Raw genomic sequence first — 57,671 nt, 5'->3', positions numbered from 1 at the left:
CAACCTGCTGGACACGCTCTCGCACGATATTTTTCGGGCCCGCACGCAACAGCCCCCCATCCGCAACGTGGCCGTGTGGCAGCGCAACCTGCTCCAGCGGGTTGGAGAGGCGGGCAATCTGTGCTCACGCATGCGGGACACGCTGCTGGGCATGGAACGCATTGCCCTGTTTCTGGGCGAAAGCCGCAAAACCGCATCTGCCATTCCGGCCACAGGGTTTGCCCTCACGCCCCGCACTCCCCCCTCCACGCCACTTGCCACGGCAGCGCCGGGGGAAGACAGCAAGACAACGGCCGCCTATGTGTTATCGGGCATTCTGCGCGCGCGCATTACATCGGTCAGCCATGATCTGTCTTCGCTTGATGCCTATGTTTCCCAGTCACAGGACAAAGTGGAATTTTTGCTGGACGCCACTCTGGGATTCATCAACATCGAACAGAACGGGGTCATGAAGGTGCTGACCGTTGTCAGCTTCATTGGGGTAGCCCCAACCCTGATTGCTGGTATTTACGGTATGAATTTCAAATACATGCCGGAGCTGAACTGGTCTTTTGGCTACTGGTACTCGCTCGGGCTCATGGCGGCCACCATTGTACTGCCCCTGCTGTGGTTCTGGAAAAAAGGCTGGCTGGGGGGCATCAAGTAACTCCCGGCCACAAAAGGCCCGCCCCATTCCTGTGTTGACGATCAATTCCGCCGCGAGTAGTATCCGGCTCCAGACGCTGGCTGACTTCACCTGCCCAGCGGTATTCCTTCCCGTCAGGTTCCTTCCAGCTCGGCCTTGCCTTGGCAGGCATGCCTGCTTCCGGTCTTCCCGACCGGCTCCGTCGCAGCATGGAACGACCCGGACCTTCCCCTTTTGAACTTCTCTTGCCAGTCAGGGCATTTACTAGATGCATCTTGCGGAACTCAAGGCCAAGTCCCCAGCCGACCTTCTGGCCTGCGCTGAAGACCTGAATATCGAAAACGCGTCCTCCCTGCGCAAGCAGGACATGATGTTCGCCATCCTCAAAACGCTGGCGGATAATGATCAGGCCATTTATGGCGAAGGCACGCTAGAGATCATGCATGACGGGTTTGGATACCTGCGTGCGCCCGAATCCAACTACCTTCCCGGCCCGGATGATATTTATATCTCCCCCACACAGGTCCGTCGCTTTGGCCTGCGTACGGGTGACACGGTTGAAGGGCAGATTCGCGCCCCACGTGATGGCGAACGCTACTTCTCCATGCTCAAGATCAACACGATCAATTTTGAGTCGCCCGATGCGGTTCGCCACCGGATCAATTTTGATAACCTGACCCCGCTCTACCCCGAGCGCCGCCTGCAGATGGAAGTGGAAAATCAGGCCACCGCCCCAGAACCCAAGGGCGACAAAAACAAAAAAGGCTCCCAGAAGGACTTCACCCCACGGGTGATCGATCTGGTATCCCCCATTGGCATGGGCCAGCGCGCCCTGATCGTGGCGCCGCCGCGCACGGGCAAAACGGTCATGCTTCAGAGCATTGCCTCCTCCATCAGCGCCAATCACCCCGAAGTGTTCCTGATCGTCCTGCTGATTGACGAACGGCCCGAGGAAGTGACCGACATGGCCCGTTCCGTCCGGGGCGAAGTCATTTCCTCCACCTTCGATGAACCAGCACACCGTCATGTGCAGGTAACGGAAATGGTGCTGGAAAAAGCCAAGCGGCTGGTCGAGCACAAGCGCGATGTAGTTATCCTGCTGGACTCCATCACCCGTCTGGCGCGCGCCTATAACACGGTTGTACCCTCATCGGGCAAGGTGCTGACCGGTGGTGTGGACGCCAATGCCCTGCAGCGGCCCAAGCGCTTCTTCGGTGCGGCCCGTAATATTGAGGAAGGCGGCTCCCTGACCATTATCGCCACCGCCCTGATTGATACCGGCAGCCGTATGGACGAAGTCATCTTTGAAGAGTTCAAGGGCACGGGTAACTCCGAACTCATCCTTGACCGCAAGCTGGCCGACAAACGCACCTTCCCCGCCATTGACATCACCAAGAGCGGCACACGTAAGGAAGAACTGCTGGTTGACCGCGCCACCCTGTCCAAAATGTGGGTGCTGCGCCGGATTCTAGCACCCATGGGCACCATGGATGCCATGGACTTCCTGCTCGACAAGCTGAAATACAGCAAAACCAACAATGACTTCTTTGAAGCCATGAACAACTAGGCCAGCCACAGGGCCGAGCCCTGCGGCTCAGGCAGGCCGCATCTGCTGAGTGTCTGTCTTTTTCAGGCTGAAGCAGATGCGGCTTCTTTTTTGCGGATCGTCAGCACCACACTCCCGTCGGGCTGGGGTGTATCTGCCAGAATGATATGCCCCAGCGCCCTCACGGAACGGCTGACATTACGGTGTGGCTCCTCCCCCACAAGACGCACCACCAGCAGACCACCGGAAGGCAGACCATCCAGCGCCAGACGGGTGCGCACGAAGGTCATGGGGCATTTTTCCTCCGTAATATCCAGAACCACGGCGCTGGCGGCCTCCTCCTGTTCGGGGATCAGGGTCTCATTCACGCGGATTTTCCTTCTTCCGAGGGGAAAAAAAACAGGCAAGCATCATACAGACAGGCATACACACCATAAAAAAACTGTATGATCGTGTAAAATTGGACAAACACCTCTGACTTCGGCTACCTGAATGATGAACGCAGAGATGATAACATGAGACAGGGTTTGTGACCTTGAAGGTACAAGCGGCAGAATCACGGATTGAGCAGCTGTGTATCGAACACGGCCTGAAAATGACCGGACAACGGCGCGTTATCGCCCGTGTTCTTTCCGAAGCAGACGATCACCCGGATGTGGAAGAACTGTACCGCCGTGCGGCTGTGCTGGACTCCCGCATTTCGGTGGCCACCGTATATCGCACGGTGCGACTGCTTGAGGAAAAAGGCATTCTGGAACGCCGGGACTTTGGCGGTGGGCGTGCTCGGTACGAAGCAACAGAACATGGTCGGCACCATTACCACCTGATCGACGTCGATAACGGGAAAGTGATCGAGTTTGAAGACCCCGAACATGAAGCTTTCATGAAGAAGGTGGCAGACCGGCTTGGGTTCGAGTTTGTCTCCATGCGGCTGGAACTGTTTGGTAAAAAACGCCAGCCCCCAGCAGCCAATGCTTCCTCGGGCAAAACAACGCCCCGCTCACGCCGCAAGGGAGAGCAGACATGAATTCCACACAAACCACAGGCGGGCTCTCAACGCTCGATCTTGACCGTTCGCGCTTTCCCGAACTGCATGGCGGCAGCCTGAGTGTCCGTATTGCTGAAACCGATGAGGAACGCGATGCCGCACAAGCTCTGCGCTACCGTGTTTTTTATGAGGAAATGGGTGCTCACCCCAGCCCGGAAACCCTACGCCTGAAGCGCGACATTGACGAGTTTGACAGCGTTGCCGACCATCTTCTGGTCATCGACAACGCCATTGCCTCGGACGCACGCGGCGTTGTGGGGACCTACCGCCTTGTACAGGGAGATGCCGCCCAGAAGATCGGGCGCTTCTATTCTTCCAACGAATACGACATTACTCCGCTCAAGGAATTCCCCGGTCGCCTGCTGGAAGTCGGACGCTCCTGTGTAGACAAGAACTACCGCGGTCGGGCGGCCATGCAGCTTTTATGGCGCGGCATTGCGTCCTACATCTTCCTGCACCGCATAGATCTGCTGTTTGGCTGCGCCAGCCTGCCCTGCACGGACCCGGACCAGATTGCAGATGAACTGACCTATCTGTACCACAATCATCTGGCTCCCCCCGCCCTGCGCGTGCGTGCGCTGGAAAACCGCCGGGTGGAAATGCTGCGCACGGACCCACACACGCTGAATGTGCGCCGCTGCCTTGTTGGGCTGCCGCCCCTTATCAAAGGGTATCTGCGCCTAGGCGGTTATGTGGGAGATGGTGCCGTCATCGACCCGCAGTTTAACACCACCGATGTTGCCATTCTGGTAAAGAGCGAACTGCTGGCAGACAAGTATTACCGTCATTACGAACGCCGCCTGCGCGATGCGCTGGATTAGGTCATATATGGCAAGCTGCCCGTCATCCTGATCTTTAACGGATTTATCAGGCAGGCGGGCAGCCTGCCTGTGCCATGAGCACCCCTATGCCCTCAAAAAACGTGTTTTCCCGCTTTTATCCAAAACGGGAAACCCTTTGTTTTGTTGTCTTTATGCTGGGGCTAGGTGGCATATCCACACTGGCGCTACCGCCACTCCATATTCTGCCAGTCCTCCTCCTGAGCTTCGGTCTGCTTGGGCAAAGCCTTAACACCGCCCGGAACTGGCGGCACGCGGCATGGACGGGTGCCCTGTTCGGGTTCGGCTTTTATGCCGCCGGTCTGTACTGGCTGGTCAATGCCGTACTGATCCGGGCGGATGAATTCTGGTGGTTTGTCCCGTTCCCCTCCCTTGGATGCGCGCTCATTCTGGCCCCCACGGTGGCGGTTCCGGCTGCATTATGCACCCTGCTCCCCCCCGGATTACGCCGCCTGAGCGCCTTTGCAGCCCTATGGACCCTGTTTGATATGGGGCGTACCTTCATCTTCAGCGGTTTTACATGGAACGCATTAGGGAGCTGCCTTGCCATACCCGGCCCTGTGGGCACGCTGCTGATCCAGCCAGCCGCATGGGTAGGGGAGGACGGCCTGACCCTGGCTCTGGTTCTGCTCGCCCTGCTCTGCGGGATGTCCCTGCTGGACCAAACGCCACTCATCCGCTGGACCGACCGGCTGCTTGGCGTCCGTCATGCCCGTGCCCCCCTGCCATCTGCCGTACGCAGGCGTGTTTTTGCAGGCTCAATTGCAGGTATGCTGCTCTGGTGTGCTGCAAGCACTGTGCGGCTTTACACTGTTCACCCAACCGGCGCGCCGGGCCCCATTGCCGTCATTGTGCAGGGGAATGTGCCTGAAGCCGAAAAGATAGGTCGACAAAGCCCGCGTGATATTTTTACGCGCTACCTGCATCTGACCGCTCAGGGTGTGCAGGCTGCACAGGCCTTGCAGGAGGCGCAGCGCAAGCCGGGTGAGCATTTCCACCCCATTGTGTTTCTCTGGCCTGAAACCGCTTTTCCCGGCTACGACCTGTTGCAGGACAGCCCCCGTGCGCGACAGGCCATTATGGAATGGGCACCTGGAGCCGATGCGGGAATTATTGGCGCGCTCCGTATGGATGAGAGCGGGCATTACCGCAACTCCGTTATGGCGCTCGCACCCGATGGCAGCATACAGGCCATCTATGATAAAGCCCGGCTTGTACCGTTTGGTGAATATCAACCCCCCTTCATTCCTCTACAGATTGTTCCGCAAGGCGGCATGATCGCAGGACCTGGCCCGCAGACATGGCATCTGCCTGATATCCCCCCTGTTGGTCCTCTTGTCTGCTACGAGGTTATTTTTTCGGGTGATGTGGTAAACCCCCATGACCGCCCCCAGTGGCTGGCGAACGTGACGAACGATGCATGGTTCGGAAACAGCGCAGGCCCACGCCAGCACCTTTCCTCCGTGCGTTTGCGGGCGGTGGAAGAAGGACTTCCCGTAGCCCGCGCCGCCAATACCGGCATTTCCACTGCTTATGATGGTATGGGCCATATGCTGGACCATCTGGAATGGGGCAAGGCAGGCATGCTGACCGTAGCACTCCCTGCCTCACTTCCGCCAACCTTGTTTGGCAGGATGGGGCAATCCATTCCACTGTCTCTATGTGTTGTGGTGCTAGTATTGGCCTGCCTACCCCGTCGCAATCACCAGCGAGCGACCAGTCCCCCCAACATTACAACACAGTTTTAAAAAGGCAGGCATTGTTATGGCGGCATTATTTCATGTTTTTCTCGAACGTTTCCAATTTTCCTTTATGAAACGTTAAGATTACATGTTATCCGTCATCTTGTTCCAGCCTTTATAGCCGCGGGAAAAAACCCAGTCGTGAGCAAAACCGAGCCTTTGACGGATCCAGCCTCCACGATATCCACCCATGCCGAAACAATAGATGCCCATGTTGGCAAGCGTATTCGGCTACGCAGGACATTACTGGGGTTATCGCAGGAAAAACTGGGCGAAGCACTCGGGGTTACTTTCCAGCAGATTCAAAAATATGAACGGGGCACCAACAGAGTAGGAGCTTCCCGGCTTTACGATATTGCAACAGCGCTGGATGTACCGATCAGCTTCTTTTTTGATGATATGCCCAGCCCGGCAATGCCGAGCATGATCAACACAGGATTTGCCGAAACACGCAAATCCTTTGGCTCCCCCATACCCGCGCCTGCTCTGCCTGCCCCCACAGCACAGGCCATGACGGACGAACAGAACCTGCTGGCCAGAAAAGAAACACTCGATCTGGTCCGCGCCTATTACCAGATTCCAGACAAAGCCTTGCGACAGAAAATGCTGGACCTCATTCAATCCATGGCCCAGCCCAATACTTCCCGCTAACTGCACAGGTTATCGGCGATCTGCACATCCGCATGCACAAAAAAGGGTGACGCCTGCGCGCCACCCTTTTTTTAATTTCTGCAACTAGAAAACCCGGAGATCAGAAGCTCTGATCGTCGCCACCACCCCAGTCTCCGCCTGCATCTCCGCCCCAGTCGCCACCACCGGCATCAAAACCCTGATCGGCCTGCACGCCAGCACCTGCAAAAGGATCAGCTCCTGTATCGCCGTAATTGTTCACAATGGTTTCGTTGGTGGTAGCACCGGCCGCACCACTTTCCCCCACACCGCCATCATGATGGCCGCTAAACAGGCTGGTCAGCGCATTGGCCGCCAGCATGCCACCTGCAACACCCGTAGCTGTTGTAAGCGCACTGCCCAGAAAACCCGACCCGCCCGAGAATGCGGAGGGCTGCATGCCATACGGCATAGGCTGCGGCTGATACTGCTGTGGCATGGCCGGACGCCCACCCCAGCCCGGAGGCGGAGCAGACTGCGGCTGGGCGGACTGCGGCTGGGCCGCCTGCCCACCACCAAACAGGCCACCCAAAAATCCGCCGGACTTCTGCTGCCCGGCATTGCTCTGCTGCTGTGCAGCCTGCAGGGCTTCCTGCGCCTGCTGAAGCTGGAACTGCAACTGCTGAATCCGATTCTGTGCCTGCACCAACGCAGCTTCCTGCACCACGGCCATCTGGGTCACGCGGTAACGGGCTTCTGGATATTTCTGGAATTCCTGCGCAATAAACTGGTCTGCCTGTGGGTCAATCGCGGGCAGGTTGGGCTGGTTTGCCGGTGCGCTGCCAAAGCCGCTCTGGGCAGCCCCGCCAACGCGGGCCATAAATTTTTCAATAAGATCGCGTTCTTCGTTTGTCATTCCATACCTTCCCACCCTGCCGGGCCAATTACAGCACCAGAGCTTTGTGCCAGAACACTCTGGCCAAGATGTGGCGCGCCCACAAGCCTGTTACAAGAGAGAACCCGACAAAGGAAACCCTGTCATAAGGTCCGCCTTCTCTTTCGGTCTGGCGCGTGGGGCTGTATGGTGTGGGCACGCGTGCCATGCGCACATTCAACCTGACCGTCATATTGCGGAGTTTCATCCATACCATGGACCCGGCGTCTCCCCGCCCTACAGAGCGACCCCTTTCCTTTCAGGATCTTATCCTGACCCTGCACCAGTTCTGGTCAAAACAGGGGTGCGCCATTCTCCAGCCCTATGATCAGGAAATAGGCGCCGGTACACTCTCCCCCCACACAACCCTGCGGGCTTTGGGGAACAAACCCTGGAAGGCCGCCTACGTGCAGCCCTGCCGCCGTCCGTCCGATGGACGGTACGGAGAAAACCCCAATCGCCTCCAGCATTACTACCAGTATCAGGTTCTGCTTAAACCCACCCCGGAGGAAAGCCAGAAACTGCTGCTGGACAGCTATCGTGCCATCGGCATTGACCCTGACAGGCACGATATCCGCTTTGTGGAAGATGACTGGGAAAACCCGACCATTGGCGCATGGGGGCTGGGCTGGGAAGTATGGTGCGATGGCATGGAAGTCACGCAGTTCACCTACTTCCAGCAGGTTGGCGGTATTCCCGTAACCCTGCCCTCCACGGAACTCACATACGGGCTGGAACGTCTGGCCATGTATGTGCAGGGTGTGGAAAATGTGTACGACCTCGACTACAACGGCGCGGGCCTGAGCTATGGCGATGTGTTCTTGCGGGCCGAGCAGGATTACTCGCGCCATAATTTTGAACTGGCCAACACGGAACGTCTTTTCCAGCACTTTAGCGATGCGGAAAAAGAAAGTGTGGCACTGGCCGAGGCTGGCGTTGCCCAGCCTGCCTACGACCAGTGCCTTAAGGCCAGCCATCTGTTCAACTTGCTTGATGCGCGCGGCGTCATCAGCGTAAGCGAACGCGCAGCCTATATTGGCCGGGTACGCACACTGGCAAAACTGTGTTGCGAAACCTGGCTGGCAGGCGAGGACAAATAAGATCATGCCCGAATTGCTGATTGAACTTTTTTCCGAAGAAATTCCCGCCCGCATGCAGCAGCAGGCAGGCGAAAACCTGCTCCGCCTGCTGGGCGAGGCTCTGGCCCCGCTCAACCCCGTGGACGCCAGAAGCTACACTGGCCCCCGCCGCATTGCCGCCTCTCTCAACCTGGACGCCATGGTGCCCGGCCACACAGTTGCCGAACGTGGCCCGCGTGAGAATGCGCCGGAAAAGGCACTGGAGGGCTTTACCCGCAAACATGGCGTCAGCAAGGATGCGCTGACCCTGCAAAACGGGTTCTGGGTATTAGAACGCGAAGAAGCCCCCATTGGGGCCGCAGCCCATATTGCCGCCATGATGCCCGACCTGCTGCGCCGCTTCCCCTGGCCCAAATCCATGCGCTGGGGTGCAGGCAGCACCATGACATGGGTACGCCCCCTGCGGCGGATTGTCTGCCTGCTGGATGGCCAGATCGTACCATTTTCCACGGCTACGGCAGAGGATAACGGCCACAACCTGAGCGCTTCCAACCAGACCGAAGGGCACCGCTTCCTCAACCCCGGCATCATGGATGTCACCAGTGCCGCACAATGGCAGCGAGACCTGCATGAACGCCATGTGATGGTCCATGCCGCCGAGCGCCGTGCGGCCATTACAACGGGGCTGAACGCACTGGCGCAGGCCGAAGGGCTGAGCATTGTAGCCGATGCCGGGCTGGTGGATGAAGTGGCAGGGCTGGTCGAATGGCCTGTTCCCTTTCTGGGGCAGATCGACCCCATCTTCATGGACCTCCCCCCTGAGGTCATGCAGGTGTCCATGCGCGTCAACCAGCGCTATTTCGCCCTGCGCAACAGCGATGGTTCGGCAGCACCACGCTTTGCTTTTATCGCCAACATCATTCCCGCCGATGATGGCGCACTGGTTGTCAGCGGGAACGAGCGCGTGCTGCGCGCCCGCTTTGCCGATGCCCGGCACTTCTGGAACCTCGACCGCAAACATAGCCTTGCCTCCCGTGTGGAAGGGCTGAACACCATTACCTTCCATGCCAGACTAGGCTCGCAGGGGGAACGCACATGCCGCATGATGCGCCTTGCGGCCATTCTGGCCGAAATGACTGGTGCCCCTAGCGCACTGTGCGAACGTGCAGCCGAATTAAGCAAAACCGACCTGACAACCGGCATGGTCGGGGAGTTCCCCGAGCTTCAGGGGGTCATGGGTGGGTACTATGCCCGCCATGATGGCGAACAGCCCGAAGTGGCCCAGGCCATTAGCGAGCACTACACGCCGCGCGGCCCGGGAGACGAGGTGCCAGTAGCCCCTGTTTCCGTTGTGCTGGGTCTGGCTGACCGGTTTGACATGCTGACGGCCTTTTTTGCCGCAGGTGAAAAACCCTCAGGATCAGGCGACCCGTTTGGCCTGCGCCGCGCAGCCCTTGGTATTATCCGCCTGATCCGTGAAAACGGGTTGCGGCTGGACCTGATTAAACTGTTCACGCTGGCGGCAGAAGCCCTGCCCGAACCTTTGCGCAATGCACCGGACCTGGCCCTGTTGCCCCAGTTCATGGCTGAACGTCTGCGCGTACAGGTCCGTACCGAAGGGGCACGGCATGATTGCCTTGCCGCGATTTCAGTCGATAATGAAGACACGGATATCGTGCGTCTGCTCGCCCGTGCGCAGGCATTGCAAACCATGCTGGAAACCGAGGACGGCCAGAACCTGCTGGCCGCTACCCGCCGCGCCGCCAATATCTTGCGGATTGAAGACAAAAAAGACGGACCGCATGAAGGAATACCCAATCCCGCCCTGTTTGAGCAGGATGAGGAACGCACCCTTTATACAACGCTACAAATGGTGGAACCCGCTGTGGAGCAGGCTTTTGCTGCCGAGCACTTTGCCGATGCCATGCGGGCCGCAGCCAGCCTGCGCCAACCCCTTGACCGTTTTTTTGAAGATGTCACAGTCAACGCGCCAGATGCCGCGCTTCGCCTGAACAGACTTAAACTTCTGTCCCGCCTTGTGCGTATGATGCGTCTGATTGCCGATTTCAGCCAGATTGAAGGCTAAAAAATACCCCACCGTCCGGTCAGGAAGGTGGGGGAATATACAAGCAGATATTATAAGGTTGACAGGACCGGCACGGCCAGATCGTGCCGGTCCTGTACGTTTTTACGGCCCCGAGCGCGAACGACCACCAAAAAACAGGCTGATGATCAACAGCACCACAAAAACAAACAGCAGGACTTTGGCTATTTCCGAAAATCCTGAAGCCGCGCCATTAAATCCGAACAGGGATGCCAGCAGCGCCAAAATAAGAAAAACAATAATCCACCGTATCAACACCATTCTGGCCTCCACTCATCCATGTTCATGCCATGCATGCGCCATGCTTGCGTAGGTGTTCAACGCATAATGGCGGCCACGGTTCTGTTGCCGCCATTTTTGTGTCCGGAGGCCTAGTGTTCATCCGCTCCGGGAATAAGGTCATAGCCCGGTGTCCCCGGTGCGGGACCGGGTGGGGGGACATTCCCCACCGCAATGCCGATCAGCTTATCCGCCGCAGGTCCAATTTCACGCGCATCAATGGCAATGCCCAGATCGCCACTGCTGCCACCACCAACAGCATAGAGCATCTGCCCTGCTTTAAGCAGGCCAGAAACCCGTAACGCCTCGCGCGGAGACAGATAAATAACTGAATGATCCTTGAGCACGGCACCGCTCAGATGACCGCCTGCATCATATAGCGGCATCCAGACCTCGCCATGCAGCACAAGGTCGGGACCAGCGATCATTTCGGGGGAATGCAGCGGCATTTCAATAAAGCTGTCCTGCACCGTGCGCCCACGCGGGCTGGTCACGCTGAAGGCGCGGATAATCGGCAGAACCTGCCCTTTGATACCGCGAATCTCCACCTTGTCCCCAACCTTGACCAGACCAGCAAAGGTATGGGCCTGTTCGGGGGAGACAAAAACCTGTGTGCCATCATCCAGCACAAAACCGACAATGCCCCCGTGAGGTGCTGGCAGAAACTGTACCACGCTCCCCGTAAACACCGGCAGGACGGATAGGTCATACACGCCTGTCGCCTGCGTTTCCGTTGCGGTCTGCCTGGAGGCAAAGGGGGTGCTGTGGGTTGCCGCCTCCTTATGCGCGGGAGCTGCCACCGCAACAGAAGACGCCAGAATCAAACCAGACAAACTAAGCAAAGAGCGCATGAAACAACCACTAAGGACAGGCGCACCCTGCCCCCACCGGGGCAGGACACGGCAATGCGTGAGACTCGTGTGCATACTCTGCCATGAAGGGCCATTCCCGCAAGAGCGGGAAAAGCGCGTCAGTGGCGGAAATGACGCATACCGGTGAACACCATGGCAATACCGGCTGCATCAGCCGCGGCAATCACCTCATCATCACGGATGGACCCACCGGGCTGTATAACGGCGGTCGCGCCAGCGGCCACAATGGTTTCCAACCCATCCGCAAAGGGGAAGAACGCATCAGAGGCCGCTACGGAGCCCTGTGTCAGAGGCGTGGACTGACCCGCTGCCTTAGCAGCCTCTCCACTTTTGCTGGCGGCAATGCGGGCAGAGTCCACGCGGCTCATCTGCCCTGCGCCAATACCCACTGTGGCACAGTCTCTGGCGTACACAATAGCGTTGGACTTGACATGCTTGGCCACCCGGAAGGCAAAGATCATATCCTGCATTTCCTGTTCCGTGGGCGCGCGTTTGGTGACAACCTTCAGCGCTTCGGGAGCAATCCGCCCGTTATCACGGGTCTGGGCCAAAAAGCCTCCGGCAACCGAACGCACAACCGTACCGGCAGCGGTTGGGTCAGGCAGGCCACCCGTCAGCAGCAGACGCAGGTTTTTTTTGCGCGCCAGCAGGGTCTTTGCGTCTTCCGCTGCATCAGGCGCCACAATCACTTCGGTAAAGATGGTGGAAATTTTTTCCGCCGTTATCGCATCCAGTGGACGGTTCAGGGCAACAATGCCACCAAAGGCGGAAACCGGGTCACACCGTAGAGCCTGATCCCACGCTGTGGTCAGCGTGTCTGCAACGGCAACACCGCAGGGGTTTGCATGTTTGACAATAACCACGGCCGGAGCATCAAACTCGGCAACAGCTTCAAACGCAGCATCCGTATCGTTGATGTTGTTGTACGAGAGCGCCTTGCCCTGCACCTGTACTGCCGTGGCCACACCAGGACGGGTACTGCCATCGCGATAAAATGCAGCCTGCTGGTGAGGGTTCTCACCATAGCGCAGAATTTCAGCCCGCTGGCCAGCCAGAGCAAACCGCTCGGGGAATGTATCCTGCGCCTGTGCTGCAAACCATGCCGCAATGGCCGCGTCATATGCCGCCGTACGGGCATAAGCCGCACCAGCATAAAAGCGGCGCATATCCAGCGTGGTGCCACCATCGCCCAACGCATCAACCAACCCTTCGTACTGGGCCGGATCGGTCAGCACCACCACATGCGCGTGATTTTTGGCGGCTGCACGGATCAGGGCCGGGCCACCAATATCAATATTTTCAATGCAGGTTTCAGCATCTGCACCAGACGCAACCGTTTTTTCAAACGGGTAAAGATTCACGGCAACCAGATCAATCGGGCCAATGCCATGTTCGTTCATCTGCTCAACATGCGCAGGCAGATCCCGGCGGCCAAGGATGCCCCCATGAATTTTGGGCACCAGCGTTTTAACGCGGCCATCCAGAATTTCGGGGAAGCCCGTGTAATCCGACACTTCCGTAACGGGCACGCCAGCAGCACGCAGGGCTTTGGCGGAACCGCCCGTGGACAGGATTTCCGCCCCCTGCGCCACAAGGGCACGCGCCAGATCAAGCAGACCGGCTTTATCGGATACGGAAATAAGGGCGCGACGGATAGGAAGCATCGTCTGGCTCATGGGGGACCTTTCGCACGGCAAAAAACGTAATGCGGCTGATTAGCCAACATGCCGCGCAGAGGCAACCAGCCGGAACAAAGAAGATGGACACCGCCTAGCGGCGGGTAAACGTCCAGTAAAGTGGCTGACGGCCAGCGGCTATGGCCTTGGCTTCATACCGGGTGGGAAACCAGCCATCGGGGCGGGTCGTAGCCGGTGGTGACGCCTCAAAATACGGCTGCGCAGACATGACCTCCTGCACCCAGGCCTGATAGGTCGGGTCATCGCTGGCAACGCGCCAGACGGCACCGGGTTTGAGCACCCGGGCACAAAGTTCCACATTCTGCGGATGCACAAACCGGCGTTTGGCATGCCGTGCTTTGGGCCATGGGTCAGGGAACATCAGGAACAGCCGGTCCAGACTGGCATCAGGCAAGGCCCGCAGCACCAGACGCGCATCATCATCCCACAAGCGGAGCATGTCCGGCAGTGGGGCGGTGGCTTCCTGCTCAACAGGCACAAGCTTGTTCAGCAGCGAACACAGACCGTTATGAAAAACTTCGGAGGCTATATAGCCTGCCGCGGGGTGTGCTCTGGTCTGGGCCAGCACATGCTCGCCCCCACCAAAGCCGACCTCGAACCATATCTGTTCTGGCGCATGACCAAAAACAGAAGCTGGCGCTGCTGCCTTATCCAGCGGAAAGCGCAGGCGTGGCAGCGTTTCATCCAGCAGGCGCTCCTGACGGGGGCGTAGCGGATGCCCGCGCTGGCGGCCATACAGCCTTTCCGGCGGAGGTTTTACTTCCACTGCTTCGGGCTGGCCAGCAACAGCCTGACCTTTTGCCTCCGTCATGAACTCGCTACCTTTATATCAGCGCTTCAGTGCGCTGCGCAGGGCGTCCACCAGATCGGTGCGTTCCCATGTAAAGGTATCCAGCCTGTCATCGGGCGTACGGCCAAAATGACCATAAGCAGATGTGATTGCATAGATCGGACGGTTCAGACGCAGGTGCTTGCGAATACCACGCGGCGTCAGGTCCATGACTTCACGCAGGACTTCACCCAGACGGGCTTCATCCACATCCTTGCCGCTCTCATCCAGGTCCACGTAAACAGACAGAGGGTGAGACACGCCGATAGCGTAGGAAAGCTGGATGGTGCAGCGGTCTGCCAGACCAGCGGCCACAACGTTCTTGGCAAGGTAACGGCACGCATAGGCTGCGGAACGGTCAACCTTGGTCGGGTCCTTGCCAGAGAATGCGCCACCACCATGCGGTGCTGCACCGCCGTAGGTGTCCACAATGATCTTGCGCCCGGTCAGACCACAGTCTCCATCAGGACCACCGATAACGAATACGCCAGTCGGGTTGGCATAAAATTCGCTTTCAGGGGGCATCCAGCCTTCAGGCAGCACGCTGCGGGTTACGTCCAGCAGGCTCTCACGCAGAATTTTCTGGTCCGCACCGTCATCATGCTGTGTGGAAATCACAACAGAGGTGGCACCAACCGGACGACCATTGACGTAACGCAGGGTCACCTGACTTTTGGCATCGGGCTGAAGGCCCGCAACACGGGCATCACCAGCGCGACGCAGGTCACGGATGGTATGCAGGATGCGGTGCGCATAATACAGCGGCGCAGGCATGAGGGTATCTGTCTCGTTAGAGGCATAACCGAACATGATGCCCTGATCGCCAGCACCTTCGTCCTTATCCGATGTGCTGTCCACACCTACGGCAATGTCAGCGGACTGAGCATGCAGGTAGTTGGATGCTTCGGCATGACGCCAGGAGAAACCGGCCTGATCGTAGCCAATATCCTTAACAGCCTCACGAGCCAGATGAATCAGCTGCTCAGACGTTACGGACTCGGGACCGCGCACTTCACCAGCCAGAACGATACGGTTGGTCGTTACCAGCGTTTCACACGCCACGCGCGCTTCGGGGTCTGCCGCCAGATACGCGTCCAGAACGGTATCGCTGATCCGGTCAGCAACTTTATCGGGATGACCTTCGGAAACTGATTCCGAAGTAAACAGAAAATCGCCGTCTTTACGCATGATGGTGCCGTTCGCCCCACGCCAGTGAAAAAAGAAAACAGGTAACCATCCCCAAAAAAGGGGACGGCATCCTATGGCGGCATAGCAAGTAATGGTCAAGAGCCATACGCCACCAGCGCAAAAGACAAGCCCCTGTTTTCAGCCCTGCACCAGACGCGGGGCACGCCCCAAGCTGTCCGGGTCATACCTTACAGCGGGGGCAGCCCCAGTACGTCTTCCATGCTGTAAAGCCCTGCTTCCTGCCCTTTTGTCCACAATGCGGCACGCACGGCACCCGTGGCAAAAATACGCCGGTCAAAAGCCCGGTGCGACAGGGTAATCTGCTCATCGGCTGATATGAAAAGAACGTCATGTTCCCCCACGATCTGCCCCCCCCGCAGGGCGGCAAAGCCAATGGCGCCAGATTTACGGGGGCCGGTCAGACCATCACGCCCGCTTTCACGCACATCTTCCAGCGCCACGCCACGACCAAGGGCCACAGCCTGACCAATGGCCAGCGCCGTGCCTGAAGGGGCATCCACCTTCTGCCTGTGATGCATTTCCACAATTTCCGCATCGTAGGAGTCTGCGGGCAAGGCTCGCCCCATCATCTGGGCGAGGCGACGCACCAGTGTGACACCGGGTGAAAAATTGGCCGCATGGACGATGGTCATGTTCCCTGCAGCGTCCCGCAGCATCTGGTTCTGCGGTGCGGACAGGCCCGTTGTACCCAGTACCCACGCCACTCCCGTACCGACCAGGGACCGAGCACTCGACACAAGCGTATCGGCATGTGTGAAGTCGATGACAACCTCGCATTGTTCCGCGAGTGCAGACATGCTTGTAAACAGCGGAATATCCGCAGGCAGGCCTGCTGCCTGCCCGGGCGAGCGGGTAAGACCCCCTGCCACGGTCGCCCCGGCTGCAAGCACTTCCTCAACCAGCAAACGCCCCACACGGCCTGTAATCCCGGCAATACCAATGCGCATGTGTGTTATTCCGATCCTTCAAAAAAATCGCGGACACGGCGGAAAAAACCTGTGTGTTCGGGGCTGTGCTTGATATCTTCGCCCGCCTCTTTCTCAAATTCCTCCAGCAGTTCACGCTGGCGCTTGGTCAGAACCTGCGGCGTTTCCACCGTGACCTGAATATACATATCCCCGCGGGCGCTGGAACGCAGAACCGAGAAGCCCTTGCCCCGCAGGCGGAAATGCGCGCCGGTCTGTGCGCCCGCCGGAATTTTAACGCTCGTGCGGCTGCCATCAATCACAGGCACTTCTATTTCGGTCCCCAATGCAGCCTGCGCCATACGCAGGGGCACGCGGCAGTATACGTTGGCCCCATCACGCTGGAAAATGGAGTGTTCGGAAACGGAGACGTGCACATACAGGTCACCTGATGGCACGCCATTGCCACCGGCCTCTCCTTCTCCTGTCAGGCGGATGCGTGTTCCGTCCTCAACACCTGCGGGAATCTGCACTTTTATGGTGCGTTCCTGCTCTACGGTCCCTTCCCCACGGCAGGCCTTGCAGGGGTCCTTGACCACACGGCCAGCGCCATGGCAGGTCGGGCAGGCCCGTTCCACCACAAAAAAACCCTGCTGGGCACGCACCTTGCCCGCGCCATGGCAACTCGGGCAGGTTTCCACCCCAGCCGCACCATTGTTAGAGCCGGTGCCATGGCAGGAGTCACAGGCGACACGGGTAATAACCCGCACCTCTTTTTCAACGCCTGCAAATGCTTCTTCGAGCGTGATTTCAACATGGGTCTGAATATCGTTCCCACTCCGGGCCTGCCCACCACGGCGGCCCATCATGTCCCCGAACATCTGCTCAAAAATATCGCCCAGACCGCCACTACCAAAGCCGTTAAAATCGAACCCGCCGGGACCTGCCCCACCTCCCTCAAACGCTGCATGGCCAAAGCGGTCGTAGGCAGCGCGCTTCTGCTCATCCTTGAGGACATCGTAAGCCTGATTGATTTCCTTGAACCTGGCTTCCGCCGCCTCATCCCCCGGATTCCGGTCGGGATGAAACTGCATGGCCATCCTGCGATAGGATTTTTTAATTTCCTCGGCAGAGGCCGTGCGGGTTACCTCAAGAATTTCGTAGTAATCAAGCTGAGTAGCCATGAAAGTCCTCTTGGGGCTGCCTCTTGCGTGAGCACAGCATCTGTCCAGAATGTAAAATGTAAAACGGCGTCCGCCTTATAAAAAGCACGGACGCCGGAAAAATAATACACTAAGGCCATGCCTGTCACATGGCCTTAGGGCTGCATGCGTCCGATCAGGACTTCTTGTTTTCGTTCACGTCTTCGAAGTCGGCGTCAACGATGTCTTTTTCGTCAGCCTTGGCACCAGCGGCACCGGCTTCAGCGCCTTCAGCTTCCTGACCAGCCTTGTAAGCAGCTTCACCCACTTTCATGGCAGCCTGTGTCAGCCGTTCCGTTGCACTCTTGAGGGCTTCAACATCCGTGCCTTCCAGAGCGGACTTAACGGCAGCAATAGCACCTTCAGCTTCGGTCTTGTCCGCAGCAGGCACCTTGTCACCCACTTCGGACAGGGACTTTTCAACCTGATGGACAAGAGATTCCGCACTGTTGCGGGCTTCCACCTGCTCACGCTTGGCCTTGTCGGCTGCTGCGTTGGCTTCTGCGTCCTTGACCATCTTTTCAATATCGTTGTCAGACAGACCACCAGATGCCTGGATCTTGATCTGCTGTTCCTTACCAGTGGCCTTATCTTTGGCGGAAACGGACACAATGCCGTTGGCGTCAATATCAAAGGTCACTTCAATCTGAGGCACGCCACGCGGCGCGGCGGGAATACCGGTCAGGTCGAAGTTGCCCAGCAGCTTGTTGTCAGCCGCCATTTCACGCTCGCCCTGATAGACCTTGATGGTCACAGCGCCCTGATTGTCTTCTGCCGTGGAGAACACCTGGCTCTTTTTGGTCGGAATAGTGGTGTTGCGGTCGATCAGACGGGTGAACACACCCCCCAGCGTTTCAATCCCCAGAGACAGCGGGGTAACGTCGAGCAGCAGAACGTCCTTGACATCACCCTTGAGCACTGCCCCCTGAATGGCGGCACCAATGGCAACCACTTCATCAGGGTTGACGTTGCGGGCAGGATCCTTGCCAAAAAACTCCTTAACCGTTTCAATCACCTTGGGCATACGGGTCATACCGCCGACCAGAATGACTTCATCAATCCCCGAAGCGGACAGACCGGCATCCTTAAGTGCTGCCTTACAGGGCTCAAGCGTGCGGCTGATCAGATCATCCACAAGGCTTTCCAGCTTGGCGCGGGTCAGCTTGACCACAAGGTGCTTGGGGCCAGACGCATCAGCCGTGATGAACGGCAGGTTGATTTCGGTTTCCTTGGAGGAGGACAGCTCGATCTTGGCTTTTTCCGCTGCTTCCTTCAGGCGCTGCAGAGCCAGCTTGTCGGAGCGCAGGTCAATGCCCTGTTCGCGCTTGAACTCGTCTGCCAGAAACCCGATGATACGGTTGTCAAAATCTTCCCCACCCAGGAACGTATCCCCGTTGGTGGATTTGACTTCGATCACGCCATCAGAAATTTCCAGAACGGAAACGTCGAACGTGCCGCCACCAAGGTCATACACGGCCACGGTGCCGCCACTCTTCTTTTCCAGCCCGTAAGCCAGAGCTGCTGCCGTGGGTTCGTTGATGATGCGCAGCACTTCCAGACCGGCAATGCGACCTGCGTCCTTGGTTGCCTGACGCTGGGCATCATTAAAGTATGCGGGAACCGTAATAACGGCCTGCGAGACTTTTTCGCCCAGATATGCTTCAGCCGTTTCCTTCATCTTGCCCAGAATGAAGGCGGAAATCTGGGAAGGTGCGTAGTTTGTGCCACGTGCCTCGACCCATGCATCGCCATTGTCACCTTTGACAATGGTGTAAGGGACCATGCCCTTGTCTTTCTGGACGGTCGCATCGTCAAAGCGGCGGCCGATCAGGCGCTTTACGGCATACAGGGTGTTGGTGGGGTTTGTCACAGCCTGACGCTTGGCGGCCTGCCCGACCAGCATTTCACCCCCTTCGGTGAAAGCGACCATGGACGGCGTCGTACGTGCGCCTTCGCTGTTTTCGATGACTTTTGTTTCGTTACCTTCGCGCACGGCCACGCAGGAGTTGGTGGTGCCGAGGTCGATACCAATGACTTTGCTCAATTTCATGCTCCTTTTAGCGACTTCATCCGACCCGAAGCATCAGACAAAGCCCTTTTCCATCGCAACCGGCTGAACCCGGACCAGAACCGGAGCGCAACCAGAATGACAACCCTGATGTATGGTGCGGTTTTCCCTTTTTCAAGAAGGAAAAACCACTCTGCGGGAAGGTTTTTTATCTTCCCTCCCACGCAGTGTTACTGTGCGTCCCCGGTCTTGGCCACGACCACCATGGCAGGCTTGAGCAGACGGCCATGCAGCGTCCATGTCGGGGTCCATGCCTGCATAACCGTACCAGGCGCGTGCTCGGCGCTGGGGTGTTCGGCCATGGCCTGATGCAGATTGGCGTCAAACGCCTTGCCCGCCGGATTGTCGCTCTTGATCCCGTGCCGTTCCAGAATGGACAGGAAGGAGCGCTCCGTACTTTCAATGCCTTCGCGCATCTTGGCCACAACCGTATCCTCACCCTCGGTCGGAGCAGGCAGGCTGTCCAGCGCGCGGCGCAGGTTTTCGGCCGCTTCCACCACATCACGCGCAAATTTCTGCACCGCGTACTGGCGGGCGTCCTCCACGTCGCGCTTGGCGCGGGCCATCAGGTTCTGGTTTTCAGCTTCAGCACGCAGCCATTTTTCCTTGAACTCCGTAACGGAGCGTTCAAGGTCCTGCACATGTGCATCGGCGGCATTCTCGGCAGCGCCCCCTTGCTGGGGGGCGGCCTGTTCGGCCGGAGCCGGATCTACCGGGGTCTCGACCTGTGTGGGTTCTGTATCTTGGGTCATAGAGCAAGAAGTAGGCAACACCGCCCCAGCCGACAAGACCTGTTACCCCCTGCAACGCAGGATTTTATGCACGGCAGCCATTGGCCGGAAAAAAGCGTGCGTCACACCATTCCCCCTCTTGGCATTGGAAGCCTGCGGCGCCTAAGCTAAACAGCTTGCGCTGATGGCAAGGGAAGGAACACACAAACGATGACAGAGCGCACCAAGCAGACAATTGCGCTGGTTGATGATGATCGCAATATTCTGACATCGGTTCAGATGACCCTGGAAGCAGAGGGTTTTAACGTCCGGACCTATACGGATGGCGAATCGGCATTGCAGGGGCTGACGGCCTATCCGGTCGATCTGGCTATTCTGGACATTAAAATGCCCCGCATGGACGGCATGGAACTGTTGCAACGCCTGCGCACCCGCTCCAACCTGCCCGTTATTTTCCTGTCCTCCAAAAATGAGGAAGTGGACCAGCTTATGGGCCTGCGGCTGGGAGCGGATGATTATATTACCAAACCCTTCTCCCAGCGTTTGCTGCTGGAGCGCATTCGTGCCCTGCTGCGCCGTAACGAGGTCAGCCGAGCAGAAGCCAATGGCGCGCCAACAGGCGGCGGCGCACTCACGCGCGGCAACCTCTCGCTCGATGAACTGCGCCACAAGTGCACCTGGAAAGGGGAGGACGTCCCCCTGACCGTAACCGAGTTCCTGCTGGTCAAAACCCTTGCGCAGCGCCCCGGACTGGTCAAATCCCGTGACCAGCTGATTGATGCGGCCTACGGAGACACCGTGTATGTGGATGACCGCACCATTGACAGCCATATCAAACGGGTGCGCAAAAAATTCCGGCAGGTGGATGATGATTTCAACCAGATCGAAACCCTGTACGGCATTGGCTACCGCTACAAGGAAGACTGACCCAAGGGCATGACCAACCGCCCCCCCCTGCTTGCGCATCTGTTTGCACAGGCCCGTAGCCTGCGCATGCCCGGCCAGCGCGCGCATAATGGCGGGGTGGAGGCCACCGCGGCCTATCAGGCATCCCGCACCCGGCTGATTTCCCCCCTCATGCGCCGGGTGCTGCTGGTCAATATCCTGCCGCTGGCCTTGCTGGGGCTGACGGTGCTGTTTCTCAACCAGTTCCGCAACAGCCTGCTGGCGACCGAGGTCACTGCCCTGCGGGAACAGGCCCGCATTTACGCCGGAGCGCTGGGGCAAAGTGCGGTACGCGCCGTTCATCCCCATGCTGCCCAGCTACAGGATCGTGGGTATGAGCTGGAAGCCACACTGGCCCGCCCTCTCCTCCAGCGTCTGACCGAACCAAGCCCCAACGCCCATGCCCGCCTGTTTGGCCCCGATGGGCGGCTGGTCGCGGACAATCTGATCGATGTGACCGATACGCTGGACACGCCACCGGAGCCACACCACTTCCACTCCCATACCATCCCCTTCCCCCCCGCGTTCCAGCCCGGCATTTACGAACGGTTTCTAACGTGGCTGTGGTCTGGGCATAATCCGGGTATTGTCACCCTCAATACCGATGAGGAAGACATTCCCGACCGCCCGGACCGGCCGCAGCGCCTTGACGGCACCGACCATCCACCACCCGAAGCCCCGCCCTATATCCGCCGCACATCCCGTGGCAGGCTGATTATTACAGTCGCAGAACCTGTCATGCGTGATGGCTGGACGGTTGGCGTTATCCAGCTGACCCGCGTGGCGTCTCAGGTAGATCGCTCGCTGTTTGCCATCCGCTCGACCATTCTCTCGCTTTTCTTTCTGGCTCTGGTGCTGACGGTCCTGCTGTCGTGGTACCTGTCGCTCACCATTGCGCGGCCATTACTGCGGCTGGCGGCCTCCGCCCAGGTCATGCGGGACACAACGGGGCGCACGGGCACGGTGCCCGCACGCCTGCTGGCCCGACGGGACGAAATTGGTGATGTCGCCCGCGCCCTGCAGGCCAGCGCACAGGCGCTGTGGAAACGCATGGACGCTATTGAACGCTTTGCGGCCGATGTCAGCCATGAGATCAAAAACCCGCTGACGTCCATCCGTTCAGCGATTGAAACCCTGCTGCGCATAGAAGACCTGAACCAGCAGCGCCGCCTGCTGACCATCATCAACGATGACGTGCGCAGACTGGACCGTCTGATTACCGACATTTCCGACGCCAGCCGACTGGATGCGGAAATGTCGCGCGCCAAGGCGCGCCCCGTGGCTGTCGGCCCGCTGCTGGCTGTTCTGACGGAAATTCATCAGGCCACACGCCAGAATGGACAGCCCGTTATGGTGACCGATGTGCAGGATGATACACCCGAACACCCGTTAACCGCCCTTGCCGTGGAAGACCGTCTGGTGCAGGTGCTGCGCAACCTGATCGGCAATGCCATATCGTTTTCTCCGCCCGATGGGCAGATTACCCTGCGTGCCGCAGCCAATGGCAAAATGGTTCGCATTTCCGTCTCGGATCAGGGGCCGGGCATTCCGCAGGCCAAGCTGGATTCCATTTTTGACCGTTTTTATTCAGAACGCCCAAAAAGCGAGAATTTTGGCCAACATTCCGGCCTTGGCCTGTCCATCAGCCGCCAGATCATTGAGGCACTGCACGGCAGCATTGCAGTAGAAAACCTGCATGATCACAAGGGAGGCATAAACGGAGCGCAGTTCATCATCGAACTTCCCCGCGTACTCAGCCTGCCGCCACGCTAGGCGTGGCCGGGCCTTAGCAAGGTCAGAACCCGGTGGCCACACCCATGTCTTCCTCTTCCGGTACGCTGATAATCAGATCAACCGTGATTTTTGGTGCAGAAGGGGGAACATCCTTAAGCCACATCATGGTCATACCGGGTGATGTGGTGGGAAAAAACTGGCGAAAAACCGGAAAACTGGCGGGAAACTCATCCGCATCCGCAATATGGCAGACAATGCGGCTGACATCGCGCAGTGTCAGATCATGCGGCTCCAGCAGGGTTACGGCCTCTTCAAAGGCTGCGCGGCACTGGTCGGCAAGGTCCACCCCCCGGAACTGGGAGGCATGTAGCCCGGCAAGCTCAAAGCCCCCCGCCGTTTGCACGACGCGCGGACGACTGGCGACGGAATGTGGGGTCCGTGTCAGGGTTTTATCTTTCATCACGGAATGATGATGTAAGGCAGCGGAGCAGGAACCGCAATTTTCCCTTTCGTAACAAATGCACCACCTTGGGCCTGTTGGCTCTATTCCTTAGCATCCGGTATAGCTGGTCTGAGCAGAATGCCTTCTCTTTCCGCATCAAACTGCTTTACACTTGCGCCGCCTCCGAATTGCGCGCCAGAGGCCGCCAACAATCGGGTGGGTGCGTTTCTGTTCGGACAATAAAAAAGGAAGAGTCGGCCATGCACATGGCGGATGATACGTCAGTTCCGCGCCGCATTCTGCTGGTGTCTGGTCTGTCCGGGGCGGGCAAGTCTTCCATCCTGCGGATTCTGGAAGACCTTGATCACGAGGTGATCGACAACCCACCACTTGGCATGCTGGACGATATTGTAGCCCGCGCAGAACGGCCTGTGGCCATAGGAGTCGATTCCCGCACAAGAGGGTTTGACGCCTCAGCCGTACTGGCTGCTCTGGATCGCCTGCGGGTTAACCCCCACCTGCGCGTGGAACTGATTTACGCCACAGCGGACGAAAGTGTGCTGCTACGCCGTTACACCGCCACCCGGCGGCGACACCCGCTTGCCCCCCATAGCAGCATAAAGGAAGGCATAGAGGCCGAAGTGGCCCTGACCGCCCCCCTGCGCGCTGCTGCCGATCTGGTGATCGACACCACCGACATGCCCCCACCGGACCTGCGACAGTTTGTGGAAAGCCGGTTTAGCCCGTGGGTGGGTGGCGCAAGCGAAGGGCTGACTGTTACCCTTATGTCCTTCGCCTACCCAGCGGGCCTGCCACGGGAGGCGGATATTGTGTTTGATGCCCGCTTCCTGCGGAACCCGCACTACGTGCCCGAACTGGCCCCCAAAACCGGACTGGATGGAGATGTTGCGGCCTACGTAACCCACGACCCGGATTACCTGCCTTTTCTCAACCAGATCCACGCCATGCTCCAGCTTGTGCTGCCGCGCTTTGTGGAGGAAGGCAAAAAATACGCCACCATCGCCATTGGCTGCTCCGGTGGCAGACACCGCTCGGTTACACTGGTGGAAGCGCTTGCCACGCGCCTGTCCGCCCCCGATGGCATGGGCCATTACAAGGCTGCGGCCCAGTGGCCGATCATGATCATGCACCGCGAACTGGCCCGGCAGAGCATAAGCGCCTGGCGCTGGGCCAGAAAACCGGCCGAAACCACACGGGCCGAACCTTACTGAGCAACCTGTTTTGCGGCCATGTCATAGCCCGACATGGCTTTTTTGACCCCTATGCTCAGGCATGACCGGCCTGCCCACTCAGACGGGCAGGATCAATATTGATGGAAGCCAGAGCCCGCCGCCATTTGGCGGTATGATCCATACCAAAAATCAATTCGCGCGTGGCAGGCACAACCAGCCATGCATCATGCTGGAAAATTTCCTGCTCAAGCTGCCCCGCAGACCAGCCCGCATGCCCCATGGCCAGCAGCGCGTCCTGCGGGCCACCCCCCTGAGCGATGTCCTGCAACACATCCATACTGGAGGTCAGTGTCACATTCTCGGTAACGCGCAGACTGTCCTGACCACTCCACTCCGCAGAATGCAGGACAAGACCATGCCCCTCCTCCACCGGGCCACCCGCGCACAGGCCAATCCGCCGCACCGGGGGTACGGGGGCAATATGCAACTGCTCCAGCAGGTCATCAAAATCAGGGCGAGGCAGACGCTTGTTGATTACAAGCCCCATGGCCCCTCCATCTGACGTGTGCCTGCACATGTAAATAAGGGATTGCCCGAACAGGGTACCCCCAAGCATGGGCGTTGCAACCAGCAGCATACCTGCCAGAGAAAGGCCGTTATCCATCACTGCGGGGGCGAGTTGGGGAGTGTTTGCGAATGCCATCGTTCAAGATATGAGAAACACTTCCTTTTTTGGCAAGATTGCCAGCACAACTGTTGTCTGTAATTCTATGCATCCGACACATATTGCTCAATTTTCAGGACACATGTCCATGAACACCCTTTCCCGCTTTTTGAATGCACTCGACAGTTACAAGGTCACTGACGGCAGCCAGTTCCGGCTTGCCGACCACAACCCCGATGATGATGGGCATCTGGGACTGGACAAGGACATGGGTAAAAACCTGCTCAGGCAGGTCAAAGGTCTGTTACAGGACCTGCAGGAACTTCTGTACGCCAACCAGACCCACTCGCTCCTGATCATTCTGCAGGGCATGGATGCCGCAGGCAAGGATGGTACGATCAAGCACGTCATGTCCGGCGTGAACCCGCAAGGGGTTGCAGTGACCTCGTTCAAACAGCCTGGCCCGACCGATCTGCTGCATGGTTTTCTATGGCGTATCCATGCCGCTGCACCACAGGCCGGGCGCATCGTTATTTTCAACCGCAGCCAGTATGAGGATGTTCTGGTCAGCCGCGTCCATCCTGAGCTGCTTAAAAACGGGCATGTTCCCGGAGCACTCAACACCCCTGAATTCTGGGATGGCCGCTATAGCGATATTCGCCATCTTGAACACTACCTGAGCAGACAGGGCACAATTGTACTCAAATTCTTCCTGAACATCTCGCGCGAGGAGCAGCGCGAACGCCTGCTGGCCCGACTGGATATTCCTGAAAAACGCTGGAAATTCTCACCCTCCGACCTGCATGAGCGCGAATACTGGGATGATTACGCAACTGCTTACCAGGACGCCATTACCCAGACCGCCCGCGCGCATGCCCCCTGGATTATCGTACCTGCCAACCACAAGTGGTATGCGCGTCTTGTGGTGATTGGCACCATTATCCGGGCCTTGCATAATTTGCGGCAGGTCACCCCCCAACCCAACCCCGACGTGATGCACCAGCTTGATGACTACCGCACACGCCTGTTGCAGGAAAAACCCTGAAACACCTCTCCCGTTGGAGTCTGTCGCCCCAACGGGAGAGGATTATTGAGAAACGGGAGGCTCCCTTATAAAAACCTTTTGTTCTACAGGGTCGTTTCCAGCACCCCGTACCAGCCCAGACCTTTGTAGGTCTCGTACCCCGGAGTGTGGGCATAAGCGATCAGCCTGTCTCCGTTGACGTAGTAGCCACGTTCCGCCTGTGGTGTGAACTTATAATACTCATCGGACACGCCACTACCATCAGATGATGCAATAATACGCTTATGGGTATCCACCAGCATCACGCGCGTCTGCTCCCGTTCCACATCGGACAGGCGCACACCCTTGACAATGGTTTCGGCCTGCGGCGCCCAGTCAAACGCAATACCCAGAACACCCAGCGCCTGCCCGCGTGCCTCCCCACCTGCACGGATGGCGGTGCTGTAAATGGCGGCCTGTTCGTTATTGAGCGCCTGCACACGGTTTACGTCTGCGACCGCATACTCCTCCCCGCTTTGCGTGCGCATGGCTTTTGTAAACCATGCCTCGCCCGACATATCGCTCCCTTCCAGAACACGATGTGTTTGCGGACGGCCACAGGCCACAACCCTGCCTTTGGCGTCGACAATAAAAAGATCGAGGTACACAGTGTAGGATTTTAAAATCGTTGCCAAACGCTGCGCAGCATACTGGTAGGCTTGGGGAGTGCCGCTCTCCAGCGCCTGCACGACAGCACTATCGGTTGCCCACCACCTTACGTCGCACGAACGCTCGTACAGATTGCGGTCAATCAGGTCCACGATATTCAGCGCCAGATCCGTCAGGCGCTCTCCCCTGCCACGCAACAGCAGATCATTCCCTGCTTTTAACAGGCGCTCGGTACTGCTGTCCGTTGCGCTCCGCAATTCTGAGGCAATACCCACAATACGAGTGGAAATCCGCCCCATTTCATCTGCCAGCAGGCCAAAAGCCGCACCAGCCTGCCCAACCCGCGCAGCTTCGATGCGTGTGTTGATGGCAAGAAACTTGGCTTCGTTCATGACTGAAGCAATCAGATGAATTTTTTCCCGCGTCATCTGAGAGACTTCGTAAGCAAGTTTTAGAATATCGTCTTGCATGCGGGATATGTCTTTCAATCCGGAATCGAAACAATATGGCGCAATGGGACACACAACCACCCTCGCCATAACAACAGCAGAATATACTGTATCCTTCTGTTCTGCCGAAATTGTTAAAGCCTGTAAACTCCTGATTATTAATCTATTCCACTCCAATCACGTGCATTTGACACAGAGTTGCCGCCCGGTCATGAACACAGTCAGACAAACCCGTTGAGCACTCACAAGGATTCCCATGCTCCATTTGACACGTCGCATGCCTCTGCTGGCCTTATGCGTCGGGCTGGCCTTGCCCACCCTGAACACCCCGGCACAGGCTCGGCACAGACATGCGGATGCAGACCAACCTGCCTCCGTGTCCGCCACATGCGACAATCAGGATTTTCTGCACAAGCAGCAGACGTTTGAAAACGGTGGCCCAAAAACAGATGCCGCTGTGCACATTTGCGGGACTGTTCTGGCCCTTTCCAGAACAGCCAGACAGACCCGCAGTGGTCGGCATGGCTATTTCTACATAACGGTCGCACCCAATATTTCCATCCGCATTGTGACCAATCTGGACGAAATGCACACCCCTGCCTGGCCATGGGTCGCCAAGGGCGACAAGGTCGAAGTGGTCGGCCGGTATTATTATGATTCCGCACGCCAGCAGGGCGTGGACTGGACACACCGGGGCACTGGCCGCTCATGGGGTATTCCGGGCTACGTTATTGTCAACGGCACAAAATACGACTGAACAAAAAATGGCTGGCCAGAAAAAACTGGCCAGCCACACATATTTTACAAATTCTGCATAAAACTAGTCGGCGGCTTCCTCTTCCTTTTCGCTCCCGCGTTCATCCTCACCGGAGCTGGAAGCAGCGTTGGCGTTGCTCTCCACAATATCAAACGCCAGTTCACCATTCTTGAGGCCGATCTTAACCGCCCCCCCTTTGGCCAGACGCCCGAACAGCAGCTCCTCAGCCAGAGGTTTCTTGATGGATTCCTGAATAACCCGGCCCAGCGGACGAGCACCATACAGGCGGTCATATCCTTTTTCCGCCAGCCACTCCTTGGCCGCCGAAGATAGTTCGATGGTCACGTGCCGATCAGCCAGTTGCGCTTCAAGCTGCAACACAAACTTTTCAACAACCTGCCCGACAATCTCCTGCGTCAGATGTGCGAACGGAATAACCGCATCCAGCCTGTTGCGGAACTCGGGAGTAAACAGGCGCTTGATCGCCTCTTCATCCTCGCCTTCGCGCACCTTGCGGCCAAAGCCCACGGCTTCCTTGCTCATATCGGACGCACCGGCATTAGTGGTCATGATCAGGATAACATTCCTGAAATCGACCGTTTTACCGTTATGGTCTGTCAGGCGACCATTATCCATAACCTGTAGCAGCACGTTATACAGGTCGGGATGGGCTTTTTCGATCTCATCCAGCAGCAGCACGGCATGAGGGTGCTGGTCGATGGAATCGGTCAGCAGACCGCCCTGATCAAACCCGACATACCCCGGAGGCGCACCCAGCAGGCGGGAGATGGAGTGCCGCTCCATGTATTCAGACATATCAAAGCGGATCAGTTCAATGCCCAGTGCACTGGCAAGCTGGCGGGCGACTTCGGTTTTACCAACCCCGGTCGGGCCGGAGAACAGATAGTTGCCAATCGGCTTTTCTGGGTCACGCAAACCCGCACGCGCCAGTTTGATGGCGGCAGAAAGTGCATCGATCGCCTGATCCTGCCCGAACACCATGCCTTTGAGGTCACGTTCCAGAGAACGCAGCACTTCCTTGTCATCGGCAGAAATGCTTTTGGGTGGAATGCGGGCAATACGGGCAATAATGTCTTCCACATCCTTCAGGTTAACCGTCTTGCGGCGGCGACCTTCAGGCTGGAGCATACGCGATGCCCCGACCTCATCAATCACGTCAATCGCCTTGTCTGGCAGTTTACGGTCATGAATGTAGCGTGCGGAGAGTTCCACAGCCCCACGAATGGCTTCTTCCGTGTAGCGGACCTTGTGGTGTTTTTCGTAGCTCCCCTTCAGGCCGCGCAGGATCTTGACCGCGTCATCAATGCTGGGTTCGGGCACATCAATTTTCTGGAACCGCCGGACAAGAGCACGATCTTTTTCAAAGTGCTGGCGGAACTCCTTGTAGGTGGTCGAGCCTATGCACCGCAGCGTGCCAGCCGCCAGAGCAGGTTTGAGCAGATTGGACGCATCCATGGCCCCGCCCGATGTTGCACCCGCACCGATAACGGTATGGATTTCATCAATAAACAGAATGGCGTGCGGGTCCTGATCCAGTTCCGTTACAACGGCTTTGAGGCGTTCCTCAAAATCGCCACGGTAGCGGGTGCCAGCCAGCAATGCGCCCATATCCAGCGAATAGATGGTGGATTTAAGCAGCACTTCGGGCACGCTGCCTTCCACAATCCGGCGGGCAAGCCCTTCCGCAATAGCGGTTTTGCCCACACCGGGGTCACCAACATATAGCGGATTATTTTTGGTGCGCCGGCACAGAATCTGGATCGTGCGTTCAATTTCGGTATCCCGCCCGATCAGCGGGTCAACCTTACCGGCCAGCGCCTTGTCGTTCAGATTGACGCAGTAGGTGGACAGCGCATCCTGATTTTTCTGTGCTTTGGTTTCGGCCCGTTCGGGCTCTTCCCCTTTTTCCGCACCTGTATTGCTGCTTGCAACCGGACGCCGGGTAGCGCGGTCGGGGGCTTTGGCAATCCCGTGGGAGAGAAAGTTCACTGCATCCAGACGGGTCATGTCCTGCAATTGCAGGAAATACACCGCATGGCTTTCACGCTCGGCAAACAGGGCGACCAACACATTGGCACCTGTGACCTCATCACGCCCGGTGGACTGCACATGAATGGCCGCCCGCTGGATAACGCGCTGGAACGCGGCAGTAGGTTTGGGCTCAGTCGGGCGCTCAGACGCCAGACCTGCGAGGTCCTTGTCGAGAAAACCTGTCAGGTCTGTCCGCAACCGGTCCAGATCAACTCCACAGGCGCGGAACACCGTTACGGCATCCGCATCATCAACCAGGGCAAGAAGCAGATGCTCTAGCGTGGCATATTCATGATGCCGTTCCCCGGCCAGAATAAGCGCCCGATGCAGCGTCTGCTCAAGATTGCGTGACAACATGACGAGACGCTCCTTTCCCCGGACTTTCCGACCACGGTAAAACAACCACGGGACCATGATCGGGTGCCCTGCAAACATATTTGGCTGCTTCGGCAAGAAATGCGAGTCATAACCACACAAAAAACGCATGTTCACGCATTTTTCGTTCTCATCTCTGGTGAAAACGCTTGTTTTTCGCGCTTTTTACCACACCAGCCCAATTGCAGAAATTATGGGCGCCACATCAGCAAAGCCGCATTTTCTAGCCGGAAGCGGGTCTGCCAACCCAATGGCGCGGGCCTGACCACGCGCGCACGCCAAATGCCACAAGAGCACTCCCGCACTCAGGCAGTGTTCACAAAAGCGGCGGGCGTGCTGGTATCAGTCTTTCTCTATGGTGCACTGCAAAGGGTGCTGGTTCTGACGTGCCAGATCCATAACCTGGGAGACCTTGGTCTCCGCCACCTCGTACGTAAACACGCCACAGACCCCCACACCCTTGCGATGGACGTTAAGCATGATGTCCGTCGCTTCTTCACGGTTTTTCTGAAAAAAGCGTTCAAGGACGTACACCACAAACTCCATAGGGGTGTAGTCGTCGTTGAGCATGAGCACCTTGTACATGGCGGGTTTGCGGGTTTTAGGCTTGGCCCGCACCACCACACCAATTTCCACATCATCCCGGTCCGAATCCATTCCCCCATCACGCCGCGACGGCCCGTTGCCTGTATGCAGAACAGGAAAATGAAACGAGGCCATGGCAACCAAACTCCCGAGGCTGGGTGAAAAACGAGTGGTGTTCCTTACCACCATATTGGCAAAGCCAAAGTACAATAAAAGAGAGCGGAATGACAGAATAGCTGGCGCGCATGCCCAATATGGAACCAGCTCGCCATATTTATGCCACAGACGAACACAATATGGCAGAACAGGAGCCGGGGCTGCTTATCTGAATTCCCGGCGCCAGAGTTCCAGTTTTTTGCCGCCATGCTCTTGCGATTCCTGACAGTAGGCGGAATAGTGCTCCATACGGCACAGGTGGGGGTAGCAGTGGCAGACAAACCGGCGTTACGGCAGACAGCAGAACACAACAGACTGGCATCTGGCAGTACAAAATCCCTGCGTTTGCGCAAATGGACAGGCCTTTTTGCTGGCGTAACGCTTGCTGCCTTCACCACGGCCAGTCATGCCCACGCCCAGTATGCCGGACAGATCAGTTCCATTGTCATGGATGCCAAAACCGGCGCTGTCCTTTCCCAGACCGATCCGGACCTGCGGCGCTACCCGGCCAGTCTGACAAAACTGATGACGCTGTACATGACCTTCAACGCACTGCGTGCGGGGAGCATATCCCTTACCCAGTCCGTGCCGGTCTCCATTCATGCTTCCACAATGGAGCCTTCCAAGCTCGGGCTGGTTCCCGGCACTCACCTGACTGTTGAACAGGCCGTGCTTGCACTGGTCACCAAGTCCGCCAATGATGCCGCCTGCGCTCTGGGTGAGTTGATCGGCGGCGGAAGTGAACCCCAGTTCGCCGCCATGATGACCCAGCAGGCCCAAGCCATGGGCATGTCCAGAACCCAGTTCCGCAACGCATCCGGCCTGCCAGACCCGGACCAGATGACAACCGCGCGGGACCTGGCCACCCTTGGCCGCCGCCTGATTGCTGATTTTCCGGAATATTACCACTATTTCGCCACTCCGGCATTCCGCTTCCATGGACGTTACATTCCCAACCATAACCCCATGCTCAAAGTCTATGCCGGGGCAGACGGCATGAAGACGGGATACACGCAGGAAGCCGGGCGCAACCTTGTGACCTCTGCCCTGCGCGACAATGTCCGCCTGGTCGGCGTTGTTATGGGCGCGTCCAGCAACACCCAGCGTTCTCTGGTCATGGCCAACCAGCTTGATCACGGTTTTGACGCCGAAGGTGTGGCCCCCGTCGCCCGCCCGCTTATTGTAGCACAGGCCTCCAGCAGCCAGCGCCACCGCAACCACCGTGGAGCGCTGATCATGGCGGCTGCCAACCACAGGCACACACCACTTGAAGTGGCGGAAGCCCCTACTACACACCGCCGCCACGCAGCCATTACCAATGTCAGCCACGGTCACCACACTACGGTAATCGGCGCAAAGGTTCATACCATCGCCACCCCCGGCATGGTCCGCCACACGACCGCCCACAACCGGACCTGAGCATTTTATGACCATTTAGGCGGCCTGTTGTAACCAAAGCGGGTTGCCTTTGTGGTCTGCACTCTTCATCTTGCGGCTTTCTAAAAAGCATCAACAACGATGAGGAAGTGCAGAATGGCGGGCAGAGGCGGAATCGTTCTCCATACCGAAGAAGACTTCAAGCACCTGCGTGCGGCTGGCCAGTTGGCCGCAGCTACGCTGGACATGATTACGCCTTACGTCAAACCCGGCGTAACCACGGGCGAACTGGACCGCATAATTCATGCCTACACGCTTGAACATGGCGCCACCCCCGGCCCGCTGAACTACCGTGGCTACCCCAAGTCGTGCTGTATTTCGGTCAATCATGTTGTGTGCCATGGCATTCCGGGTGACCGACCGCTGGTTGAGGGCGATATTGTCAATATCGACGTCACCCCCAAGCTGAACGGCTGGTTTGGAGATACCAGCCGTATGTACGCCGTGGGAAAGGTGTCCATCAAAGCCGCCAAGCTGATCACCACCACTTACGAATGCCTGATGCGTGGTATCGAGGTCGTGCGCCCCGGTGCCACTCTGGGCGACATTGGCTACGCCATTCAGAGCCACGCTGAAAAACACCGCTACTCCATTGTGGAGGATTTTTGCGGTCACGGGATCGGGCAGGTTTTCCATGCCGAACCCAATGTCCTGCATTACGGTCGCCCCGGCGAAGGCATGAAGCTGAAGGCAGGCATGGTATTTACCATTGAACCCATGCTCAACATTGGCAAACCTGAAGTGAAAATTCTTGAAGACGGGTGGACCGCCGTCACACGCGACCGCTCCCTGTCCGCGCAGTTTGAGCATATGCTGGCCGTAACCCAGACCGGGTATGAAATTTTTACCCGCTCCCCCGCAGGATACGACTGCCCACCCTACCCAACCGAAGGATAAGCTCCATGCAGACCGCCCCCACCACGCTGTTCTCCCGTGTTGCGCGTTATGTGGTGCGGGGGGTCTGTTGTCTGGGCGCTGGCCTTACAGTGCTGCCCGCCCTCGCAGCACCACGGGCTGACCCACTGGCTTATGGAGCAGCACTATCGACTGCAGCATCCGTTGCCACCCCTGTGGCCGGGCAGCACGGCATGGTGGTTTCCGCCCAGAGGCTGGCCTCGGAAGTGGGAGCCCACATTCTGGCCAAGGGGGGCAATGCGGCCGATGCCGCCGTGGCCATGGGGTATGCGCTGGCTGTCGTATACCCGGCTGCGGGCAATCTGGGCGGCGGCGGATTTATGATGCTACGCCCACCGGGCCAGCCTGCGATTTTTTTCGATTTTCGGGAAAAAGCACCCCTGGCTGCCACGCCGGATATGTTTTTGGATGGCAAGGGCAATGTTATTCCCGATCTGTCTGTTCTGGGGTGGAAGGCCGTGGCCGTGCCTGGCACTGTAGCCGGGCTGGAAGCCGTGCATGAACGCTGGGGTCACCTGCCCCGCAAAGTGGTCATGGCTCCCGCCATTCAGCTCGCCCGCGAGGGATTTGTGCTGGCAGAAGGAGATGTGCAGCTCCTGAACACCTCCACCGCAGCACTGGCGCAGGATCCCTATGCCCGCAAGATTTTCCTGCGCCCCGATGGTTCCCCCTTCCAGCCCGGTGACAGGCTGGTGCAGAAAAATCTGGCGCACTCACTCGAACTGATCGCACATGACGGGGCAGACGCATTCTACAAAGGGCCAATTGCCGCCAGTATCCTGGCACAATCCAAAGCCCATGGCGGCATCCTGCAGGCCCGGGATTTTGAACATTACCAGCCCCGCGAACTCCCCCCCATAAGCTGCGCCTACCGTGGATTGCTGGTGGAAACAGCCCCGCCCCCCAGTGCTGGCGGCATAGCCCTGTGCGAAATGCTGGAAATTCTGGCCGGGTATGACATGCACGCTCTCGGCCTGCACTCAGCCCCTGCTCTCCAGCGTGAGATAGAGGCCATGCGCCATGCCTATTCCGACCGGCGGGATCTGGGTGATCCGGCTTTTGTCCATAACCCGGTCGGCAGCCTGCTGGACCCTGCCTATATTGCCAGCATACGCGCACATATTCCCCCCGACAGGGCCATTCCCTCCGCCGACCTGCGCGCAGGTGTAGCCACGCCCGAAAAACCCGAAACCACCCAGTTTTCGGTTATCGACCAGAACGGCTTTGCCATTTCCACCACCTACACACTTAACGGCTGGTTTGGTGCCAAGGTCATGGGGGGGGAAACCGGGATCATCATGAATGATGAAATGGATGATTTTTCCATCAAACCCGGAGCGCTGAACATGTTTGGCATTCCCGGCAGCACGGCCAATGCCATTGCACCAGGTAAAACACCCCTGTCCTCCATGGCGCCCACCATTATCTCGCGCGATAACAGGCCGGTCATGGTCATTGGCAGCCCCGGCGGGTCGCGCATTCCCACCATTGTGCTCTCTGTTATTCTGGGTGTGGTGGATTACGGACTGAACATCCAGCAGGCCATAGACCTACCCCGCCTGCACGAGCAGTGGATGCCACAAAGTGTGGAGGTAGAGGCAAACACTCTGACCCCGCAGGTACAGCAAACACTGGAACAGGAAGGCTACAGCTTTATCCTGCATGCACCATGGGGTATTCCCGAAGGGATTCTGGTTGGTGGCCCCGGCCTGAACAGCCACGGGCCTGCACGTTTTTATGGGGCGGCCGACCACCGCCACCCCGGCGGATCTGCCATAGGGGAGTAACCTTCCCCTCCACAGTGTCTACAGGCGGTCCAGATTATGGATGCTGCCCTGAGGGTCGCGCACCTGCCGCTCGCCTGTAATATAATCAGGCCCCAGAGGAACCTTGCCGTACCCGCCGGGAATATCCAGCACGTAAATAGGCCAGGCAAGCCCGGTAACACGCCCCCGCAGGCCAGCAAGCAGGCGCTGGCCCTGCGCGACCGGCACATGAAAATGGGCCGTACCCGGCGCGGGATCGAGCTGGTGGAGGTAGTACGGGCGCATGCGGTTTTCCACCATGGTGCGGAACAGGGCTTCAAGCGCCTCCTCGCTGTCATTCACACCACGCAGCAGTACCGACTGCCCTAGCAGCGGTATGCCGCGCCGGGCAATGCGGCGCAGGCAGCTCCGCGCGGGGGGAGCCATTTCCCGCGCATGGTTGATGTGTACGGCCATCCACATGGCCTTGTCCGTTTCCAGCGCATCCAGCAATGCATCTGTCACACGTTCGGGTGCGGCCACTGGCACGCGCGTATGCACCCGAATGGTGGTCACATGCGCCATGCCAGAGAGTGCCTGCACAATCTCCCCCAGCCGCCGGGGCGAAAGCATGAGCGGGTCCCCCCCGGTCAGAATGACCTCGCGGATCTGCTCATGCGTGCGCAGCCAGTCCAGAGCCCGGCTCAGGGCCTGATCATCCAGCACACCGCCATCTGGCCCCACATGCTCCCGCCGGAAACAAAAGCGGCAGTATAACGGGCACACCAGCAGGGGTTTAAGCAAGGCACGGTCCGCGTAACGGTGCACAATGCCAGGCACGGGAGAGAGCGCGTTATCTCCAATAGGGTCGGAGCGCTCCTCCGGGGTGACCACCAGTTCGTGCGTGGTGGGTATAACCTGCATGCCAATCGGATCATCCAGACTATGCATCAGCTCAGCAAAAGCTGGCGGTATGGCCGTGGCATACTGCCGGGCAATGGCCTGCAGGTCCGCTTTTTGCGCGGGCGTGGCCATACCGGCTGCAATCAGTTCATCTGGAGTGCGCAGCGTTCGGCTGGTTACAAAAGGGGGCTTGACCGGGGTAGACATGTACCGGCTCTACTCTGGTCATGTCTGTGTCTGCAACATCTCATCTGCCCTTTGGTGGTCCGGACCCTGAGCGTATTCGCGACCGGCTGCCATTTTTAATCCGCCGCAACCTGACCATGCGGGGTGTGCGCGCGTTTTTGGAATCCCGTGGCTGCGTGGAGGTGGAAACCCCTTGCGCCGTGCCCGTACCGGGGGAGGAAGTGCATCTGCTCCCCTTCCAGACCGAGCGGCAAACCCCCGATGGACAGCGCCAGACCCTGTTTTTGCACACCAGCCCCGAATTCGCCATGAAGCGGATTATCGCCGCCACCGGGCTGGCGCTGTTCCAGTTTGCCCGTGTCTGGCGCAATGGTGAAGCCAGCGGAACCCATGCCCCTGAATTTACCATGCTGGAATGGTACCAGCCCGGCATGCCCCTGAGCAGCCTGATGGACGAAACAGAAGCACTGCTCAAGGCCGTTCTGCCCCCTGTTGTGCACCGCAATACCTGCACGCTGGACCTGAGCCAACCCTTTGAACGGCTGCGCATGGAAGATGCATTCCGCCGCCATGCAGGAGTTGATCTGCTTCCAACCCAAGGCAATGCGCAGGCACTGGCCAATGCGGCAGGCTGCACCTTACGTAACGATGAACAGTGGGAAGACCTGTTTTTCCGCTTATTGCTTGATCGAATCGAACCAGCCATTGGCCAGACCCGCCCCACGTTTTTAACGCACTGGCCCGCAAGCCAGGCAGCACTGGCCCGCAAGGACCCCACCGACCCACGTGTGGCCCTGCGGTTTGAGCTTTACGCCGCAGGCATGGAACTGGCCAATGCGTTTGAAGAACTGACAGACCCTGTAGAGCAACGCCAGCGCTTTACCCATGACAGGGCCGAGCGCCAGCAGCTCTACCCCACCCACCCCACATGGCCAATGGACGAAAAACTGCTCCACGCCCTGCCCCACATGCCCCCCTGTTCAGGCATTGCGCTGGGGTTTGACCGGCTGGTCATGCTGGCCAGTGGCGCACGCCAGATACAGGATGTCTTGTGGTTACAGGATTAGTCTGCAACATTTAGCCTTAACAGGTGTTTTTGCTTAATCTTCCACTCGTACAATGCATACCGCAGGCATATTCCACCAAGGGGCAAGTCGGTGCCATGACATACGCAAACAGATTTTTACTGATCGGGCTTCTAGCCCTTGCCGCCTGCCAGGTTCCCAGTGCGGAGCAACGGCGTAAGCTTGATTCCATGATCGGGCAGCCAACCGTGGATGTTATCCGCACCTTTGGTGTACCGACACGCCAGTTCACCACGGGAGACCACACTTTTCTTGCCTACATCACACAGCAGACCGACTACACCACCATGCCCATGGGCCCTGGCTGGGGTTATGGCCCTGGCTGGGGTGACGGCTGGGGCGGTTATGGTGGCTGGGGCTACGGCGGCTGGGGTTATGGCGGCTGGGGCGGCGGCATGGGCACCGCTTACACCTATAGCTGCCAGACCAATTTTGAACTGGTAAAAGGCCTTGTTGTCAGTTGGACAATGCGGGGTGACGGCTGCTAGACCACCCCCATCTGCCATGCCTCCCGACCAGCCTGTACCATTTAACGCCATGAATGCCCGGGAGGCCCATCTGCGTACCCACGCCCCACGCCATGCACCACACCGCTGGTATGGGCGTCTTGCTCCCCCGGCACTGACGCTGGCGGGCATGTTCCTGCTGGGCGGATGCGAGCAGCACCCCGTCCGACAGGACACATACCTAACGCCAATCTCCACCTGCGCGTATCTGATGCCAACCGTCTCGGGCACGCGCACATATACACAGGAGCGTCGTAGCACATCGGGCGCTCCAACCTCGGGGCAGAACAATCCAATTGATAGCGCCGTTGCCTACAGCAACCCGCAAACGCCCGCATTCTGCGACCGCCCCCTGTCAGACACCCTACGCAGTTCCATAGAACTGGCCGACTATACGCACCTTCTGGACAGGAGCGGCCTGTTCCCTACCTTGCAGCAGGCGGGGCCTTTTACAGTGTTCGCCCTGCCCAATGCAGCGCTGGAAACCTATAATGCGCAAAATGGCAGCCCACTTCTGGACCCAGCCAACTCCAGCAAGGTGCGCACCCTGCTAGGCTATACGATTGTCACCGGAAAATGGCCTCACAAGACCTTACGCGCAGCCCTTACCGCGGCGCGGGACCACAGCCTGTCGCTCCCCACCCTGAGTGGACAGGCACTGACTGTCTGGCTGGACACACAAACCGAGCAGATCATGGTAGGCCCACCCCATGGGCAAAACAGCCCGCTATGGGTCATGGGAATTCCGCAATCCAACGGTATACTGTATTTTACGCGCACGCTGGTTCTGCCCCCAGCGGTGCAGGCGACACGGCACCCTGACATCCCTTAAGAGGCTGCCCCCTGCCGTTATACGGCGCAGGGATACTGGCTGCCTGGACCTAAAGGGCCCACAGGGTGGGATTATCCCACCAGCTTGTATCGGGCATGACAAAATCCGTATCACATCCGGCCAGCGCGCGGGCATCTTCGGGTGTTTCGGCACACGCTACGGCGGGCAGTTCCATCATCATGCACCACCACTGGGCCAGCGCCAGAACAGCCTGCGTGGCCTCCACGTTCCGGGCGGCATCCGGGGCAAAGCAGACATAATCCGCTCCCTCCTCCCCCGCGCGCATGGCACCATCACGGCTGCTGCCTACGGCAACACCAAGTTGCAGTGCATCACCAATCTGGCACCGTACATCACGCACACTGGCCGCAGTATAGGATAGGGAAAGATGGACCCCATCGCATCCGGTCTGCACAGCCAGTTCGGGTGCATTTTCCAGCATAAGGGCAATCCCCTTATGCTGGACAAGCGGGCGAATAGCCCCGATCAGGGCTATGGCCGCAGCAGGAGCCATGCCATCCGCCAGACGCAGCAGCAAAGCTGCTGGCTGGCAGGTGGCCAGACGCTGCTCCAGCACAGGCAAAAACGCATCGGCATGCAAGAGTGCAGGCGTCACAAGATAAAGTTCCGACACTGCGACTATCCTTTCCGCACGATGCGCATCTGATATGGCTCAGTTCTTGAAGATGGTGATAATCTGGTCGAGCAGGGCCAGCGCTTCAGCCTTGGGGCGCTGGAACACGTTACGGCCGATAATGGAACCAAACCCACCACCATCATGAATACCCTGAATGGTGGCCAGCAGATTGTCCGTACCGGTGTGTTCACCACCAGAGAAGATGACAATCCGGCGGCCAGCAAAGCTGGACTGCACAACATGGTTGATACGTGCGGCAAGTGTTGCCACATCGACCTTGTTCTTTTCATACACAGGCTTGCAGGCATCAAGCGCGACAACATCGGTCGGAGGTTTGACCTTGATGATGTGGGCACCGCACAGAGCGGCCATATGGGCGGCGTACGCGCATACGTCCACCGCTGTTTCGGCCTTCTTGTCCAGCAGCGGGCCACGCGGGTAGCTCCATACGATCACGGCCAGCCCTACGGACTTGGCTTCAGCCGCCAGTTCCCGCAGTTCTTCCATCTGGTCGAAGCAGTATTCAGAACCGGGGTAAATGGTAAAACCAATACCCGCGCAGCCCAGACGCAGCGCATCCGCCACGGTGCCGGTCACGGCCTGATCTTTTTCGGTCGCAAGGCTGTTGGAACTGTTGCACTTGAGAATAAGCGGAATTTCGCCCGCAAAAGTCGCCGCCCCGCATTCGAGCATGCCCAGAGGCGCTGCATAGCCGCTCAGCCCGGCTTCGATCGCAAGCTGAAAGTGGTAATGCGGGTCATAGGCAGCCGGATTGGCTGCGAAAGAGCGGGCCGGACCATGCTCAAACCCCTGATCCACCGGTAGAATAACCATTTTGCCGGTTCCACCCAGCTTGCCTGCATTGAGCAGACGAGCCAGATTCGTCTTTGTACCGGGGTTATCGCTCTCATACTGGTTGAGAATAGCCTTAACCTTCGGGGTAAGCGTCATGGGGAACAGTCCTTCTTTTGCCTTGTGTCCGGCACATTATTTTCCGGATGCTGGTGTTGGCAATAACCGTGGGCGAAATACCCGACAAGAGACGATATGGCACTTAACGGCATGATAAGGTTAAATGATGGCGGGCGTTGTGGCAGAAGCATCGCTTTTTTCTGTGCATACAAGGCCCGGATTGTCTCATATTGTGGGTTTTGCGGGCGCAGAATGGCAGTTTGCTGGCCATAACGCAACGCCATGAGCGCACCCGCAGGATTACTGTCACAATCAAGCACATGGACAAAATCCCGCTGGGCCGATTCTGCCGCCTCATTCATCAGGGCATGCCACCAGCCAATACCCATGTATGCCACCGCACCGGGAGGAGAGATCAGGCCAACGCAGCTACCATACTCCGCCATGTCCGCCGCACGCAAAGCCATATGCGCACCAGCACGGTCGTGCACACACACATAGCGGATACCCGCGGAAGAAGATGATAAAAATGGCCTGTTTTCCGTGAGCATGCTTGACGCAATCGCTTTTGCAGGTGATTCCTTACCCCAAGAGAAGGGAAAAGGAATGCAGGATCAAGACGTGGAGCCGCACTCACCCCAAGGCAACAGCTATGCCAGCATACACACCCGCGCAAGACCTGCGGAAGAGTCCATTACCCGTCTGGACCGTGCGTTGCAGCGCATTTCCTTTGCTCTTGACAAGCAGCAGCAGACAAAACAGAACCGCCCCGAAACCAACCGGCAGGAACTGCTGGCCAACATAGATGCGCTGATCCTGCGCGTGCGGGACATTCTGGACCAGGCAGGCCAGGACACACCCGGTCACGGCCCGCTCCGGCATGAGGAAGGGAACTGAACTCATGGCGCTTGTTTCAGTCAATATTAACGGCCACAGCTATACTGTCGGGTGCGAAAATGGTCAGGAACGTCACGTTCAGGCCATGGCCCATCAGGTTGAGCGCCGTGTGCAACAGGTCCGCAATCTGGGATTCAGCGGCGAAGGCCGCGTGCTGGTGCTTGCCGCACTGCTGATGGCGGACGAAATTCAGGACCTCTCGGGCAACCGTGTGCCAGAGAGCACGGTACTGGCCGCGCTGGATGCAGAACGCCTGCGGGCGGAGCTGGCCCTGACCAACGCCCGTCTGGCCGATCTGGCCGAGACTGCGGAATCTCTTGCAGAGGAGATGGAGCGCGCCTACATAGAAGGTGCGGGGCTGCCCGACGCGTGAGGCAAGTCATCCCCTGGGCCGATAAGCACTTCCTAGGGAGCTGGCTCTGTTGTGGCCCTGGTCACATTACCCGGCGCCCACCTGCACTAGCAGGTCCTGGAGGTTGAAAGACCCACGGTCCATGGTGGCTCCGCACATTTCCCCTCCATGCAATGACCCGCCTGATATTGTGCAGCGCAAAAAAGCCCTGCGGGTTCAGTGCATTGCGGCCATGCGTACGCGCGACAATGCGCGCGATGCGGGGATTATCCACCGGCTCAAACCTTTGCTGCACGCCAGCACCGGCCCCATTGCCTGCGTATGGCCCCTCCCGCACGAGGTGGACCTGCGCCCGCTCTGCCTTGCTCTGGCGCAAGCTGGCAAAACCGTTGTGCTCCCTCAGACACCGGCGCGTGGTTCCCCGCTTGTTTTTCGCCAATGGCAGCCCGAATCCACCATGCTGGCAGGCCGTTTTGGCACACATCATCCCGATGGCCCGATTATGGAGCCAGCACTTGTGCTGGTTCCCCTGCTGGGGTTTGACCGCGGGGGAAACCGGCTTGGCTACGGCGGCGGTTATTACGACCGCACACTTGCCGCCCTGCCCCATGTTGCAAGTATAGGCTATGCTCCCTCCACACAGGAGGTGCCGCACCTCCCCCGTGGTCCCCATGACCAGCCCCTGAACTGTATTGTAACTGAAAAGGAGGTTATTCGTTTTGGCTAACCCGCACTCCTGCACCGCGCGGAAGATTCACGCGTGAGAATTCTGTTTTTGGGCGATATTGTCGGCCGCACCGGACGTGATGGCGTTCTCTCCCGCCTGAGTAGCCTGCGCGCGCAGCTGGGGCTGGACCTTGTGGTGGTCAATGCGGAAAACGCCAGCCACGGCTTTGGCCTGTCCCCCGCCATTGCCACAACCCTGCTGCAAAGCGGCGTGGACGTGATTACTCTTGGCAACCACGCATGGGACCGCCGCGACCTGATCGGCCATATTGATGGCGAACCCCGCATTATCCGCCCGCTCAACTATCCGCCTGCCACTCCGGGGCAAGGGAGTGTAGTGGTGGCTCTGACCGATGGCCGCAAGGCGCTGGTTGTCAATGTTATGGGGCGGCTGTTCATGGACCCGCTGGACGACCCATTCCGCTGTACCAACGAATTGCTGGGCAAACACCGCATGGGTGCCACGGTGCATGCCATTGTGGTGGATATTCATGCCGAAGCCACAAGCGAAAAATGGGCTTTTGGCCATATGCTGGATGGCAGGGTATCCCTTGTTGTGGGCACCCATACCCATACCCCCACCGCAGACCACCGGATTCTGGCCGCTGGAACTGCCTTCCAGACCGATGCTGGCATGTGCGGGGACTATAACAGCGTGATCGGCATGACCAAGGAACCAGCCGTTGCGCGCTTTGTGCGCAAAATGCCCGGCGAGCGGCTCCAGCCATCCGAAGGTGATGCCACAATCTGCGGCATTATGGTGGAAACGGACGATGCAACAGGTCTGGCCCGCCGTCTGGCCCCGCTGCGTCAGGGGGGACTGCTGGCCCAGACCATGCCAGACTTCTGAACCGCTGAATAACCAACAGGAGCAAAAACCACCACCACCCTCCGCACAATGCGGCTGACTGATGGCAAAGCCTACTCCACCAGAGCGTTAAACGCCTGCACGGCAACCTGCGTGGCGGTGGTTAACGGATGTGGCAGGGCGTGCAGGGCAAACCATCCCAGACCATCGTGTTTATGCGGCTCGCACAACCGAGGCTCCCCCCGCACCGGGCCTGTCCTGTAAACCGGGGCTACCCAATGCGTGCCTGCAGCACGGTCAATCTGGTCCACCACACATAACAGGGGGCCGGATTGCAGTTCCAGCCCCACCTCTTCCTGCACTTCACGCATGGCAGCCTGTGCTGCGGTTTCAAACAGATCGACCTTGCCGCCGGGCAAACCCCAGCACCCGGCCTCTGGTGCCCTGATACGCCGGATCAGCAGCAGACATCCATCGCGCAGAATAAACGCGCCACACCCGACCGCTGGCTGCACGGACGCTACCACACCAGCCTGTGCACCGCTGCCACTGGCCGCAGACCCGCCGCCTGAGCCTCTGCCGTGGCCAGAGCCATGTCATTCCCGATCATTTCCTGATGAATACCGCCCAGAATCCACAAGCTATCCACACCCACGGCGGCAGCCCCCTTGATATCTGTCCCCAGCGCATCCCCAATAGCCAGAATACGCGCGCGAGGCACGTCCAGCATGTCAAACACGGGCTGATACACACCGGGATAGGGCTTGCCAATCCAGCGGACATCCCCACCCTGTTCGGCATAAAACGCAGCCAGAGCGCCAGCACAGATCTGCCGGGTACCACCCTTGACCACCACCTTGTCGGGGTTGGCGCAGATCATGGGCAGATTGCGGGCAAGGCAGGCACGCAGTTCAGGCAGGTAAGGCTCCAGCGTTGCAACGCCCCGCTCCAGGTCCGGCCCTGTGTTCATCACAAAATCGGCCTGTTCCACATCTGTTACGCGCTGGGTGTTCAGTCCCTCGTACAACCCCAGATCATGCACACCGCCAATATGAAGCACCCTGTGGCCAAGGCGGGCAAACCATGGGTCTGTCTTCTCCTTCATCTGGCGATGAGTCTCCTGCCCACTGGTCATGACCCCGTTGTAAAGGGCTCGGTCCACACCAAACCCTTCCAGTTGGGTCGCGATCACCGCAGCGGGCCGGGGCGCATTGGAGAGCATGACAACCCGCTTGCCTGCTTTATGGAGCGCTCGCAGACATTCCAGAGCACCGGGATAGGGGTTTACGCCATCATGCACGGTGCCCCACAGGTCTATGATGTATCCATCATACCGGTCGGCCAGCGCTTCCAGCCCGGCAATCTGGGGGAGTGGGCAGTCTTTTGTAACGCTCACAGGTCCACTCCGCGCACATCATCAAGCGCTTCTATGCCTTCTGCGCGCATGGTCTGGAGCATCTCCCGCTTGAGACGGGCGATAAGGGCTGGCCCCTCATAGGCAAAGGCCGTGTAAACCTGCACCAGATCAGCCCCAAGGCGGATCCGATCCAGAATATCCTGCCCGCTCTCTATCCCCCCGCAGGAAACAAGAGCCAGACGGCCTGCCGCAATACTGGCGACAAGGCGCAGCATCTCGGTCGAGCGGACCACCAGTGGACGACCGGAAAGACCACCGGATTCGCCTTTATATGGACTGCGCAGGCTGTCGGGACGCGCAAGTGTGGTGTTGTTAATGATCAACCCCTGCACACCACCCTGTATCGCAGCCTCCACAATTGGAGCAATGGCATCATCTTCCAGATCCGGAGCCAGCTTGACCAGCAGAGGCGGGTGCTCGGGGTGGCGCGCTGCAATGGCGTCCAGAATGCCCCTGAGCCTTGCCGCATCCTGCAACCCGCGCAAACCCGGCGTATTGGGGGAAGAGACATTGAGCACAATGTAATTCACATACGGTTTGACCCGCGCCACAAGGGCCGGATAATCGCGCTCGGGGTCCGCACCGGTTTTGTTGATGCCAATATTGGCCCCCACCGGCACGCCCGCGCCTCCGGCCCGACCGGATGGCAGCGGCCGGGTCAGGCGTGCAAGACGCACGGCAAAACGGTCTATCCCCTGATTATTGAACCCCATGCGGTTGATGACCGCCCGATCCTCCTCCAGCCGGAACAGGCGCGGCCTGGGGTTGCCCGGCTGCGGAAGGGGGGTCACGGTCCCGGCCTCGACAAACCCGAAGCCCAGACGGGCAAGCGGACGCAGCACGCGGGCGTTCTTGTCAAACCCGGCGGCTATGCCAATGGGGTTGGAAAAACGCATACCCAGCGCGCGCGTGGCAAGAGCCGGGTCATCCTCGGGGCGTTTGAACGGGACGGAAATGCCCAGCGTAAGGGCATCTATGGCAAGCTCATGCGCTTTTTCGGGGTCAAGTTTGCGCACAAGCGGCAGGGAGAGGGATGCTAGCACTGACATGCCCTTTGTACTGCCCCAAGCTGCCTCCTAAGGAAAGAGAAAAAACCAGCGCCATGAGCACACGATTATTGCCCAAAGTTTTACTTGCAATTAAGAGTAATTCTCATTTAATGATCCTCCATGACCGATAGTTAGGGAGGGGGGCATTGCCTCCGGATCACGCCATGCAGCATACACCCGTGTATCTTACCGACCTTGCCGCAAGTGAACGGCTGACCCTGTGGACCATCCGCCGCCTTGCTGGCGCGCCAGCACCCTGCGGGGCCGCACCCGGTGCATCGGGTAGCCTGTTCCTACCCTGCTTCCGGCAGGAGTTCATGGCCGTCTCCCAGGCTTTTCAGGATGCGCTGACAGATATGGCCGCACACGAAATGCCCGCTCTGGATATTTGCGCAGGCAGCACGCTGGCCGTAACCGAAACCGAATATAATCTGCTGCTCGCCACTGAAGCCGCACAGAACGAGCGGGAAACGGACATGCAGACCCTGCTAAGACCCCTGCTCCCCTTTGCGCGCCTGCGCCAGCGCATGGTGGCAGCCCTGACAACTCTGGGCGCATGCCTTGCGGGAGCGGGCTACTGGCTCTCCCACCATGCGGCACGCCCTTTGCAGCAACCTGTGACCATGCCGCGCATAAGCCGGGCCTCCTACCCCGCAACGGCGGCTCTTTCGGTCGCGCGGTGGCATGATCTGGATATGAGCGTCGCCCACTCGTGGCGTTATGCACCGCCACTCCGCAATTTTGCACAGCATAACCCGGGCTAAGCAGGTCTGGGACACCCTGACCAGACAGACAGGCGGAAGTAAGATCGCAACAACCGTTCTCTTTCTGTTCCATTTCATTGCTGTTCATGCCATAATGGCCGGGCAATGCCTACGCCCATACGCCGCATTATCCACATCGACATGGATGCATTTTATGCCTCGGTCGAACAACGCGACACCCCGGCCCTTAAAGGGCGACCGGTCGCCGTAGGCCATTGCCAGGAACGTGGCGTTGTGGCCGCCGCCAGTTATGAAGCTCGCAAATTTGGCGTGCGCTCCGCCATGCCGTCCCTTATTGCACGGCGCAAATGCCCCGAACTGGTTTTTGTTCCGCCACGGTTTGATGCCTACAGGGCTGTATCGGCGCAGATTCACGCCATTTTTGCCCGCTATACGTCCCTTATTCAGCCTCTCTCACTGGATGAGGCTTATCTGGACATCACCCACCCCATACTCCGCCGTGCGTCCGCTACCGCCATTGCTGAAGAAATCCGGGGCTGTATTTTTGAACAGACCGGGCTGACCGCTTCTGCCGGAGTATCTTACAACAAGTTCCTTGCCAAACTGGCATCGGATTACCGCAAACCCAATGGCCTGTTTGTTATTCCACCGGGCACGGGGGAGGCTTTTGTGGCCCCGCTGCCGGTTGGCACCTTCCACGGTGTTGGGCCAGCCACAGCCCGGCGCATGAACAGTCTGGGCATCCATACCGGAGCAGACCTGCGCGCCTGTCCTCTGGATATTCTCAGACACCATTTTGGCAAGGCCGCCACATTTTACCACGACATTGCCCGCGGCATGGATAACAGACCGGTAGAGCCCAACAGACCCAGAAAATCCCTTGGAAAAGAAACAACTTTTTTACAGGACTTGCATACCGCTCCCGAGCTGGAACACGCCATGGATAAGCTTGTAACACAGGTCTGGGCTGCCTGCCTGAAGCGTGAGATCAGCGGCCGCACGGTCACACTCAAACTCCGCCATTCGGATTTTACACAACTGACGCGCAGCCAGTCCTGCCCCCACCCCATCAAAAGCGAAGCCACCTTGCGAGATGCCGGGGGCAGACTTCTCGCCCCCCTGTTCCCCCTTGCCAAACCCGTTCGGCTTTTGGGCATATCGCTTGCCGGGCTGAGTGTACCGGGGCATCCCGCCGCAGACCGCCAGCTTTCTCTGCTGCCATAAGGGGGCCTTTGCAGCGTAATCCACTGCCATGTGAACAACAGACAGTACAATACGGAAATTGTTTTGATTCCAAAATATCCTGAAAGTCAATTTTCCAGAAACATAAGGAAAATCCTTAAAAACTGCGGATACACAAAGATTACCAGAAAAACTCCAAAGGCAGATGCCCAGACGATACACTAATTTTGATCCCGTAAGCATCTTTACACCCGCGACAATTCAGGGCAACCGATACAGTTCCATTACAAAACAGTATTCCTGATAAGGTTGGCTGAATGACTGCGCCCCCCTCTCCGTTTTCCAGTTCCGCCCCCACTGGCGCAGTCAAAACAGCACACAGGCGCAAAGCGCGGCAGGCGCTTGCAGGCTCGTCGGGCAGGAATATGACAGCGGACTCCCTCGCCCCCATGCGTATATTTCTGGCGCAGCGAGCCAAGCAGCTTCTGGCCCGTACCTGCCTGTATGGCTCCATACACTGGCTTTTACCCGCCTCACTGGGCGTGCCAGCCCTTGCCGTGGCTGCCAGCCCCGTCTGGGCGGCGGATGCAAGCGGCACCGCAGCCACACAGGACCAGAACGCGCAGGAGCCAAAACCCCAATGGTACACCGGCTCTCTTATCTCCCCCTCCGGGGCCATGACCAAAAAAGGCATGATCGCGTGGGAACCTTACATGACCTACAGCCAGCCGGTTGGGCAGTTTAACAGCAATGGTGCCAGCCAGCCGCTACATCCAAGACAAAAAGCCGTCAGTAATTTTACGCTGTATAAATACGCGATTACGGATGCCATCAGTATCCAGCTTACGCCCGTTATCGAGTACCGCTGGAAAAAGGGGAACAACACCAGCAGCGGTTTAAAATTTGGCGATCTGCCCGTGGACCTGATGTGGCGTTATGTGGATGCAGACCCCAAACGCTACATACCCGCCCTTAGTGTTTTTGCGGGCATGGCCATGCCTACGGGAGATTATAACAGGCTGGGTCGCGCGCAGGATGGTGTGGGTGCTGGCACCTATACCTTTCGTCTGGCGTTGACAGAACAATCCACCTACACCCTGCCCGGCCAGCATGAACTGCGGTTGCGAGTATGGAGCACTTTCCGGCGTGCGGTCACAACTGCACACCTGCACGACATTACCAGTTATGGAACAGCCGCAGGTTTTAAAGGCCGGGCACAGCCGGGCATGTATGGTGAGAGTGGTTTTTCGCTCGAATTCTGCATGAGCCAGAGGTGGGTTCTGGCTCTTGATCTGGCGCGGGACTGGTCCAACGGCTCCCATTTGCGGGGTACAACGGCTACTGGCAAAACGGTTAACACCGTAGCCTCGCCCTCTGGTGACTGGCAGATTGCTCCTGCCATTGAGTATAACTGGTCCCCCCGCTTTGGGGTTATCGCGGGTGTGTCCACTTATTTTGCGGGCCACAACACGGGTCTTAATGTCTCGCCCCAGGTCGCGTTTAACAGCGTTTTCTAGTTTCCAGTACCTTACAAAACAAAACGGCGGAAAGAAAACTTTCCGCCGCCTGCATAAAACGCCTGTATATTCTAATATTTTTACAAAGACGGGGCTGGACCCTTAACAATAGATGCCAGATCATCCGGGCGGATCCACTTGCGGAATGCTGCCTGCACATCTGCGCCGGTTGCGTTGTAATAAGCCAGCGCCCCACGGTCCGCATTATCCAGTGGCAGACCCAGATCGGTCAGGTGCAGGTACTGGGCTGCAATCCTGTCCAGACTGGCGCGGGCAAGAGGGATGCTCCGCAGCAGTGACGCCTTGGCCAGAGCCATTTCATCATCCGAAGGGGGGGCCGACTGCATGGCTTTGATATCACGCACCGCAGCAGCCTGTGCCTTGCCTACCTTATCGGGGTCTGCACCATAATTGACCGTGTACAGGCCACGGGTGCGTCCCCACTCAAACGCACTCCCCACTGTGTAAACATAACCGGTTTTAACCCGCAGGTCGCGGTACAGGCGGGAAGAGAACAGCCCCCCCCCAAGCACCTCATTCCCCAACTGAAGCATGAAGTGGTCTGGCTGGGCTGCGGTCAGACCCAGTGTTTCAGCCAGAACCACTTCATCCTGCACACTGCTCTTATCAGGCACCTGCGCGTGGGACGCCTTGTTCAGCGGGACTGCTGGCAGGTCAATATCGGGCGCGGGGCCATCGGCTCTCCAGCTTCCAAAAGCCTGCTCCAGAACAGCCTGCGCTTGTTCGGGGGATACATCCCCGGTGACAACAATGGTTGTTCTGTCTGGCCGCCAGACTTTTTTATAGTAGGCCTGCACATCATCACGCGTGACGCTCATGATGGACTGTGGCGTGGCCTCACGCAAAATAGGGTCTTTGGGTGGCAGCACAGCCATTTTTACGGCCCGGCTGAACAGATGGTCGGGCGAGAGCAGTTCCCCTGCCTGTGCCTGCGCCGTCTGCTGGCGTACAACCTGAAAATCCTTGTCCGCAAAGGCCGGGTGCAGCTCATTATCGGCCAGCAGGGCAACACCTTTTGCAAAATCAGGTGTCAGAACCTGTAGGGAAAAGCTGCTCCCCGCACTTTCCCATGCAGGAATGTCGTCCAGCGCTTTCTGGAAGGCCAGCCGGTCATACCGCGTGGTCCCGTAGGAGAACAGAGCCTCGGTTACGTCATGCACCCCATCCTGCCCTGCGGGCTGCTGGAGGGAGGGCGTCTGCCGGACCTGCCCGCTCACCTGAATGGTATGGCTGACATGAGCTGGCCAGACAATCAGCCTGATCCCGTTGGACAGGGCGCTCACATAAGGCTGGGGCGCTGGTTCTGGCCTGTCCAGCTTGAGCAGGGCTTTTTCGGCCCACTCTGGCAGCTTGACCGGTTTATCGGGGGAGGACGCAAAGGACTCAGCCCCACCAAACCCTTTGCCCGACACAGGATTACCCGAACTTTCCGGCGTGAGTACGGCAGAAACCGCATGGGCCGGGTCAAGCAGGGTAGCAGCCAGTTTGTTCACGGCCTCTGGCGTTACAGCCTGGTACGCAAAAACCAGATCCCCCGGCGCATCCAGCTTCTGAAAAGCCAGTGCAGTGGACCAGGTAGAGGCCAGCCCGCTAACCGAATTAGCCGCAAACTGCATTTGTGCAATCTCGCGTCGTTTGGCCGCTTCCACCAGATCAGCCGGAACACCATTCTTGCGAATGGCTTCCAGCACACCCCGCATGTCCGCCATGGTCTTGGCTGCATCCCCGCCTTTGGGGAAAGCCGCAAGGGCAAGCCCGAACCCTGCTTCTTTTTTAGGGGCGTATTCAAACCCGGCAAAAAGCGCCTTGCCCTGTGGCACAAGATCGTACAATGCACCGCGCTGGCTGGCCAGCACATCGGACAGAATATCCGCCGTAGCGTAATCCGCAGCAGAAGAGCCGGGCATGGGGAAGGCAAGCGTTGCAAACCCTACAGGGTAGTCCGTTGCCAGTGTGAGCGTTTTGGCCGGTGGCGGTACGGGAGAAACCTTGTGCCGTGCTGGCAATGTTTTACGTGGAACATTGCCAAACGCCTCTTCCACCTGTTCCAGGGCAGTGACCGGGTTTACATCCCCCACAATGACCAGAATGGCGTTGTTGGGCGCGTACCATTTTGCGTAAAACGCACGCAGGTCAGCAGCTTTTGTTTTATCAAACGATGGGCGCGTACCCAGCGCATCATGCTCGTAAGGTGTGCCCGCAAACAAAATAGCCTGCAACTGCTCAAGGTAACGATAGGCAGGACTGGACAGATCGCGCGAGACTTCCTGCTCAATAGCGCCCCGCTCCTTGCTCCAGTCTGCCTCGGACAGGGTCAGCCCGTTCATGCGCAGGGCTTCAATCTTGAGCAGCACAGGCAGGTCGCGTGCCTGTGCTGTGTAAAAATACTGGGTTACATCTTCAGTCGTGTCCGCATTATAGCTTCCGCCAAGGCGTGTACCCACAGCGGCAAGCTGGTCCTTGTCCAGCCCCTTGCTGCCACGGAACATCATATGTTCCAGCGCATGCGCCGTGCCGGGAAAACTCTTTGGCGTTTCTGCCGATCCAACCAGATAGTTGATTTCCGTCGTGACCACCGGCGCCAGCTTGTTGGGCACAATCACAACCCGCAAGCCGTTGGGTAGGGTAGCCCGTACGACCTGAGCACTGCTCAGAGATGGCGGCACCAGTTCCGATGGCATGGAAGGGGGTGCCGCCTGCGCAAACGCACCAACGGGCGAGAGCGCACTGCCACACAAAGCCAGCCCTGTAACCAAAGCAACACCGCGCGCACGGGAGATGGTCATTTTACGGAAAATCATGAAAAATCCTGTGTCCTGTGAAAAACGGTAAAGGAAAAATACCTAGTACCCCATAACAGGCAAAGGCAGTTTTTTGGCAAAGGCAGACAGCTTGTGCCGCCGCAGTTCGGAGCGGGCCTTGGCGTCTTCCGTCATGTAATTAAGCTGAATGGTATAACGTTCCCCCACAAACCGTTTATGCCCGTGCCATGTGGTCGGCCCGTTGGGGAAGATGAGCAGTGTACCATCCACGGGCTGCACTTCCTTTGCATAATCCTCAATATCATGCGGGCCACGCAGCAGGCGCAGGCAGCCCTCCTGCTTTTCCCAGTGCGAGCCGGTGGGGTTCAGATAGAGCAGAATGGTCACACGCTTGGCCAGAGAATCCGTATGGATGCGGCCATCCTTCTCCCGCGTGCGACCACGAATGGTCAGCATGGAAGGGGCTGTATCCAGATCAAGACCCAGCTTGTGGGCAATGATCCGCCGCATCTCCGGACCTTCCATCTCCCGCACCAGCGCCTGCATCACAGGGGCAAGCCTGAGCGATTGCGGAGGAAAAGACCCACCCGAATGAATGGCAGGCAGACTGGAGAACAGTCTGGGCAAGTCGTCCTGACGAATAAAGTGCGGCACCATAATGTGTGTAAATGGTTCCGCGCAGACAGGAGCCTGCGTTAATGCCGCATAATCGGGCCGGATGGTGGATTCTGACGTGGTCATACCCTGTTGTCCGCAAAAGTGAACCTGTTAACCACCGAAACGGTAGAAGGGTTGCGCGGCATAAACAAGAGCCAGTCGTTATGAGCGCCGTTGACTGCGGCCCTTTCCGGGTTTTGGCTCATACCCTCCACCCCCCGGCCCCAAAGGGCGCGGGACCTGCCCTTTGCCTGCCGCCTTGCGCCCCGCCCCGGCTTTGGATGGGGGAGGTACGTCCAGCCCGAGTTGCAGGGCTTCCAGCCTTTTAATTTCATCACGCAGGCGACCTGCCGTTTCAAACTCCAGCTCGGCTGCGGCATCACGCATCCGCTTTTCCAGCCCGGCAATGGTCGTGCTCAGGTTCTGCCCCACAAATTCTGCCACTCCGGTCTCTTCATCAGGGGCGACAGTTACGTAATCCTGCTCGAACACGGAGCCAACAATATCACCAATATGCTTGCGCACACTCTGCGGCGTAATACCATGTGCGACGTTCCAGGCCATCTGCTTTTCCCTGCGGCGTGCGGTTTCCTCCACGGCGTAGGTCAGGGAGTCGGTCATTTTATCGGCATACAGCAGCACGCGCCCATCCACGTTACGCGCAGCGCGGCCTATGGTCTGGATAAGCGATGTGCGGGAGCGCAAAAAGCCCTCCTTATCCGCGTCCAGAATGGCCACAAGCGCACATTCGGGAATATCCAGCCCTTCACGCAGCAGGTTAATGCCGATCAGCACATCAAACGCGCCAATACGCAGGTCGCGGATAATTTCGATCCTCTCCAGCGTATCCACATCAGAATGGAGATAACGCACCCGAATGCCAGCCTCGTTCATGTAATCGGTCAGGTCTTCGGCCATGCGCTTGGTCAGGGTGGTTACCAGCACACGACTGCCTCTGGCTATGGTTTCACGACATTCGGCCAGCAGGTCATCAACCTGATGTTCCACTGGGCGGATAACCGTTACAGGGTCGATCAGGCCTGTGGGACGAATAACCTGCTCTGCAAACACACCGCCAGTGCGCTCCATTTCCCACGGGCCGGGTGTGGCGCTGACAAAAACGGTCTGGGGGCGGAACTTGTCCCACTCTGCAAAATTAAGCGGCCGATTATCCAGACAGGAAGGCAGCCGAAACCCGAAATCGGACAAAATGGATTTACGCGCAAAATCCCCCCGCTCCATACCGCCAATCTGGGGCACGGTCACATGGCTTTCATCCACAATCAGCAACGCGTCTTCGGGCAGGTATTCAAACAGGGTTGGCGGCGGGTCACCCGGTTTACGCCCGGACAGGTAGCGTGAGTAATTCTCGATCCCCTTGCACACACCTGTCGTTTCCATCATTTCCAGATCAAACGTGGTACGCTGGTCCAGCCTTTCGGCCTCCAGCAGTTTACCGGCACGGGTAAACTCATCCAGCCGGGTACGCAGTTCGTGCTTTATGCCTTTTATGGCCTGATTAAGCGTAGGGCGCGGCGTCACGTAATGGCTGTTGGCGTAAATGGTGATTTCCTGCAGATCAGCCGTTTTGTCACCTGTGAGCGGGTCAAACTCTATGATGCCGTCCACCTCGTCACCAAAAAGGGAAATACGCCAGGCCCTGTCTTCATTCTGGACAGGGAAAATATCCACACTTTCCCCCCGCACACGGAACGCACCACGCGCAAAGGCCGCATCATTCCGGCGGTATTGCAACTCCACCAGACTTTTGATCAGCTTGTCGCGGTCAATCTCGCCCCCCAGTTCCAGCTTCACCACCATGCGGGAGTAAGTCTCGACCGAGCCAATACCGTAAATACATGAGACAGAAGCAACAATAATCACATCATTGCGCTCAAGCAGCGCCTGTGTAGCTGCATGCCGCATGCGGTCAATCTGCTCGTTAATCTGGCTGTCTTTTTCAATATACGTATCAGAACGCGGCACGTAGGCTTCGGGCTGGTAATAGTCGTAATAACTGACAAAATACTCCACGGCATTATTAGGGAAGAACTGCTTCATTTCCCCATAAAGCTGTGCGGCCAGTGTTTTGTTGGGTGCCAGAATAAGGGTGGGCTTCTGGGTCGCCTCGATAACCTTGGCCATGCTGAAGGTTTTGCCCGAACCGGTCACGCCGAGCAGGACCTGATCGCGCTCCCGCCCTTCCACCCCGGCGACAAGTTCCTTGATCGCCTGTGGCTGGTCCCCTGCCGGTTCGTACTCGGAGACAACCTCCATCCGGCGCAGGCGCGGGCGGGGCGCCTGCTGCTCCGGCACAAAGGTAACAGGCGGCAGGCTTGCAGCCCGCTCGCTCAGAGAAGCCCGTTTTTTGCCACGCGCGGACGGCACGGCGGAAGAAGATGAAGCACCCATGCCCACAAGATGGGCAACTCTGCTCCCCTATGCAAGGGAGCAGTCAGGTACGGCCCTGCGCAAGAGGCACAGTTCAGGTTTTACGACCGGGCGGGTGGCGCCATAAATTCCGGCCCCACCGGGTCGGTAATGGTTTTGTCCACAATGGCATCAATGGCAGCCATATCGTCCTTGCTGAGTGTCCAGCCAAAAGCATCCTGCACACCAGTAATCTGCTCGGGCTTTCTGGCCCCCCACAGGGCAATGGTGGGCCCTCGGTCCAGCACCCAGCGAATAGCCAGGGCGAGCAGGCTTTTACCATGTTGCTGCGCAATGGTTTTAAGCCCTTCCACCGCGTTCAGATACTGGGCAAAACGAGGCTGCTGGAACTTGGGGTCCACCTTGCGCAGGTCATCCCCCATAAACACATGATCTGCTGCCATTTTACCAGACAAAAGCCCCCGACAAAGCGGACCATATGCCAGCACAGCCAGATTATTGCTTATGGCATAAGGAAGAATGTCTTTTTCAATCTCCCTTTCAAACAGGTTATAGGGTGGCTGAATGGCCGCAACCGGTGCGAACTTCCGAAATTCATCCATCTGTTCGGGCGAGAAGTTGCTCAGCCCAAGCGCACGAACCTTGCCACCCTGCACGCTTTTTTCCAGTGCGCGTGCGGTTTCTTCAAACGGGGTTCTGGGGTCTGGCCAGTGCACCTGATAAAGATCAATATGGTCCGTACGCAACCGTTTGAGCGATGCGTCCAGTTCTTCTTCAATCCGTGCTTTTCTACTATCGCGGAACACGTGGCCATCCTGCCAGTCCAGCCCCACCTTGGTCGCCAGTACCACCCGGTCACGCCGCCCTTCCAGCGCCTTGCCCAGAATTTCCTCCGAATGGCCAAACCCATAGACCGGTGCCGTATCAATCAGGTTTATGCCAACATCGAGTGCTTTATCTATTGTTTTTGCAGCATTGGCATCATCAGGCCCACCCCACATGAAACCACCCATGGCCCATGTGCCCAAGGCAATACGCGAAGCCGGTTTGGGAATACCTTCAATTTTTATAAATTCCGCCGTCACGTTTACTCTCCCTGAATTATGTTCTGCTCCAACAGGCCGCTTACGGCACCATTGCCACACCTTACCCATTAAACACCGTATCCGGATAGAGATGCAGTATTTTACAGCAAAGATGGGTTGACCTGCCTGCACACCCCCATAGACTACAGGGCCATGAATGCTCACCCTTTTCCTGTATTCCCCCGTGCTGGTGTACTGGCTATTGTACGCCGTGGCTGCGATTTTCTGCTTGTCCAGCGCGCCAATGCTCCCGATGCAGGCTTATGGGGCTTCCCCGGCGGGAAGGTGGAGGGAGGAGAAACCTTTTTCCGCGCCGCAGAACGGGAACTTTTGGAAGAAACATCCTTACAGGCACATGCAACATCTCTGGTGGATGTTTTTGATAGCATCCATTACGCGCCCGATGGCACACTGGCGTTTCACTACCTTATTCTCGCCGTACTCTGCACCGAGCCACAACCTGCCCTGACCATCCCCATTGCAGGGGATGACGCACAGGACGTGCGGTGGTTCAGCTATGAGGAAATCAGTCAGCTTGGCCCAAAAGCCAACGCACGCCTGCACACAATTGCACAGACCATCATGCAGGCACAGGCACCCTCCTGAAAACCCATTCTTCAGACCAGTCTCTGCTCCATACCGCCAGAACCAGATATCTGCTTCTGGTAAAAGTCATTTTCAAACACTCATGAAAAACATAAGACCACTACAACAAACTTTCAGACACAAATCTGCAATAATATTAAATCCAGCGGCTTTTCCTGATCCGTGCCATGCCCGTACACACCCCTGCAAGCACAACAAGTGCGAACACAGCCCCCATGACCGCCATGGAAACGGGCAAGCCGGGAATCAGGTACGTAGGCGCATCGCACGGCTTGGACGGCACCAGCGGCATGGAGGCCCAGCGCTCAGCCAGTGTGTGCCCCACAACATGGGCCGCATGGCAGGCGGGGAATGGACTTGGCCACCACTGCCACTCAACACCCGCATGGCAGATTGCAAGCCCTTCCGCCACAAGCAGAACAGGCACACATAGCCACAAAACACCACGCCCCAGACGGAGTGGTAGAATGGCGGCCATAATTCCCAGCACAATCAGCACCCGCCAGGGCCAGCGCTCCCACAGGCATAGCTCACACGGCATGATTCCAAGCCCATGCTGCGTCCACCAGGCAACGCCAAGTGCGGCAAAACCAGCCAGAATCACAAAAAACGCAACCGTGCTCTGCCGCAAGTTTTTTTTCATACCATTCTTACCTCTGACATCGCCGCAATAAACGACCGCGCCCAGCTTGCAGCCGTCACCCGCCATACTTCTGCCCGCAGACGCTCCCAGCGCACCCGCCGTTCGGAAGAGGACATACTTAACGCCTTGTGCAGGGCAGCCGCAATCTCATCCGAATCATGCGGGTTGACCAGCAGGGCGTCCTCCATATCCGCAGCAGCCCCGGCAAAACGGGACAAAATAAGCGTGCCGGGGTTATCCGGAATCTGGGCGGCCACATATTCCTTGGCCACAAGATTCATCCCGTCGCGCAGGGGGGTCACAAGTGCCGCAGTGGACAACTGGAAAAAAGCT

At 58.2% G+C, this 57,671-nt stretch carries 56 protein-coding genes, 1 other RNA gene and 1 pseudogene (2 of these 58 cut by a window edge); 28 read left to right on the top strand and 30 right to left on the bottom strand.

The window, feature by feature from the left end:
• Both PY793_RS06190 and rho read left to right on the top strand, forming a co-directional pair.
• Positions 1-646, top strand: the 3' portion of a protein-coding gene (locus tag PY793_RS06190) for a magnesium transporter CorA family protein (protein ID WP_408744681.1). 500 nt of this gene lie to the left of the window's left edge; only the last 646 of its 1,146 coding nucleotides appear in the window; its start codon lies off the left edge, out of view; the stop codon is at positions 644-646.
• A 247-nt stretch (positions 647-893) separates the two neighbouring features.
• Positions 894-2,192, top strand: coding sequence for a transcription termination factor Rho (rho, locus tag PY793_RS06185; protein WP_275177228.1), 1,299 nt, complete (start codon positions 894-896; stop codon positions 2,190-2,192).
• A gap of 62 nt (positions 2,193-2,254) precedes the next feature.
• Here rho and PY793_RS06180 read toward each other — a convergent pair whose 3' ends face one another.
• Positions 2,255-2,539, bottom strand: a complete 285-nt coding sequence (locus PY793_RS06180; protein ID WP_275177227.1) for a sulfurtransferase TusA family protein — start codon at positions 2,537-2,539, stop codon at positions 2,255-2,257.
• Between the two features lie 161 nt (positions 2,540-2,700).
• Between PY793_RS06180 and PY793_RS06175 the strand changes: the two genes are divergently transcribed.
• The 4 genes from PY793_RS06175 to PY793_RS06160 all read left to right on the top strand — a co-directional run bounded on the left by PY793_RS06175 (position 2,701) and on the right by PY793_RS06160 (position 6,451).
• The gene (locus tag PY793_RS06175; protein WP_275177226.1) at positions 2,701-3,198 is read left to right on the top strand and encodes a Fur family transcriptional regulator; all 498 of its coding nucleotides are present in this window, start codon (positions 2,701-2,703) and stop codon (positions 3,196-3,198) included.
• Positions 3,195-4,040 (top strand): GNAT family N-acetyltransferase, encoded by an 846-nt coding sequence (locus PY793_RS06170; RefSeq protein ID WP_275177225.1) that lies wholly within the window; start codon positions 3,195-3,197, stop codon positions 4,038-4,040. The genes PY793_RS06175 and PY793_RS06170 overlap by 4 nt, the downstream gene beginning before the upstream one ends.
• A gap of 86 nt (positions 4,041-4,126) precedes the next feature.
• Positions 4,127-5,806, top strand: coding sequence for an apolipoprotein N-acyltransferase (gene lnt, locus PY793_RS06165; protein WP_275177224.1), 1,680 nt, complete (start codon positions 4,127-4,129; stop codon positions 5,804-5,806).
• Positions 5,807-5,941: 135 nt separating this feature from the next.
• Positions 5,942-6,451, top strand: coding sequence for a helix-turn-helix domain-containing protein (locus PY793_RS06160; RefSeq protein ID WP_275177223.1), 510 nt, complete (start codon positions 5,942-5,944; stop codon positions 6,449-6,451).
• Positions 6,452-6,551: 100 nt separating this feature from the next.
• Here PY793_RS06160 and PY793_RS06155 read toward each other — a convergent pair whose 3' ends face one another.
• Positions 6,552-7,325 carry a DUF2076 domain-containing protein gene (locus PY793_RS06155; protein WP_275177222.1) on the bottom strand — a complete coding sequence of 258 codons (774 nt, stop codon included), beginning with the start codon at positions 7,323-7,325 and terminating at the stop codon, positions 6,552-6,554.
• Between the two features lie 28 nt (positions 7,326-7,353).
• A complete protein-coding gene (locus tag PY793_RS06150) occupies positions 7,354-7,512 on the bottom strand; it encodes a hypothetical protein (protein WP_275177221.1) in 159 nt (52 codons plus the stop codon).
• A gap of 46 nt (positions 7,513-7,558) precedes the next feature.
• On the opposite strand from PY793_RS06150, the gene PY793_RS06145 reads away from it, so the two are divergent.
• Entirely contained in the window at positions 7,559-8,443 is an 885-nt protein-coding gene (locus tag PY793_RS06145) for a glycine--tRNA ligase subunit alpha (RefSeq protein ID WP_275177342.1), read from the top strand.
• A 4-nt stretch (positions 8,444-8,447) separates the two neighbouring features.
• The gene (gene glyS, locus PY793_RS06140; protein WP_275177220.1) at positions 8,448-10,508 is read left to right on the top strand and encodes a glycine--tRNA ligase subunit beta; all 2,061 of its coding nucleotides are present in this window, start codon (positions 8,448-8,450) and stop codon (positions 10,506-10,508) included.
• 102 nt (positions 10,509-10,610) lie between these two features.
• Here the strand turns inward: glyS and PY793_RS06135 are convergent, their stop codons facing one another.
• From PY793_RS06135 to PY793_RS06095, 9 genes are all read right to left on the bottom strand, one after another.
• Positions 10,611-10,787, bottom strand: coding sequence for a DUF1328 domain-containing protein (locus tag PY793_RS06135; RefSeq protein WP_275177219.1), 177 nt, complete (start codon positions 10,785-10,787; stop codon positions 10,611-10,613).
• Between the two features lie 110 nt (positions 10,788-10,897).
• Entirely contained in the window at positions 10,898-11,638 is a 741-nt protein-coding gene (locus PY793_RS06130; protein ID WP_275177218.1) for an OB-fold nucleic acid binding domain-containing protein, read from the bottom strand.
• A gap of 137 nt (positions 11,639-11,775) precedes the next feature.
• The gene (gene purH / locus PY793_RS06125) at positions 11,776-13,353 is read right to left on the bottom strand and encodes a bifunctional phosphoribosylaminoimidazolecarboxamide formyltransferase/IMP cyclohydrolase (protein ID WP_275177217.1); all 1,578 of its coding nucleotides are present in this window, start codon (positions 13,351-13,353) and stop codon (positions 11,776-11,778) included.
• 94 nt (positions 13,354-13,447) lie between these two features.
• Entirely contained in the window at positions 13,448-14,185 is a 738-nt protein-coding gene (trmB, locus tag PY793_RS06120; protein ID WP_275177216.1) for a tRNA (guanine(46)-N(7))-methyltransferase TrmB, read from the bottom strand.
• Between the two features lie 18 nt (positions 14,186-14,203).
• The gene (gene metK, locus PY793_RS06115; RefSeq protein WP_275177215.1) at positions 14,204-15,391 is read right to left on the bottom strand and encodes a methionine adenosyltransferase; all 1,188 of its coding nucleotides are present in this window, start codon (positions 15,389-15,391) and stop codon (positions 14,204-14,206) included.
• Positions 15,392-15,579: 188 nt separating this feature from the next.
• Positions 15,580-16,359 (bottom strand): 4-hydroxy-tetrahydrodipicolinate reductase, encoded by a 780-nt coding sequence (dapB, locus tag PY793_RS06110; RefSeq protein ID WP_275177214.1) that lies wholly within the window; start codon positions 16,357-16,359, stop codon positions 15,580-15,582.
• 5 nt (positions 16,360-16,364) lie between these two features.
• Positions 16,365-17,501, bottom strand: coding sequence for a molecular chaperone DnaJ (gene dnaJ / locus PY793_RS06105; protein ID WP_275177213.1), 1,137 nt, complete (start codon positions 17,499-17,501; stop codon positions 16,365-16,367).
• A 154-nt stretch (positions 17,502-17,655) separates the two neighbouring features.
• Positions 17,656-19,563, bottom strand: a complete 1,908-nt coding sequence (gene dnaK, locus PY793_RS06100) for a molecular chaperone DnaK (RefSeq protein WP_275177212.1) — start codon at positions 19,561-19,563, stop codon at positions 17,656-17,658.
• 194 nt (positions 19,564-19,757) lie between these two features.
• A complete protein-coding gene (locus PY793_RS06095) occupies positions 19,758-20,339 on the bottom strand; it encodes a nucleotide exchange factor GrpE (RefSeq protein ID WP_275177211.1) in 582 nt (193 codons plus the stop codon).
• Positions 20,340-20,528: 189 nt separating this feature from the next.
• On the opposite strand from PY793_RS06095, the gene PY793_RS06090 reads away from it, so the two are divergent.
• Both PY793_RS06090 and PY793_RS06085 read left to right on the top strand, forming a co-directional pair.
• A complete protein-coding gene (locus PY793_RS06090; protein ID WP_086646319.1) occupies positions 20,529-21,245 on the top strand; it encodes a response regulator transcription factor in 717 nt (238 codons plus the stop codon).
• Between the two features lie 9 nt (positions 21,246-21,254).
• On the top strand, positions 21,255-23,036 hold the full coding sequence (locus PY793_RS06085) for an ATP-binding protein (RefSeq protein WP_408744673.1): 1,782 nt from the start codon (positions 21,255-21,257) through the stop codon (positions 23,034-23,036).
• 22 nt (positions 23,037-23,058) lie between these two features.
• On the opposite strand, the gene PY793_RS06080 is transcribed toward PY793_RS06085, so the two are convergent.
• Positions 23,059-23,457 carry a RidA family protein gene (locus PY793_RS06080; RefSeq protein WP_275177210.1) on the bottom strand — a complete coding sequence of 133 codons (399 nt, stop codon included), beginning with the start codon at positions 23,455-23,457 and terminating at the stop codon, positions 23,059-23,061.
• Positions 23,458-23,699: 242 nt separating this feature from the next.
• Here PY793_RS06080 and rapZ point away from each other — a divergent pair, with 242 nt between their 5' ends.
• Positions 23,700-24,671, top strand: coding sequence for an RNase adapter RapZ (rapZ, locus tag PY793_RS06075; protein ID WP_275177209.1), 972 nt, complete (start codon positions 23,700-23,702; stop codon positions 24,669-24,671).
• A gap of 55 nt (positions 24,672-24,726) precedes the next feature.
• Here rapZ and PY793_RS06070 read toward each other — a convergent pair whose 3' ends face one another.
• The gene (locus tag PY793_RS06070) at positions 24,727-25,335 is read right to left on the bottom strand and encodes a YqgE/AlgH family protein (RefSeq protein ID WP_275177208.1); all 609 of its coding nucleotides are present in this window, start codon (positions 25,333-25,335) and stop codon (positions 24,727-24,729) included.
• A gap of 109 nt (positions 25,336-25,444) precedes the next feature.
• Here PY793_RS06070 and PY793_RS06065 point away from each other — a divergent pair, with 109 nt between their 5' ends.
• Entirely contained in the window at positions 25,445-26,341 is an 897-nt protein-coding gene (locus PY793_RS06065; RefSeq protein WP_275177207.1) for a polyphosphate kinase 2 family protein, read from the top strand.
• An 83-nt stretch (positions 26,342-26,424) separates the two neighbouring features.
• Here PY793_RS06065 and PY793_RS06060 read toward each other — a convergent pair whose 3' ends face one another.
• On the bottom strand, positions 26,425-27,438 hold the full coding sequence (locus tag PY793_RS06060; protein ID WP_275177206.1) for a cache domain-containing protein: 1,014 nt from the start codon (positions 27,436-27,438) through the stop codon (positions 26,425-26,427).
• Positions 27,439-27,673: 235 nt separating this feature from the next.
• Between PY793_RS06060 and PY793_RS06055 the strand changes: the two genes are divergently transcribed.
• Positions 27,674-28,174 (top strand): hypothetical protein, encoded by a 501-nt coding sequence (locus tag PY793_RS06055; RefSeq protein WP_275177205.1) that lies wholly within the window; start codon positions 27,674-27,676, stop codon positions 28,172-28,174.
• Positions 28,175-28,237: 63 nt separating this feature from the next.
• Here the strand turns inward: PY793_RS06055 and clpA are convergent, their stop codons facing one another.
• Both clpA and clpS read right to left on the bottom strand, forming a co-directional pair.
• Entirely contained in the window at positions 28,238-30,583 is a 2,346-nt protein-coding gene (gene clpA / locus PY793_RS06050; RefSeq protein ID WP_275177204.1) for an ATP-dependent Clp protease ATP-binding subunit ClpA, read from the bottom strand.
• 360 nt (positions 30,584-30,943) lie between these two features.
• Positions 30,944-31,321, bottom strand: a complete 378-nt coding sequence (gene clpS, locus PY793_RS06045) for an ATP-dependent Clp protease adapter ClpS (RefSeq protein ID WP_275177203.1) — start codon at positions 31,319-31,321, stop codon at positions 30,944-30,946.
• Between the two features lie 291 nt (positions 31,322-31,612).
• Between clpS and PY793_RS06040 the strand changes: the two genes are divergently transcribed.
• The 3 genes from PY793_RS06040 to ggt all read left to right on the top strand — a co-directional run bounded on the left by PY793_RS06040 (position 31,613) and on the right by ggt (position 35,481).
• Entirely contained in the window at positions 31,613-32,761 is a 1,149-nt protein-coding gene (locus PY793_RS06040) for a D-alanyl-D-alanine carboxypeptidase family protein (protein ID WP_275177202.1), read from the top strand.
• A 114-nt stretch (positions 32,762-32,875) separates the two neighbouring features.
• Positions 32,876-33,676, top strand: a complete 801-nt coding sequence (gene map, locus PY793_RS06035; protein WP_275177201.1) for a type I methionyl aminopeptidase — start codon at positions 32,876-32,878, stop codon at positions 33,674-33,676.
• A 5-nt stretch (positions 33,677-33,681) separates the two neighbouring features.
• Positions 33,682-35,481, top strand: coding sequence for a gamma-glutamyltransferase (gene ggt / locus PY793_RS06030; protein ID WP_275177200.1), 1,800 nt, complete (start codon positions 33,682-33,684; stop codon positions 35,479-35,481).
• 18 nt (positions 35,482-35,499) lie between these two features.
• On the opposite strand, the gene PY793_RS06025 is transcribed toward ggt, so the two are convergent.
• Complete coding sequence (locus tag PY793_RS06025; protein WP_275177199.1) at positions 35,500-36,549, bottom strand: lysine-2,3-aminomutase-like protein; 1,050 nt, start codon at positions 36,547-36,549, stop codon at positions 35,500-35,502.
• Between the two features lie 20 nt (positions 36,550-36,569).
• On the opposite strand from PY793_RS06025, the gene epmA reads away from it, so the two are divergent.
• The 3 genes from epmA (at position 36,570) to PY793_RS06010 (ending at position 38,951) form a co-directional block, all read left to right on the top strand.
• Positions 36,570-37,595 carry an EF-P lysine aminoacylase EpmA gene (gene epmA, locus PY793_RS06020; protein ID WP_275177198.1) on the top strand — a complete coding sequence of 342 codons (1,026 nt, stop codon included), beginning with the start codon at positions 36,570-36,572 and terminating at the stop codon, positions 37,593-37,595.
• 95 nt (positions 37,596-37,690) lie between these two features.
• Positions 37,691-38,101: a hypothetical protein gene (locus PY793_RS06015; RefSeq protein ID WP_275177197.1), complete on the top strand. Its 411-nt coding sequence runs from the start codon at positions 37,691-37,693 to the stop codon at positions 38,099-38,101.
• Positions 38,088-38,951 (top strand): fasciclin domain-containing protein, encoded by an 864-nt coding sequence (locus PY793_RS06010; RefSeq protein ID WP_275177196.1) that lies wholly within the window; start codon positions 38,088-38,090, stop codon positions 38,949-38,951. The genes PY793_RS06015 and PY793_RS06010 overlap by 14 nt, the downstream gene beginning before the upstream one ends.
• Positions 38,952-39,000: 49 nt before the next feature.
• Here the strand turns inward: PY793_RS06010 and PY793_RS06005 are convergent, their stop codons facing one another.
• The 3 genes from PY793_RS06005 to PY793_RS05995 are packed head-to-tail and all read right to left on the bottom strand — an operon-like array spanning position 39,001 to position 41,051.
• Positions 39,001-39,585: a thiamine phosphate synthase gene (locus PY793_RS06005; RefSeq protein ID WP_275177195.1), complete on the bottom strand. Its 585-nt coding sequence runs from the start codon at positions 39,583-39,585 to the stop codon at positions 39,001-39,003.
• Positions 39,586-39,624: 39 nt separating this feature from the next.
• Positions 39,625-40,539 carry a class I fructose-bisphosphate aldolase gene (locus PY793_RS06000; protein WP_275177194.1) on the bottom strand — a complete coding sequence of 305 codons (915 nt, stop codon included), beginning with the start codon at positions 40,537-40,539 and terminating at the stop codon, positions 39,625-39,627.
• On the bottom strand, positions 40,536-41,051 hold the full coding sequence (locus PY793_RS05995) for a hypothetical protein (protein WP_275177193.1): 516 nt from the start codon (positions 41,049-41,051) through the stop codon (positions 40,536-40,538). The genes PY793_RS06000 and PY793_RS05995 overlap by 4 nt, the downstream gene beginning before the upstream one ends.
• Before the next feature lie 55 nt (positions 41,052-41,106).
• Here PY793_RS05995 and PY793_RS05990 point away from each other — a divergent pair, with 55 nt between their 5' ends.
• The 5 genes and pseudogenes from PY793_RS05990 to PY793_RS05970 all read left to right on the top strand — a co-directional run bounded on the left by PY793_RS05990 (position 41,107) and on the right by PY793_RS05970 (position 43,325).
• Positions 41,107-41,397 carry a hypothetical protein gene (locus tag PY793_RS05990; protein WP_275177192.1) on the top strand — a complete coding sequence of 97 codons (291 nt, stop codon included), beginning with the start codon at positions 41,107-41,109 and terminating at the stop codon, positions 41,395-41,397.
• A pseudogene (locus tag PY793_RS05985) lies at positions 41,381-41,611 on the top strand (cell division protein ZapA); the annotation flags it as partial. The gene PY793_RS05990 and the pseudogene PY793_RS05985, both read left to right, overlap by 17 nt.
• A gap of 138 nt (positions 41,612-41,749) precedes the next feature.
• A non-coding RNA gene (ssrS, locus tag PY793_RS05980) (6S RNA) lies at positions 41,750-41,905 on the top strand.
• A complete protein-coding gene (locus tag PY793_RS05975; protein WP_275177191.1) occupies positions 41,892-42,476 on the top strand; it encodes a 5-formyltetrahydrofolate cyclo-ligase in 585 nt (194 codons plus the stop codon). The genes ssrS and PY793_RS05975 overlap by 14 nt, the downstream gene beginning before the upstream one ends.
• 33 nt (positions 42,477-42,509) lie before the next feature.
• A complete protein-coding gene (locus PY793_RS05970; protein WP_275177190.1) occupies positions 42,510-43,325 on the top strand; it encodes a TIGR00282 family metallophosphoesterase in 816 nt (271 codons plus the stop codon).
• A gap of 71 nt (positions 43,326-43,396) precedes the next feature.
• Here PY793_RS05970 and PY793_RS05965 read toward each other — a convergent pair whose 3' ends face one another.
• The 3 genes from PY793_RS05965 to PY793_RS05955 are packed head-to-tail and all read right to left on the bottom strand — an operon-like array spanning position 43,397 to position 45,749.
• A complete protein-coding gene (locus tag PY793_RS05965; protein WP_275177189.1) occupies positions 43,397-43,798 on the bottom strand; it encodes an NUDIX hydrolase in 402 nt (133 codons plus the stop codon).
• Positions 43,799-43,803: 5 nt separating this feature from the next.
• Positions 43,804-44,679, bottom strand: a complete 876-nt coding sequence (locus tag PY793_RS05960; protein WP_275177188.1) for a TIGR01459 family HAD-type hydrolase — start codon at positions 44,677-44,679, stop codon at positions 43,804-43,806.
• Entirely contained in the window at positions 44,676-45,749 is a 1,074-nt protein-coding gene (locus PY793_RS05955; RefSeq protein WP_275177187.1) for a quinone-dependent dihydroorotate dehydrogenase, read from the bottom strand. The genes PY793_RS05960 and PY793_RS05955 overlap by 4 nt, the downstream gene beginning before the upstream one ends.
• Before the next feature lie 164 nt (positions 45,750-45,913).
• On the opposite strand from PY793_RS05955, the gene PY793_RS05950 reads away from it, so the two are divergent.
• The 3 genes from PY793_RS05950 (at position 45,914) to PY793_RS05940 (ending at position 49,173) form a co-directional block, all read left to right on the top strand.
• Positions 45,914-46,513 (top strand): hypothetical protein, encoded by a 600-nt coding sequence (locus tag PY793_RS05950; protein WP_275177186.1) that lies wholly within the window; start codon positions 45,914-45,916, stop codon positions 46,511-46,513.
• A 105-nt stretch (positions 46,514-46,618) separates the two neighbouring features.
• Positions 46,619-47,698, top strand: a complete 1,080-nt coding sequence (dinB, locus tag PY793_RS05945) for a DNA polymerase IV (protein ID WP_275177185.1) — start codon at positions 46,619-46,621, stop codon at positions 47,696-47,698.
• A gap of 407 nt (positions 47,699-48,105) precedes the next feature.
• The gene (locus tag PY793_RS05940) at positions 48,106-49,173 is read left to right on the top strand and encodes a transporter (RefSeq protein ID WP_408744680.1); all 1,068 of its coding nucleotides are present in this window, start codon (positions 48,106-48,108) and stop codon (positions 49,171-49,173) included.
• Between the two features lie 80 nt (positions 49,174-49,253).
• On the opposite strand, the gene PY793_RS05935 is transcribed toward PY793_RS05940, so the two are convergent.
• From PY793_RS05935 to PY793_RS05920, 4 genes are all read right to left on the bottom strand, one after another.
• Positions 49,254-51,995, bottom strand: coding sequence for a M16 family metallopeptidase (locus PY793_RS05935; protein WP_275177183.1), 2,742 nt, complete (start codon positions 51,993-51,995; stop codon positions 49,254-49,256).
• A gap of 42 nt (positions 51,996-52,037) precedes the next feature.
• The gene (locus tag PY793_RS05930; RefSeq protein ID WP_275177182.1) at positions 52,038-52,697 is read right to left on the bottom strand and encodes a 2OG-Fe(II) oxygenase; all 660 of its coding nucleotides are present in this window, start codon (positions 52,695-52,697) and stop codon (positions 52,038-52,040) included.
• Between the two features lie 78 nt (positions 52,698-52,775).
• The gene (gene uvrB / locus PY793_RS05925) at positions 52,776-55,025 is read right to left on the bottom strand and encodes an excinuclease ABC subunit UvrB (protein ID WP_275177181.1); all 2,250 of its coding nucleotides are present in this window, start codon (positions 55,023-55,025) and stop codon (positions 52,776-52,778) included.
• 80 nt (positions 55,026-55,105) lie between these two features.
• A complete protein-coding gene (locus tag PY793_RS05920; RefSeq protein WP_275177180.1) occupies positions 55,106-56,089 on the bottom strand; it encodes an aldo/keto reductase in 984 nt (327 codons plus the stop codon).
• A 117-nt stretch (positions 56,090-56,206) separates the two neighbouring features.
• Here PY793_RS05920 and PY793_RS05915 point away from each other — a divergent pair, with 117 nt between their 5' ends.
• Positions 56,207-56,695 (top strand): NUDIX hydrolase, encoded by a 489-nt coding sequence (locus tag PY793_RS05915; protein WP_408744672.1) that lies wholly within the window; start codon positions 56,207-56,209, stop codon positions 56,693-56,695.
• 136 nt (positions 56,696-56,831) lie between these two features.
• Here PY793_RS05915 and PY793_RS05910 read toward each other — a convergent pair whose 3' ends face one another.
• Together PY793_RS05910 and PY793_RS05905 are read right to left on the bottom strand one after the other, a co-directional pair.
• On the bottom strand, positions 56,832-57,338 hold the full coding sequence (locus tag PY793_RS05910; protein ID WP_275177179.1) for a disulfide bond formation protein B: 507 nt from the start codon (positions 57,336-57,338) through the stop codon (positions 56,832-56,834).
• Positions 57,335-57,671, bottom strand: the 3' end of a protein-coding gene (locus tag PY793_RS05905) for an alpha,alpha-trehalose-phosphate synthase (UDP-forming) (RefSeq protein WP_275177178.1). The gene runs 1,007 nt beyond the window's last position; the window shows 337 of its 1,344 coding nt (coding positions 1,008-1,344); its start codon lies beyond the right edge, outside the window; its stop codon occupies positions 57,335-57,337. The genes PY793_RS05910 and PY793_RS05905 overlap by 4 nt, the downstream gene beginning before the upstream one ends.

The sequence above is a fragment of the Acetobacter fabarum genome (assembly GCF_029069195.1).
GTDB classification, from domain to species: Bacteria; Pseudomonadota; Alphaproteobacteria; order Acetobacterales; family Acetobacteraceae; genus Acetobacter; species Acetobacter fabarum_A.
This window is presented reverse-complemented; position numbering and strand designations above follow the sequence as displayed.

Coding starts and splice junctions, on each gene's coding strand:
- PY793_RS06170 (WP_275177225.1), top strand. CDS start 3,195: ATGAATTCCACACAAACCACAGGCGGGCTCTCAACGCTCGATCTTGAC.
- map (WP_275177201.1), top strand. CDS start 32,876: ATGGCGGGCAGAGGCGGAATCGTTCTCCATACCGAAGAAGACTTCAAG.
- ggt (WP_275177200.1), top strand. CDS start 33,682: ATGCAGACCGCCCCCACCACGCTGTTCTCCCGTGTTGCGCGTTATGTG.
- uvrB (WP_275177181.1), bottom strand. CDS start 55,025: ATGGGTGCTTCATCTTCTTCCGCCGTGCCGTCCGCGCGTGGCAAAAAA.
- dinB (WP_275177185.1), top strand. CDS start 46,619: ATGCCTACGCCCATACGCCGCATTATCCACATCGACATGGATGCATTT.
- lnt (WP_275177224.1), top strand. CDS start 4,127: ATGCCCTCAAAAAACGTGTTTTCCCGCTTTTATCCAAAACGGGAAACC.
- purH (WP_275177217.1), bottom strand. CDS start 13,353: ATGAGCCAGACGATGCTTCCTATCCGTCGCGCCCTTATTTCCGTATCC.
- PY793_RS06090 (WP_086646319.1), top strand. CDS start 20,529: ATGACAGAGCGCACCAAGCAGACAATTGCGCTGGTTGATGATGATCGC.
- PY793_RS06070 (WP_275177208.1), bottom strand. CDS start 25,335: ATGGCATTCGCAAACACTCCCCAACTCGCCCCCGCAGTGATGGATAAC.
- clpA (WP_275177204.1), bottom strand. CDS start 30,583: ATGTTGTCACGCAATCTTGAGCAGACGCTGCATCGGGCGCTTATTCTG.
- PY793_RS06085 (WP_408744673.1), top strand. CDS start 21,255: ATGACCAACCGCCCCCCCCTGCTTGCGCATCTGTTTGCACAGGCCCGT.
- trmB (WP_275177216.1), bottom strand. CDS start 14,185: ATGACGGAGGCAAAAGGTCAGGCTGTTGCTGGCCAGCCCGAAGCAGTG.
- PY793_RS06060 (WP_275177206.1), bottom strand. CDS start 27,438: ATGCAAGACGATATTCTAAAACTTGCTTACGAAGTCTCTCAGATGACG.
- PY793_RS06150 (WP_275177221.1), bottom strand. CDS start 7,512: ATGGCACGCGTGCCCACACCATACAGCCCCACGCGCCAGACCGAAAGA.
- rapZ (WP_275177209.1), top strand. CDS start 23,700: ATGCACATGGCGGATGATACGTCAGTTCCGCGCCGCATTCTGCTGGTG.
- PY793_RS05990 (WP_275177192.1), top strand. CDS start 41,107: ATGCAGGATCAAGACGTGGAGCCGCACTCACCCCAAGGCAACAGCTAT.
- dnaJ (WP_275177213.1), bottom strand. CDS start 17,501: ATGGCTACTCAGCTTGATTACTACGAAATTCTTGAGGTAACCCGCACG.
- PY793_RS05940 (WP_408744680.1), top strand. CDS start 48,106: ATGCGTATATTTCTGGCGCAGCGAGCCAAGCAGCTTCTGGCCCGTACC.
- metK (WP_275177215.1), bottom strand. CDS start 15,391: ATGCGTAAAGACGGCGATTTTCTGTTTACTTCGGAATCAGTTTCCGAA.
- PY793_RS06095 (WP_275177211.1), bottom strand. CDS start 20,339: ATGACCCAAGATACAGAACCCACACAGGTCGAGACCCCGGTAGATCCG.
- PY793_RS06055 (WP_275177205.1), top strand. CDS start 27,674: ATGCTCCATTTGACACGTCGCATGCCTCTGCTGGCCTTATGCGTCGGG.
- PY793_RS05950 (WP_275177186.1), top strand. CDS start 45,914: ATGCAGCATACACCCGTGTATCTTACCGACCTTGCCGCAAGTGAACGG.
- PY793_RS06015 (WP_275177197.1), top strand. CDS start 37,691: ATGACATACGCAAACAGATTTTTACTGATCGGGCTTCTAGCCCTTGCC.
- PY793_RS06065 (WP_275177207.1), top strand. CDS start 25,445: ATGAACACCCTTTCCCGCTTTTTGAATGCACTCGACAGTTACAAGGTC.
- epmA (WP_275177198.1), top strand. CDS start 36,570: ATGTCTGTGTCTGCAACATCTCATCTGCCCTTTGGTGGTCCGGACCCT.
- PY793_RS06145 (WP_275177342.1), top strand. CDS start 7,559: ATGGACCCGGCGTCTCCCCGCCCTACAGAGCGACCCCTTTCCTTTCAG.
- clpS (WP_275177203.1), bottom strand. CDS start 31,321: ATGGCCTCGTTTCATTTTCCTGTTCTGCATACAGGCAACGGGCCGTCG.
- PY793_RS06135 (WP_275177219.1), bottom strand. CDS start 10,787: ATGGTGTTGATACGGTGGATTATTGTTTTTCTTATTTTGGCGCTGCTG.
- PY793_RS06080 (WP_275177210.1), bottom strand. CDS start 23,457: ATGAAAGATAAAACCCTGACACGGACCCCACATTCCGTCGCCAGTCGT.
- PY793_RS05930 (WP_275177182.1), bottom strand. CDS start 52,697: ATGACCACGTCAGAATCCACCATCCGGCCCGATTATGCGGCATTAACG.
- dapB (WP_275177214.1), bottom strand. CDS start 16,359: ATGCGCATTGGTATTGCCGGGATTACAGGCCGTGTGGGGCGTTTGCTG.
- rho (WP_275177228.1), top strand. CDS start 894: ATGCATCTTGCGGAACTCAAGGCCAAGTCCCCAGCCGACCTTCTGGCC.
- glyS (WP_275177220.1), top strand. CDS start 8,448: ATGCCCGAATTGCTGATTGAACTTTTTTCCGAAGAAATTCCCGCCCGC.
- PY793_RS05975 (WP_275177191.1), top strand. CDS start 41,892: ATGGTGGCTCCGCACATTTCCCCTCCATGCAATGACCCGCCTGATATT.
- PY793_RS06155 (WP_275177222.1), bottom strand. CDS start 7,325: ATGACAAACGAAGAACGCGATCTTATTGAAAAATTTATGGCCCGCGTT.
- PY793_RS05995 (WP_275177193.1), bottom strand. CDS start 41,051: ATGCTCACGGAAAACAGGCCATTTTTATCATCTTCTTCCGCGGGTATC.
- PY793_RS05935 (WP_275177183.1), bottom strand. CDS start 51,995: ATGATTTTCCGTAAAATGACCATCTCCCGTGCGCGCGGTGTTGCTTTG.
- PY793_RS05955 (WP_275177187.1), bottom strand. CDS start 45,749: ATGTCAGTGCTAGCATCCCTCTCCCTGCCGCTTGTGCGCAAACTTGAC.
- PY793_RS06025 (WP_275177199.1), bottom strand. CDS start 36,549: ATGTCTACCCCGGTCAAGCCCCCTTTTGTAACCAGCCGAACGCTGCGC.
- PY793_RS05910 (WP_275177179.1), bottom strand. CDS start 57,338: ATGAAAAAAAACTTGCGGCAGAGCACGGTTGCGTTTTTTGTGATTCTG.
- PY793_RS06000 (WP_275177194.1), bottom strand. CDS start 40,539: ATGACGCTTACCCCGAAGGTTAAGGCTATTCTCAACCAGTATGAGAGC.